The sequence below is a fragment of the Phaeacidiphilus oryzae TH49 genome (genome assembly GCF_000744815.1).
GTDB lineage: Bacteria > Actinomycetota > Actinomycetes > Streptomycetales > Streptomycetaceae > Phaeacidiphilus > Phaeacidiphilus oryzae.
Genome location: NZ_JQMQ01000005.1, coordinates 1070903 through 1128573 on the forward strand (window position 1 = coordinate 1070903; position 57671 = coordinate 1128573).

46 protein-coding genes and 1 pseudogene (2 of these 47 running past the window's edge) are annotated in these 57671 nt (G+C 72.9%); 17 read left to right on the plus strand and 30 right to left on the minus strand.

Features of this window, described 5'->3' with window-relative positions:
• Positions 1-7 carry the 5' portion of a hypothetical protein gene (locus tag BS73_RS09165; RefSeq protein ID WP_084703923.1) on the minus strand. Its footprint begins 266 nt before the window's first position, so 7 of the gene's 273 nt are visible here — the first part of the coding sequence; the start codon lies at positions 5-7; its stop codon lies off the left edge, out of view.
• Between the two features lie 66 nt (positions 8-73).
• Here BS73_RS09165 and BS73_RS39360 point away from each other — a divergent pair.
• Positions 74-363 (plus strand): annotated as a pseudogene (locus tag BS73_RS39360) (5'-3' exonuclease H3TH domain-containing protein); the annotation flags it as partial.
• A 105-nt stretch (positions 364-468) separates the two neighbouring features.
• On the opposite strand, the gene BS73_RS09170 reads toward BS73_RS39360, so the two are convergent.
• Positions 469-1449, minus strand: a complete 981-nt coding sequence (locus tag BS73_RS09170; RefSeq protein WP_037578824.1) for a LysR family transcriptional regulator — start codon at positions 1447-1449, stop codon at positions 469-471.
• A gap of 95 nt (positions 1450-1544) precedes the next feature.
• Between BS73_RS09170 and BS73_RS09175 the strand changes: the two genes are divergently transcribed.
• The 5 genes from BS73_RS09175 (at position 1545) to BS73_RS09195 (ending at position 8920) form a co-directional block, all read left to right on the plus strand.
• Positions 1545-2915, plus strand: coding sequence for a nuclear transport factor 2 family protein (locus BS73_RS09175; RefSeq protein ID WP_037570994.1), 1371 nt, complete (start codon positions 1545-1547; stop codon positions 2913-2915).
• Positions 2916-2996: 81 nt separating this feature from the next.
• Positions 2997-5378 (plus strand): glycoside hydrolase family 3 N-terminal domain-containing protein, encoded by a 2382-nt coding sequence (locus tag BS73_RS09180; protein WP_152617558.1) that lies wholly within the window; start codon positions 2997-2999, stop codon positions 5376-5378.
• A gap of 109 nt (positions 5379-5487) precedes the next feature.
• Positions 5488-6480: an ABC transporter ATP-binding protein gene (locus BS73_RS09185; RefSeq protein ID WP_200886669.1), complete on the plus strand. Its 993-nt coding sequence runs from the start codon at positions 5488-5490 to the stop codon at positions 6478-6480.
• Positions 6477-7721 (plus strand): ABC transporter permease, encoded by a 1245-nt coding sequence (locus BS73_RS09190; protein ID WP_200886670.1) that lies wholly within the window; start codon positions 6477-6479, stop codon positions 7719-7721. Before BS73_RS09185 ends, BS73_RS09190 begins: the two co-directional genes overlap by 4 nt.
• Positions 7718-8920: an ABC transporter permease gene (locus tag BS73_RS09195; protein ID WP_037570997.1), complete on the plus strand. Its 1203-nt coding sequence runs from the start codon at positions 7718-7720 to the stop codon at positions 8918-8920. Before BS73_RS09190 ends, BS73_RS09195 begins: the two co-directional genes overlap by 4 nt.
• Positions 8921-9010: 90 nt before the next feature.
• Here BS73_RS09195 and BS73_RS09200 read toward each other — a convergent pair whose 3' ends face one another.
• Positions 9011-10012, minus strand: a complete 1002-nt coding sequence (locus tag BS73_RS09200) for an SDR family NAD(P)-dependent oxidoreductase (RefSeq protein ID WP_051939731.1) — start codon at positions 10010-10012, stop codon at positions 9011-9013.
• A 102-nt stretch (positions 10013-10114) separates the two neighbouring features.
• Between BS73_RS09200 and BS73_RS09205 the strand changes: the two genes are divergently transcribed.
• Entirely contained in the window at positions 10115-11023 is a 909-nt protein-coding gene (locus tag BS73_RS09205) for a helix-turn-helix domain-containing protein (RefSeq protein ID WP_051939732.1), read from the plus strand.
• Here BS73_RS09205 and BS73_RS09210 read toward each other — a convergent pair.
• From BS73_RS09210 to arc, 18 genes are all read right to left on the minus strand, one after another.
• A complete protein-coding gene (locus BS73_RS09210) occupies positions 11008-11754 on the minus strand; it encodes an ABC transporter permease (protein ID WP_037578836.1) in 747 nt (248 codons plus the stop codon). The genes BS73_RS09205 and BS73_RS09210 overlap by 16 nt on opposite strands.
• 98 nt (positions 11755-11852) lie before the next feature.
• Complete coding sequence (locus BS73_RS09215) at positions 11853-12953, minus strand: ATP-binding cassette domain-containing protein (protein WP_051939733.1); 1101 nt, start codon at positions 12951-12953, stop codon at positions 11853-11855.
• Positions 12954-13123: 170 nt separating this feature from the next.
• The gene (locus tag BS73_RS09220) at positions 13124-13780 is read right to left on the minus strand and encodes a PadR family transcriptional regulator (protein ID WP_037578839.1); all 657 of its coding nucleotides are present in this window, start codon (positions 13778-13780) and stop codon (positions 13124-13126) included.
• 249 nt (positions 13781-14029) lie between these two features.
• Positions 14030-16909: a DEAD/DEAH box helicase gene (locus BS73_RS09225; protein WP_037571000.1), complete on the minus strand. Its 2880-nt coding sequence runs from the start codon at positions 16907-16909 to the stop codon at positions 14030-14032.
• Between the two features lie 176 nt (positions 16910-17085).
• Positions 17086-18105: a twin-arginine translocase subunit TatC gene (gene tatC, locus BS73_RS09230; RefSeq protein WP_235215359.1), complete on the minus strand. Its 1020-nt coding sequence runs from the start codon at positions 18103-18105 to the stop codon at positions 17086-17088.
• 83 nt (positions 18106-18188) lie between these two features.
• A complete protein-coding gene (gene tatA / locus BS73_RS09235) occupies positions 18189-18467 on the minus strand; it encodes a Sec-independent protein translocase subunit TatA (protein WP_037571003.1) in 279 nt (92 codons plus the stop codon).
• Between the two features lie 173 nt (positions 18468-18640).
• Positions 18641-18898, minus strand: coding sequence for a hypothetical protein (locus tag BS73_RS09240; RefSeq protein WP_037571006.1), 258 nt, complete (start codon positions 18896-18898; stop codon positions 18641-18643).
• Positions 18899-18929: 31 nt separating this feature from the next.
• The gene (locus BS73_RS09245) at positions 18930-19202 is read right to left on the minus strand and encodes a hypothetical protein (RefSeq protein ID WP_051939735.1); all 273 of its coding nucleotides are present in this window, start codon (positions 19200-19202) and stop codon (positions 18930-18932) included.
• Positions 19202-20281, minus strand: a complete 1080-nt coding sequence (locus tag BS73_RS09250) for a helix-turn-helix transcriptional regulator (RefSeq protein WP_084704606.1) — start codon at positions 20279-20281, stop codon at positions 19202-19204. The genes BS73_RS09245 and BS73_RS09250 overlap by 1 nt, the downstream gene beginning before the upstream one ends.
• A gap of 26 nt (positions 20282-20307) precedes the next feature.
• Positions 20308-21330, minus strand: a complete 1023-nt coding sequence (locus BS73_RS09255; RefSeq protein ID WP_037571008.1) for a helix-turn-helix transcriptional regulator — start codon at positions 21328-21330, stop codon at positions 20308-20310.
• 147 nt (positions 21331-21477) lie between these two features.
• Complete coding sequence (locus BS73_RS09260) at positions 21478-21852, minus strand: FKBP-type peptidyl-prolyl cis-trans isomerase (RefSeq protein WP_037571011.1); 375 nt, start codon at positions 21850-21852, stop codon at positions 21478-21480.
• 99 nt (positions 21853-21951) lie between these two features.
• Positions 21952-22977, minus strand: a complete 1026-nt coding sequence (locus tag BS73_RS09265; protein ID WP_051939736.1) for an FKBP-type peptidyl-prolyl cis-trans isomerase — start codon at positions 22975-22977, stop codon at positions 21952-21954.
• A 163-nt stretch (positions 22978-23140) separates the two neighbouring features.
• The gene (pafA, locus tag BS73_RS09270) at positions 23141-24502 is read right to left on the minus strand and encodes a Pup--protein ligase (protein WP_037571014.1); all 1362 of its coding nucleotides are present in this window, start codon (positions 24500-24502) and stop codon (positions 23141-23143) included.
• 155 nt (positions 24503-24657) lie between these two features.
• Complete coding sequence (gene prcA / locus BS73_RS09275) at positions 24658-25470, minus strand: proteasome subunit alpha (protein WP_051939737.1); 813 nt, start codon at positions 25468-25470, stop codon at positions 24658-24660.
• 57 nt (positions 25471-25527) lie between these two features.
• Positions 25528-26376, minus strand: coding sequence for a proteasome subunit beta (prcB, locus tag BS73_RS09280; RefSeq protein WP_037571017.1), 849 nt, complete (start codon positions 26374-26376; stop codon positions 25528-25530).
• Between the two features lie 235 nt (positions 26377-26611).
• Complete coding sequence (locus BS73_RS09285; protein WP_200886671.1) at positions 26612-26830, minus strand: ubiquitin-like protein Pup; 219 nt, start codon at positions 26828-26830, stop codon at positions 26612-26614.
• A gap of 249 nt (positions 26831-27079) precedes the next feature.
• Positions 27080-28606 (minus strand): depupylase/deamidase Dop, encoded by a 1527-nt coding sequence (gene dop / locus BS73_RS09290; RefSeq protein ID WP_200886672.1) that lies wholly within the window; start codon positions 28604-28606, stop codon positions 27080-27082.
• A gap of 308 nt (positions 28607-28914) precedes the next feature.
• Positions 28915-30681, minus strand: coding sequence for a proteasome ATPase (gene arc / locus BS73_RS09295; protein ID WP_037571026.1), 1767 nt, complete (start codon positions 30679-30681; stop codon positions 28915-28917).
• Positions 30682-30983: 302 nt separating this feature from the next.
• On the opposite strand from arc, the gene BS73_RS09300 reads away from it, so the two are divergent.
• A complete protein-coding gene (locus BS73_RS09300) occupies positions 30984-31322 on the plus strand; it encodes a ferredoxin (protein ID WP_037571029.1) in 339 nt (112 codons plus the stop codon).
• A gap of 71 nt (positions 31323-31393) precedes the next feature.
• On the opposite strand, the gene BS73_RS34530 is transcribed toward BS73_RS09300, so the two are convergent.
• From BS73_RS34530 to BS73_RS09315, 3 genes are all read right to left on the minus strand, one after another.
• Positions 31394-33577, minus strand: a complete 2184-nt coding sequence (locus tag BS73_RS34530) for a hypothetical protein (RefSeq protein WP_152617559.1) — start codon at positions 33575-33577, stop codon at positions 31394-31396.
• A gap of 166 nt (positions 33578-33743) precedes the next feature.
• Positions 33744-34718 (minus strand): tRNA (adenine-N1)-methyltransferase, encoded by a 975-nt coding sequence (locus BS73_RS09310; protein WP_037571031.1) that lies wholly within the window; start codon positions 34716-34718, stop codon positions 33744-33746.
• Between the two features lie 10 nt (positions 34719-34728).
• Positions 34729-36069, minus strand: coding sequence for a site-2 protease family protein (locus BS73_RS09315; protein ID WP_063836945.1), 1341 nt, complete (start codon positions 36067-36069; stop codon positions 34729-34731).
• Positions 36070-36262: 193 nt separating this feature from the next.
• Between BS73_RS09315 and BS73_RS09320 the strand changes: the two genes are divergently transcribed.
• The gene (locus BS73_RS09320) at positions 36263-37162 is read left to right on the plus strand and encodes a RecB family exonuclease (RefSeq protein ID WP_051939739.1); all 900 of its coding nucleotides are present in this window, start codon (positions 36263-36265) and stop codon (positions 37160-37162) included.
• A gap of 14 nt (positions 37163-37176) precedes the next feature.
• The gene (locus BS73_RS09325) at positions 37177-37851 is read left to right on the plus strand and encodes a response regulator (protein ID WP_037571034.1); all 675 of its coding nucleotides are present in this window, start codon (positions 37177-37179) and stop codon (positions 37849-37851) included.
• 104 nt (positions 37852-37955) lie between these two features.
• Here BS73_RS09325 and BS73_RS09330 read toward each other — a convergent pair whose 3' ends face one another.
• The 4 genes from BS73_RS09330 to metH all read right to left on the minus strand — a co-directional run bounded on the left by BS73_RS09330 (position 37956) and on the right by metH (position 46182).
• Positions 37956-39575: an ABC transporter substrate-binding protein gene (locus tag BS73_RS09330; protein ID WP_037571036.1), complete on the minus strand. Its 1620-nt coding sequence runs from the start codon at positions 39573-39575 to the stop codon at positions 37956-37958.
• A gap of 128 nt (positions 39576-39703) precedes the next feature.
• Complete coding sequence (locus BS73_RS09335) at positions 39704-41323, minus strand: ABC transporter substrate-binding protein (RefSeq protein WP_084703926.1); 1620 nt, start codon at positions 41321-41323, stop codon at positions 39704-39706.
• 428 nt (positions 41324-41751) lie between these two features.
• Positions 41752-42441, minus strand: coding sequence for an HAD family hydrolase (locus BS73_RS09340; protein ID WP_037571042.1), 690 nt, complete (start codon positions 42439-42441; stop codon positions 41752-41754).
• 195 nt (positions 42442-42636) lie between these two features.
• The gene (gene metH / locus BS73_RS09345) at positions 42637-46182 is read right to left on the minus strand and encodes a methionine synthase (RefSeq protein WP_037571044.1); all 3546 of its coding nucleotides are present in this window, start codon (positions 46180-46182) and stop codon (positions 42637-42639) included.
• Between the two features lie 308 nt (positions 46183-46490).
• Between metH and BS73_RS37190 the strand changes: the two genes are divergently transcribed.
• The 4 genes from BS73_RS37190 (at position 46491) to BS73_RS09365 (ending at position 52734) form a co-directional block, all read left to right on the plus strand.
• Positions 46491-47852 (plus strand): PAC2 family protein, encoded by a 1362-nt coding sequence (locus BS73_RS37190; protein ID WP_084703927.1) that lies wholly within the window; start codon positions 46491-46493, stop codon positions 47850-47852.
• A gap of 302 nt (positions 47853-48154) precedes the next feature.
• Complete coding sequence (locus BS73_RS38690) at positions 48155-48883, plus strand: DUF6643 family protein (RefSeq protein WP_051939741.1); 729 nt, start codon at positions 48155-48157, stop codon at positions 48881-48883.
• Between the two features lie 82 nt (positions 48884-48965).
• Positions 48966-49895 (plus strand): MOSC domain-containing protein, encoded by a 930-nt coding sequence (locus BS73_RS09360; protein WP_037571046.1) that lies wholly within the window; start codon positions 48966-48968, stop codon positions 49893-49895.
• A gap of 238 nt (positions 49896-50133) precedes the next feature.
• The gene (locus BS73_RS09365) at positions 50134-52734 is read left to right on the plus strand and encodes a right-handed parallel beta-helix repeat-containing protein (RefSeq protein WP_037571049.1); all 2601 of its coding nucleotides are present in this window, start codon (positions 50134-50136) and stop codon (positions 52732-52734) included.
• Between the two features lie 83 nt (positions 52735-52817).
• Here the strand turns inward: BS73_RS09365 and BS73_RS38155 are convergent, their stop codons facing one another.
• Positions 52818-53345 carry a helix-turn-helix domain-containing protein gene (locus BS73_RS38155; protein ID WP_051939742.1) on the minus strand — a complete coding sequence of 176 codons (528 nt, stop codon included), beginning with the start codon at positions 53343-53345 and terminating at the stop codon, positions 52818-52820.
• A 388-nt stretch (positions 53346-53733) separates the two neighbouring features.
• On the opposite strand from BS73_RS38155, the gene BS73_RS38695 reads away from it, so the two are divergent.
• Together BS73_RS38695 and BS73_RS09375 are read left to right on the plus strand one after the other, a co-directional pair.
• Entirely contained in the window at positions 53734-53880 is a 147-nt protein-coding gene (locus BS73_RS38695) for a hypothetical protein (protein ID WP_200886673.1), read from the plus strand.
• A 4-nt stretch (positions 53881-53884) separates the two neighbouring features.
• Positions 53885-55114, plus strand: a complete 1230-nt coding sequence (locus BS73_RS09375; protein ID WP_037571051.1) for a cupin domain-containing protein — start codon at positions 53885-53887, stop codon at positions 55112-55114.
• Between the two features lie 34 nt (positions 55115-55148).
• Here the strand turns inward: BS73_RS09375 and BS73_RS09380 are convergent, their stop codons facing one another.
• Positions 55149-57074, minus strand: a complete 1926-nt coding sequence (locus tag BS73_RS09380) for a S9 family peptidase (protein ID WP_063836946.1) — start codon at positions 57072-57074, stop codon at positions 55149-55151.
• A 32-nt stretch (positions 57075-57106) separates the two neighbouring features.
• Here BS73_RS09380 and BS73_RS09385 point away from each other — a divergent pair, with 32 nt between their 5' ends.
• Positions 57107-57671: the start of an ABC transporter ATP-binding protein gene (locus BS73_RS09385; protein ID WP_063836947.1), read on the plus strand. The gene runs 1577 nt beyond the window's last position; only the first 565 of its 2142 coding nucleotides appear in the window; its start codon is at positions 57107-57109; its stop codon lies off the right edge, out of view.

Genomic DNA, 57671 nt, shown 5'->3' on the forward strand with positions numbered 1-57671 from the left:
CAGCCATGCGGGCATCATAACAAATCAATTGTTATTCTGCTTGGAGGCCGTCGATGCTGCCATGAGACCCAATCTGCATCTCACCGACGAAGCCCTGCTGGTCGAGAAGTACGCGGTCAGCGGCGCCCAGTACGCCGACCTCGCCGCCCTGCGCGACGACCCCAGCGACGGCCTCCCCGGCATCGGCGAGGAGACCGCGGCCAAGCTGATCGCCCAGTACGGCGCCCCCCCGCGATCCGCGCCGCGGCCGCCGACCCCGCCAGCAAGCTCACCCCCACCCAGCGCAAACGCCTCACCGACGCCGCCGACTACCTCGACGTCGCCCCCCAGGTCGTCCGCGTCGCCACCGACATCCCCCTCCCCGCCTTGTCGGCGGCCAGGTCTCTCCGCCCGCCTCGCCGCGCACGGCCGCAGGCCGCAAGGCGCGGGCCGCAAGCCGCAAGCCGGCCGGTCCCGCGCCCGCGGGCGTCAGCGCATCGGGCCGAAGGCGGCGGTGAGTTCGGCCAGCAGGGGGCCTGCGGCGGGATGCGGCGCCGCGGCCGCCCGGGCTGTCGGGGTGGCCGTGGGGCTTGGAGTGATCGCGTAGATCCCGCGGGTGGGGGGATCCACCAGGGCCACGGCGGAGACGTCCGCCCGCAGTGCGCCGGTCAGCACCCCCGGCATCAGGGCGATCGCGTGGCCGGTCGCCACCAGCGCCAGCTTGCCGGGCAGATCGGCCGCGGCGAGCTCGACGCGCGCGGTGACGCCGGCCCTCGCGGCATGCCGGCGCAGCATGGCCGCCGAGCCCTCGTTGTCCTCGGCCCAGGTCTGATCCGCCAACTCCGTGATCCTCAGCCGGTCCCGCCCGGCCTGCGGATGATCCGCGGGCAGCACCACCACCATCTCGTCGAGGCCCAGGAACCGCCGCTCCACCCGCGGATCATCGGGCAGCCCCGGTGGCGCGTCGGTGACCACGGCGAGGTCCAACTCGCCCACCGCCACCCGCTCGTGGAGGCGTCCGCTCAACCCCGGCAGCAGGCTCCACCTCGGGCGCGCCTCGACCGCGCCGGGCGCTTTCGCCTCCTCCCCCGCTCCTGCTTCCGGACCCGCCACCCCCGCCGCGTCGAGGACCCGCCGCATCGCGGCCGGGACCACCCCGGCGGCCAGCGACGGCGTCGCACCCACCGCCAGCGGCCGGGCGGGCACCCCGTCCCGGAGCTCCCGGACGGCCTCCACGGCCCGGTCCACCTCGTTGAGCGCGGCCAGCGCACGGCGGTGGAACACCTCCCCGGCCGGGCTCGGCCGCACGCCCCTCGGGTGCCGCTGGATCAGCGAGATCCCGAACCGCCGCTCCAGCGCGCCGATCTGACGCGAGACGGCCGACTGGGTATAGCCGAGCTCGACGGCGGCGGCGGACAGCGATCCGAGTCGGCAGACGGTCACGAACGTCCGCCAGGCGGTCAGCTCCATGCCCCGAAGTATGCCGTCGGCCATGCGTCGACGGCATGGCAGATCTGCGGTATCCGCGCTTGTCGCAGGTCAGGTCCGAACGCCAGGCTGGGGCCATGACCGAACCGCAGAACATCGCCGTCCTCGGCCTGGGCCGGATGGGCACCGCCATCGCGCAGCGACTCCTCGACGACGGTCGGCGGGTCGTCGGCTGGACGCGCTCCGGGCACGCGGGCGGCACCGCCGCCCTCGACACCGCCGCCGCCCTCGACACCGCCGCCGCTCTCGACATCGCCGCCGACCCGGACGAGGCCGTGGCGAAGGCCGAGGTCGTCCTGCTGACCCTGTTCGACGGCCAGGCCTGCCGGCAGGTGTTCGACCGGATCCTCCCCTCGCTGCCGGCGAACGGCGTCGTCGTCAACACCGGCACCGTCGCCCCGGCAGAGGCGGCCGAGCTGGCCGAGCTGCTGGGCGAGCGCTATGTCCACGCCCCCGTCCTCGGCTCGGTGCCGGCCGCCGCCACCGGCCGTCTCCACCTCCTCGCCGCGGGCAGTCCGGAGGCGCTCGACCGGATCGGCTCGGTGCTGGCGGCGCTGGGCACCGTGCGGCGGTACCCGGACGCCCGCACCGCCGCCGCTCTCAAACTGGTCGCCAACCACGCACTGGCCGGTGCCGTCCTCACACTGCGCGACACACTGCGGCAGGCCGAGGCCCTCGGCCTGTCCCGCTCCGAGGCCCTGGACGTCCTCGAACTCGGCCTGCTGGGCGACCTCGTGGCCCGCAAGCGGCACCTCCTCGGTGTCTCCCGTCTCGCGACCGACAGCGCCGCTCCCGGCCCTGCCAACGGCCCCACCGCAGGTCCCGCCAACGGCCCCACCGCCGGCCCTGCCCCCCGTCCCACCGCCGGTCCCACCCCCGATCCCGCGGCCCACTCCACCGCAACCTTCACCGTCGGCGCCCTGGCCAAGGACATGGCGCTGCTGGCCGACGCGTCAACCCTCCCCGTGCCCTGCGCGGCCGAACTCGCCTCCGCCGCTGCCTCCACCACCACCTCCTCGACCACCTCCACCACCCCCTCGGAGGCCGACATCGCAGCCCTCGCCACCGCGCCGGCCCCGGACCACGAAGCCCTCCTGGCGCCCCTGCGCGCCTACGCCCGCGGCCACGCCACCGGCGACCCCGCCCACTTCCGGACGGCGTTCCTGCCCACCGCCCACGTCGAAGGGATCCGGGACGGCGCTTTCGTCTCTTGGAGCCTGGACGAGTACTGCGCCCTCTTCCCCGGGCGGCCGGCCCCGGACGAGCCCGACCGCACCCGCCGCATCGACGCGGTGGAGGCACACGGCACCGTCGCCACCGCGTCCATGACCCTCCGGCACGGCGAGGACGTCTTCACCGACGTCTTCCTGCTGGTCCGGGTCGACGGCGGATGGCGGATCGCCAACAAGGCGTACCACCGGCGGAACGGACAATTCCTGAAAGACTGAGCACAGTTGACCATCTGTCATCGTTCACTACCTTGACGCGATCGGGCATGACGAGTTCACTGCCTTTCCACAAGTGTTCGGATGCTCCATACAGCCCGTTCCGTCAACGTCGTCGAACGGATGGCCGGCATGCGCTTCGCACCGCACAGAACACGTCTCCCCCAGCTCTCCCGCAGATCCCGCAGTACCGTCCTGGTGGCCGCGCTCGCCCTGCTGGGGACGGGGGTCGGGCTGGGCACCTCGACCGGGGCCCAGGCCTCGGCCACCCCCACCTACCTGAACGCCAACGCCCCCGTCCAGGCCCGGGTCGCCGATCTCCTCGGCCGGATGACCCTCACCGAGAAGATCGGCCAGATGGACCAGGAGGCCCTGATCACGGTGCAGGGCACCTGCGACTGGGGCGGCGGCCTCCAGCTCAACCAGCAGTGCCTGCACAGCGTCCTGGTCGACAACGCGGTGGGCAACATGCTCTCCGGCGGCGGGATGCCGCCCGCGGTCAACAGCGCCAAGGACTGGGCGGATCTGACCAACACCCTGCAGAAGTACGCGATCACCAACTCGCGCCTGCACATCCCGATCACCTACGGCATCGACGCCGTCCACGGCCACAACAACGTGCTCGGCGCGACCATGTTCCCGCAGCAGATCGGGATGGGCTCGACCTGGGACCCGGCACTGGAGACCAAGGTCGAGCAGTCCACCCAGAAGGCGGTCAAGGCCACCGGCATCGACTGGGCATTCGGGCCGGTCGCCGAGGTCGCCCGCGACCAGCGCTGGGGCCGCTACTACGAGGCCTTCTCCGAGGACCCGCTGCTGGCCGGGACGATGGCCGCGGCCGCGGTGAACGGCATCCAGGACAAGTCCAGCGGCAGCGAGGTCGCCGCCTCCGTCAAGCACTTCGCCGGCTACTCGCAGCCGCTCAACGGCCACGACCGGGTGCCCGCCGACTACTCCGCCCGCTACCTCCAGGACACCATCCTGCCCGCCTACAAGCAGGCGGTGGAGGCCGGAACGATGTCGGTGATGGCCGACTCCGGCGCGGTCAACGGCGTTCCGGTGACGGCCTCCCACTACCTCCTCACCGACGTGCTGCGCGGGCAGTACCACTTCAACGGCGTGGTGGTCAGCGACTGGGGCGACGTCCGCAACCTGCAGACCGCGTACCACATCGCCGCCGACTACCCGCACGCCATCGCCGAGGCGGTCAACGCCGGAGTGGACATGGCGATGGAGCCCACCGACGCGGCCGGCTTCACCAAGGCCACCACCCAGGCGGTGGACGAGGGCCTGATCCCCAAGTGGCGGATCGACCAGGCGGTCGGCCGCATCCTCACCATGAAGTTCAAGCTCGGCCTCTTCGAGCACCCCTACGTGGACGCCTCGCAGGCCGACGCCATCGTCAACGGCGCCGACACCGGGCTCTCCCAGCAGGCCGCCACCGAGTCCTCGGTGCTGCTCCGCAACCAGGGCAAAACCCTGCCGCTGTCCAGCGCGGACAAGAGGATCGTGGTCACCGGACCGTCCGCGGACAACATGGCCAACCAGCTGGGCGGCTGGTCGATCGGCTGGCAGGGCGTGCCGTCCGGCACCACCGTCCCGGGCACGACCATCCTCCAGGGCCTGAAGGCCGACGCCCCGGCCGGCACCAGCATCGACTACCAGCCCGACCAGTCCGCCGCCGTCAGCGACCTCAAGGGGGCGGACGCGGCCGTGGTGGTGGTCGGCGACGGCCCCGGCGCCGAGGGCCCCAACGACCATCCGAACCCGACCCTGGACCCGTCGCAGCAGGCGCTGGTGACGGCGCTTCAGCAGACCGGCAAGCCGGTGATCGAGGTCGTCGTCGCCGACCGGCCGCTGGTCCTCGGCTCCGCGGCGACCCCGGACGCGCTGCTGATGTCCTGGCTGCCCGGCACCCAGGGCGGCGGGGCGGTGGCCGACCTCCTCTTCGGCAAGGCGAACCCGAGCGGGAAGCTGCCGGTCTCCTGGCCCAAGGCGATCGGCAACGAGCCCGAGTTCTACCAGCAGCTCCCCGGCACCAACTCCGGTACGGACTCCGGCTACAGCCCGCTCTTCCCGTTCGGCGCCGGACTCTCCTACACCTCGTTCACGATCGGCGCGGCCACCCCGGACAAGTCCACCACCGGTCGCGGCGGCAGCCTCGGCGTCAGCGTCCCGGTGGCGGACACCGGCAGCCGGGACGGCGACCTGATCGTGCCGCTCTACGCCTCGCAGCCGGTCAGCCGGGTGCTGGCGCCCCCGCGCTGGCTGGTGGGCTTCACCCGGGTGCATCTGACGGCCGGTCAGCACACCACCGTCCACATCTCGGTGGACCTCTCCAGCCTCGCCCGCACCGAGGGCGACGTCAACGGAGCCGGCCCGCAGGTGGTCGAGCCCGGCCAGTACACCCTCTCGGCCGGCGACGCCCTCAACGCCACCAAGGGAGGCTCCTTCACCGTCCAGTGACCCAGGCCCGCCACTGATCCCCGGCCCGCCTCCCCGGTGGGCCGGGGATCCGCGCGCCTGGGCCGGATGGCCCTTCCCGGCGGGCGGCGCCCTCGCGACAGTGAAAGCCGTGAGCACGACCCGCAGCGCCTCGCCGGCGCGGCCCCAGGAGACCGCGGAGCCGCTGCTCGACTGCGCCGACCTGGTACGCCGCTTCGGCGAGCGCACCGCCGTCGACGGGGTCAGCCTGGCCGTACGGGCCGGCGAGACCTACGGGCTGCTCGGGCCCAACGGCGCCGGCAAGACCACCACCATCCGCATGGTCTGCGGCCTCCTGACCCCCGACGCGGGAGAGGTCCGGGTCGCCGGCCGTCCGCTGACCTCGGCCGGCGGCCCCGCCAAGCGCCTGATCGGCTACGTGCCGCAGGAGGTCGCCCTCTACCCCGACCTGACGGTCCGGGAGAACCTGCGGTTCTTCGGCCGGCTCTACCGGATGCCGCGCCGCCGCCTGGAGCGCCGGATCGGCGAGGTCCTGGACCTGGTCGACCTGTCCCCGCGGGCCGGCGACCGGGTGGACTCGCTCTCCGGCGGAATGCGGCGGCGGCTCAACATCGGTGCCGGGCTGGTCCATTCGCCCACCCTGCTGGTGCTGGACGAGCCGACCGTGGGCGTCGATCCGCAGAGCCGCCACGCGATCATGCAGAACGTGCAGCGCTTCGGCCACGAGGGGATGGCCGTCCTCTACACCACCCACTACATCGAGGAGGCCGAGCGGCTCTGCGACCGGGTGGGGATCATCGACCACGGCCGGCTGATCGCCGAGGGCACCCCGCGCGAGCTGGTCTCCCTGGTCACCGAGCGGGACCGGGTGCGGCTGGTGGCCACCGGCGACCTGGAGGGGTACGCGCGGGCCTGCCGCGAACTGCCCGAGGTCGAGGGCGCCGGCACCAGCGGCGAGGCGGGCGGCACCGTGGAGGCCGTGGTGCGCGACGCCCACCTCCTGCTGCCGCGGCTGCTCGACCTGGCCAGGACCCACGGCGTCCAGGTACGCAGCGTCGAGGTGGCCGAACCCGACCTGGAGGCGGTCTTCCTCCAGCTCACCGGCACCGCCCTACGGGAGTGAGCACCGTGCGCCGCCCCGCCGACGCCGACAGCGCCGGAAACGCCCGCACCGGCAGCGCCTACGCCGACACCGCCTCCGCCGTCGCCACCGTGGCCCTCAAGGACCTGCGGCAGCGGCTGCGGGACCGCTCCGCCTGGGTGATCGTCTTCCTGGCGCCGCTGGTCATCACCGGCCTGATGTCGCTGGCCTTCGGCGGCAGCACCACCTTCCACACCAGGCTCGCGGTGGTCGACCTCGACCACGGCGCCGCGGCGAAGGGCCTGCTGGACACCCTCCGCAGCCCGCAGCTCGCCCCCCTGGTCAGCGTCCGCGCCTATCCGAGCGGCGCCGACGCGGCCCAGGCGGTCCGGCACGGCACCCAACAGGCCGCGATCGTCGTGCCGGCCGGCTTCACCGCCGCGATCGCCGGCGCGGCCCCGAAACCGGTGACCGTCCTCGACAACGTCGACTATCCGCTGCAGGCCCGACTCGCCGGCGCGGTGACCGAGTCCTACGCGGCCCAGGTCAACGCCGACCGGCTCGCGGTGGCCACCGCGCTGGCCGCCGGGGCGCTCCCCGCCGACCTGCCCAGGCTCTCCGCCGAGGCGGCCCGGCTGCGGCTGCCGGAGAGCACCCGCGCGGGGCACCTCGCCGGCTCCGAGCTCAAAGCCGTCAGCTACTTCGCGCCCAGCATGGGGATGTTCTTCGTCCTGTTCACGGTCGGCTTCGCGGCCCGCGGCTACTTCACCGAGCAGCGGCAGGGCACCCTGGACCGGATCGCCGCGGCGCCGGTCGGCCGCAGCGCGCTGCTCCTCGGCAAGTCCGCGGTGACCTTCGCCTACAGCCTGGCCGGGCTGGCCACCACGCTGGTCGCGGCCCGCCTGCTGTTCGGCGCCCGGTACGCCGACCCGCTCGGTGCGGCGGCGCTCTGCGTGGGGATGGCGGTCGCCGTGGTCTGCCTGACCGCGCTGGTCATCGCGATCGCCCGGACCGAGCGGCAGGCCGAGCAGCTCTCCTCGGTGGTGGTCTTCGCGTTGGTGCTGCTCGGCGGCAACTTCGTGTTCGCCTCCGCCGGGCCGGCGGTCCTGCGCCGGCTGGCCCTGTTCACTCCCAACGGCTGGGCGCTGCGCGGCTTCACCGACCTCGGCACCGGCGTCGGCGGCCTGGCGGCGGTGGGCCGGCCGCTGCTCGGCATCGCCGCCTGCTCGGCGGTGATCGCGCTGGTCACCGCGGTGCTGCTGCGCCTGAGGAGGAGCGGATGAACGCCTGGCGAGGCCCCGGCCCGGCCGGACGGGCACTGGCGGTGACCGCGGCCACGCTGCGGCGGATGCTGCGCGACCGCGGGGCGCTGTTCTTCATGGTGCTGCTGCCGATCGGGATCATCGTGGTGGTCGGCGTGACCGTCCGGGGCTTCGACCAGTTCCGGGTCGGCGTGGTCGCGAACGACGCCCGCGGTCAGGTCTCGCGCAGCCTGGTCGGGACCCTGGAGCACTCCCCGGGCCTGCGCGTCCACACGTACCCGCGGGAGTCCGCGGCCCGGACCGCCCTGCGGCGCAGCGAACTCGACGTGCTGGTGGTGGTGCCTCCGGGGCTGGACCGGGCGGCGCCGGGTCCCGGGGAGATCACCATCCCGGTGCTGGTCTCCCCGGCCTCCACCAGCGGCCAGGCCGCCGCCACCGCCGTCGAGTCGGCCGTCGCCGGCCACGCCGGACGGGTGGAGGCGGCGCGGTTCGCCGTCACCGAGACGGGCGGGGCCTTCGACGACCGCTTCCGGCTGGCCGGCCGCGCCCAGGCCGGCAGCCCGACCGTGGCCGTGACCAGGCAAACCGTCAACGGGCAGAGCGCGACCCTGCCGTTGGGCTACAGCTACAGCACCCCGACCATGCTGGTGCTCTTCGTCTTCATCAACGCGGTCTCCTCGGGCGCGGCGATCGTGCAGAACCGCCAGTCCGGCGTCTACGCCCGCGCGCTGGCCGCGCCGATCGGCGCGGGCACCCTGATCCTCGGCGAGACGCTGGCCTATCTGCTGCTGGCGCTGGTCCAGTCGGCGCTGATCGTCGGCATCGGGTCGCTGGCCTTCGGCGTGGCCTGGGGGGCGTCGGGCGCGGCCGCCGCGCTGATCGTGCTGTGGGCCCTGGTCGGCACCGGGGCGGGCCTCGCGGTGGGCGCGCTGTTCCGGACCCCTGAGCAGGTGCACTCGATCGGCCCGGCGGTCGGCGTCACCATGGGGATGCTGGGCGGCTGCATGTGGCCGCTGGCGGTGGTCCCCGGCTGGCTGCGGGCGGCCGGGCACGCCGTCCCGCAGGCCTGGGCGGTGGACTCGTGGACCGAGCTCCTCTCCCACCACGGCGGCCTGCCGGACATCCTCGGCCGGCTGGCCGTCCTGGCCGGGTACGCGGTCTTCCTCCTCCTGCTGGCCACCCTGGCGCTGCGCCGCCGCCTGACCACCCTTCCGGGCTGAGGCCGCGCCCGGCGCCGGCAGGCGGGCGGCAGCCCGGTCGCCGTCGGGTGCGGCACTTTCGCGGCCTCGCCGCGTCCGGCGCGCGTCGGGCTATCCGCGCAGGCCGGTCATCCGGGCCGACTCGGCCCAGAGGCGGTCCGCCTCGCCCTCGTCGAGGGCGTACGGCGCGACGCCGTTCATGAACTCGGCGGTGACCGGGTTCAGCGAGGGCATCCGGTCAAGCGGCCGGGCCTCCGCGCAGTCCGCGAAGTAGCGGCCGCTGACCCCGTCGAGCAGCGGCGACACCGCCGCCAGTACCTGCGTGGCGGCGCCCTGCCCCACCGTCTTGCGCAGCCCCTCCTGCACGGTGACGCCGGACGGCCGGGCCATGTGCCGGCCGAGCCTGGTCGGCACCGAGCCCGGGGCGACCGCGTTGACCGCGATCCCGTCGTCCGCCCAGCGGGCCGCCGCGCCGACGGCGAAGAGGATGTCGGCGGTCTTGGACTGCCCGTACGCCAGGTAGGGCTCGTAGGCGCGGAAGGCGAAGTGGATGTCGCCGAAGACCACCGGCGAGAAGAGGTGCCCGGAGGAGGAGAGCGAGACCACCCGGGCCCCGCCGGCCGCCGCCAGCGCCGGGCGCAGCCCGACGGCCAGGGCGAAGTGCCCGAGGTGGTTGACGGCGAACTGGGTCTCCCAGCCCTCGGGGGTGCGCTGGAGCTCCGGCAGCGCCATCACGCCGGCGTTGGAGACCAGCACGTGGAGGGGCCCCTCCCAGGCGGCGGTGAACTCCGCCACCGACGAGGGGTCGGCCAGGTCGAGCCGGGCCACCCGGAGGTCCTTGTTCCCGGTGGACTCGGTGATCGCGGCGGCGACCGCCTCGCCCGCCGCGGTGTCCCGCACGGCCAGGGTGACCTCGGCCCCGATGGAGGCCAGCACCCGGGCGGTCTCGGTGCCGAGCCCGGAGGAGGCGCCGGTGACGATCACCCGCTTCCCGGCCAGGTCGACCCCTTCGGCGACCTCGTCGGCGGTGGACTTCGCGGTGAACGGCGTGGTGATGAGCGGTGCGGTGCTGAGCGATGCGGTGTCGAGCGGTGCGGTGTTGGGTTCGGTCATGCGGCCAGCCTGCGCCCGGCCCGAGACCCTACCCAGATCCCCGTCGATCCTGGTAGCGGCAGGGACAGGCTCGCCGCCCGCGCCCGCCGTACGGTGGGAGTCATGGTGAGCGACGACCGGGGCCCGACCCCCCTCGGCGAGTTCCTCCGGGCCCGGCGCGAGCTGGTCCGCCCGCAGGACGTCGGGCTGCCCGCACACGGCCGGCGCCGGGTGCCGGGCCTGCGCCGGGAGGAGCTGGCCCTGCTGGCCGGCATCAGCGCCGAGTACTACCTCCGGCTGGAGCAGGGCCGCGACCGCCACCCGTCGGCCCAGGTGCTGGACGCCCTGGCGCGCGCCCTGCGGCTGGACGAGGACGCCGCCGCGCATCTCCACCGCCTGGGCGCCCCGGAGGGCGTCCGCCGGCGCAGGCAGCCCTCCGCCCGCCCGCCGGAGCGCGCCCCCAAGGGCCTCCGCCAGCTGATCGCGGGCTGGCCGGCGAACCCGGCGATGATCCAGGGCCGGCTGATGGACATCCTCGACGCCAATCCGCTCGCCCAGGCGCTCTCGCCGCTCTACCAGCCCGGCAACAACCTGCTCCGCTCGCTCTTCCTCGATCCCTCCTCGGCCGCCGTCCACGGGCGCTGGGAGAGGGCCGCCGAGGGCTCGGTCGCCGCCCTGCGGGCCCTGGTCGGCCCGGACGTGGACGATCCGGCGCTGGCCGAGCTGGTGGGCGAACTCTCGGTCCGCAGCGAGGAGTTCCGCCGGCTGTGGGCCCGGCACGACGCCCGGCCCAAGCGCAGCGGGTGGAGCACCATCGACCATCCGCAGGTCGGCCCGCTGCGGCTGCGCCACGAGAAGCTGCCGATCCCGGAGACCGACCGCCAGGTGCTGGTGATCTACCACGCCGACCCCGGCAGCCCGAGCGCCGAGCGGCTGGCCCTGCTGGCCTCGCTGGCCGCCGGGCCGGCACCGGAGCGCGAACCCGCGCGCCCGGCGCCGGACCCGGTCCGGCCGGATCAGACCGAGCGCTGATAGGACCGGAAGGTCCGCAGCGAGGCCCCGATCGCGACCGCGGCGAGGACCACCAGCCAGCCGCCGTGGCTGAGCACGGACCACCAGTCCGGGTCCGCCGCCATCGCCGAACGCGACGCCTCCAGCGCCCAGTTGACCGGGTTGAACCGGGCGACCACCTGCATCCAGTGCGGCATCAGGCCGGAGGCCATGAACGCGGAGGAGAGGAAGGTCAGCGGCAGCAGCAGGAAGGTGTTGATGCCGATGATCGACTCCCGTTGCCTGACCAGCATCCCCAGCGCGTTGGAGAACGCCCCGAAGACCGTGCCGAGCACCGACGAGGCCACGATCAGCACCAGCAGCCCGGTGGCCCCGCCCGGGTAGTGGGCGCCCCCGATCCAGCCCAGCAGCACGATGATCACCGACTGGACGGCGGTGGTGATCGCCTGCATCACCACATTGGCGTTGAGCAGCGCCGAGCGGCGCACCGGGGTGATCAGGAAGCGGTTGAGGGTGCCCCGGTCGATCTCCTCCAACGTGGCCATCCCGGCCCACATGTTGGAGGAGACCGCGCTCATCACGATCACCCCCGGCACCAGGTAGTCCAGATACGAGCCGGAGCCGAACCCGGGCAGCTCGACCACCTTGTGGAAGAGCGCGCCGAACAGGTACAGCCAGATCACCGGCTGGATCAGGGTGACGATCAGGTACGCCGGCTGGCGGACGAAGCCCATGAACTGACGCTGCGTCATAAACCAGGTCTGGCCCAGCCCTTCGCCCAGCCGACCGGCGACGGGCGCCGCGGTGGCGGCCTGGGCGGTCCCGCCGGCGTCGTTGGCGGTGGCGGTGCTCATCGGGTACCTCCCGCGGTCGCATCGGCGAGGGCCGGTTCGGACGGCGACGAGGGCGCCGGCCCCGCCGCCTCGGCCTCCGAGTAGCGCCGGCCGGCGTAGCGGAGATAGACGTCGTCCAGCGAGGGGCGGGCCACGGTGACCGCGGCCACCGCGTAGCCGGCCCGGTCCAGTTCGGCCAGCACCGCCGGCACGGCGGAGGCCCCGTCGTCCGCGCGGGCGCTCACCCGCCGGCCGTCCAGCACGATCTCCCGGACCCCGTTCGCCCGGCCGAGTGCCTCGTACAGCCGCAGACCGTCCGGGTCCCCGGACTCCTCCGGCGCGTCCCGCAGTTCGACGTGGACGGCGTCGCCGCGCAGTTCGCCCTTCAGCTCGTCCGGGGTGCCCTGGACCACGATCCGGCCGCGGTCCACGATCGCCAGCCGGGCGGCGAGCCGGTCGGCCTCCTCCAGATAGTGGGTGGTGAGGAGGATGGTGAGGCCGTCGGTGCCGGCCAGCCGCTCGATCTCGGCCCACATCGCGGTCCGCGCCTCCGGGTCGAGGCCGGTGGTCGGCTCGTCCAGGAAGAGCACCCGCGGCCGATGCATCAGTCCGATCGCGACGTCCAGCCGCCGCTGCATCCCGCCGGAGTAGGTGCGGACCTGGCGGCGGGCCGCGTCGGCGAGGTCGAACCGCTCCAGCAGCTCACCCGCCCGCCGCCGGGCGTCGGCGCCGCGCATCCCGTACAGCCGGCCCTGCAGGATCAGGTTCTCCCGGCCGGTGGCGCTGGGGTCTGCCCCGGAGCGCTGGGCCACCACGCCGATCGACCGGCGCACCCGCCCGGCCTCCTTCCGGACGTCGAAGCCGGCCACCCGGGCGCTGCCGGAGTCGGCCGCGGCCAGCGTGGTGAGCACCTTGACGGTGGTGGACTTGCCGGCGCCGTTCGGGCCGAGCAGTCCGAAGACCTGCCCGGCCGGGACGCTGACGGTCAGCCCGTCGAGCGCCCGCACGCCGTCCGGGCGGCCCTTCACGGGGTAGGTCTTGACCAGTCCGTCGGCCTCGATCGCCGGCGGGGCGCCCTCGGGCGCGGGGGGTGCGTGTCGTGTCTGCGCGCTGTCCATCGCGCGGTCCTCCGCTTCGTCGGTACGTGGACCGATCGGCTGCGGCGGGCTCCGGTTACGATGAAGGTGTCGAGCCTCGTCACCGCTGGCCCTGTTGCCGCAGGACCGGTCGCTGGGGTTCCCGGCCCCCGCCCCGGTGTTGCCGCACCGCCGCGGGGGCCGAATCTCTCTCAACTCGTGGGGCGGCGCCCCTCCTTGACCGTGGGCAGCTCCGTCCACTCCTTGGGGGCGGCGCCCGTCCGGTGGTACTCGCGCCAGCCGGCGAGCCCGTCCAGGCTCTCGTCGTCGAAGTCCCCCAGGAGACCGCGCACCCAGTCGGCCTCGGCCTCGGCCATGGCCAGCGCGTACTCGGTCTCCAGCAGGAAGATCCTGGGGAGGGTCCCCCGCAGCTGGGTGATGGTGCCGCGGATCCCGGCGTTCTCGGCGTCCATCCGGCGCAGCCGGATCTCCAGGAGGTCGCGCACCTCGTCCGGCGGCAGCGCGCCCATCAGGGAGAGCGCCGACTCGAAGCGCGGATACTCCTTCTGATGGACGCTCAGCCAGTCGGCGAGCCAGTCCCGCAGCTCCTCGCGGCCCTCGTCGGTGGCGCCGTAGACGGTCCGCTCGGGCCGACGGCCGTCCCGCTCGGTGCCGACGGCCTCGATCAGGCCGTTCCGCTCCAGGGTCTGCACGACGGTGTACAGCGATCCGTAATTGATCTTGATGCTGTACTCCTTGCCGCGTTCCCGCAGCACCTGGGCGATCTCGTACGGGTGCCGGGGCTGCTCGGCGACCGTCGTCAGCACCGCGAGTGCCAACGGGTTACCGGGACGCCTGCGGCGCGCCATCGCCTTCACCTCCCCGTCGAATATCCGGCCCCGAGTATACGGAGCCGACTACCGTCAAGCAACACGCTATATCGCGTTACTCGCGACAGCAAGCCCCTGCGGACCCCGACGCAGCGCCGCAGGCGCAAGCAAGGGGCGCGGGGAACTGCGCGGCGAGCCACCTACGGAGCCGCAACCCGAGCACGGAGCCCGGGTTGCGGCCCAGTCGCCGTGGCCGACTGCGGCGCTGCTCGGGGAGGCGGGGCGCGCTCAGGCCACCGAGGAGTAGGCGATGATCCCGCGCAGCACCGCGTCCACCGCCTTGCGCGCGTTGCGCCGCACCTCGCCGTCCGCCGGTGCGGCATCCTGCAGCTGGCCGAGGACGTCGATGACCTGCTTGGTCCAGCGGACGAAGTCGCCGGCCGGCATGTCCGCCTCGCGCAGCACCGAGTTCAGCCCGTCCCCGCTCGCCCAGCGGTGCACCGCCCAGGCGAAGCCGAGGTCCGGCTCGCGGCGCGACCAGTTGTCCTGCTGGGTGACGCCGTGCTCGTCCTCCAGCGCGTCCAGCCGGCCCCAGATCCGCACCATCTCGTGCAGCGCGTGCTTGGCCCGCCCCTCCGGCAGCCGGTCCGGGATCGGGTCGTCGCTCTGCCGGGACTCGTAGACCAGCGCCGAGACGCAGGCCGCCAGCTCGGCCGGGTCGAGCCCGTTCCAGACGCCCTCGCGAAGGCACTCCGAGGCCAGCAGGTCGAGGTCGCCGTAGAGCCGCGCCAGCCGCATCCCGTCCTCGGTGACCTGATCGCCCTTGAGGTAGTCGAGGTCGGTCAGGACCGCGCACACCCGGTCGAAGGTGCGGGCCACGCTGTTGGTGCGGGAGCGCATCCTGCGCTCCAGCTGCTCGGTGTCCCGGCGCAGCCGGACGTACCGCTCGCCCCACCGGGCGTGGTTCTCCCGGTCGTCGCAGCCGTGGCAGGGGTGCTGCCGGATGGCCTTCCGCAGCCGGCTGAGCTCGGGATCGTCGTTCGCCCCCGAGGCGGCCCCGCGTCCCTTGCGGGCCCGGGCCGACTCCGGCGGCTCGATGTGCCCGGCCCTGGTGCGCAGCGCCGAGGCCAGGTCCCGCCGGGACTGCGGGGAGCGGGCGTTGAAGGACTTGGGGATCCGCAGCCGCTCCACCGGCTGCACCGGCACCGGGAAGTCGATCAGCGCGAGGCGCTTCACCTGCCGTTCGGCGGTGAGCACCAGCGGACGCGGGCCCTCCTGCCACTGCTGGCGATGGCCGTGCCGGCCCACCGGCGGCACCCCCGGGTCGAGGACCACCGCGAGCCCGGCGAACTTGCCGGCCGGCACATGGATCACGTCGCCGGGACGCAGCCGCTCCAGCGAGTCGGCCGCGCCGGCCCGGCGCTGCGCGGCGCCCTCCTTGGCCAGCCGGGTCTCCCGCTCCTTCAGCTCCCGGCGCAGCGACATGTACTCGTCGAAGTCGCCGAGATGGCAGGTCATCGCCTCCCGGTAGCCCTCGAGACCCTCCTCGTTGCGCTGCACCTGGCGGGCGATGCCCACCACCGAGCGGTCCGCCTGGAACTGCGCGAACGAGGTCTCCAGCAGCTCCCTGGAGCGATGCCGCCCGAACTGGTGAACCAGGTTGACGGCCATGTTGTACGAGGGCCGGAAGGAGGACTTCAGCGGATAGGTGCGGGTGCCGGCCAGGCCGCCCAGTGCCTCCGGATCCAGGCCGCGCTGCCAGAGCACCACCGCGTGGCCCTCGATGTCGATCCCCCGCCGGCCGGCCCGCCCGGTCAGCTGGGTGTACTCGCCGGGGGTGACGTCGGCGTGGGTCTCGCCGTTCCACTTGGTGAGCTTCTCCAGCACCACCGAGCGGGCCGGCATGTTGATCCCCAGGGCCAGCGTCTCGGTCGCGAAGACCGCCTTGACCAGTCCGCGGACGAAGAGCTCCTCGACGACCTCCTTGAAGGCCGGCAGCATCCCGGCGTGGTGGGCGGCGAACCCGCGCTCCAGCGCGTCCAGCCACTCGAAGTAACCGAGGACGTGGAGGTCCTCCGACGGGATCGCCTCGGTGCGCCCCTCCACCAGCTCGCGGATCTGGGCCCGCTCGGCGTCGTCGGTCAGCCGCAGCCCGGCCTGGACGCACTGCTGCACCGCGGCCTCGCAGCCGGCCCGGGAGAAGACGAAGGTGATCGCCGGCAGCAGGCCCTCGCGGTCCAGCCGCTCGATGACGTCGATCCGGTTCGGCGTCCAGACCCGGCCCGGGCGGCCCTTGGGCATCCCCCGGCCCCGGCCGCGCCGGGAGAAGTGCGCGGTCCGGTCGTTCTCCGCCCGGGCCAGCCGCACCAGCTCGGGGTTGACCGACTTGCCGGGACGGCCGCCGGCCTTGGGCCGGCCGTCCCGCTCCGGCTCCGCGAACAGGTCGAACATCCGGTGCCCGGCCATCACGTGCTGCCAGAGCGGGACCGGGCGGTGCTCGGAGACGATCACCTTGGTGCCGCCGCGGACGGTGTCCAGCCAGTCGCCGAACTCCTCGGCGTTGGAGACGGTCGCGGAGAGCGAGACCAGGGTGACCGACTCCGGGAGGTGGATGATCACCTCCTCCCAGACCGCGCCGCGGAAGCGGTCGGCGAGGTAGTGCACCTCGTCCATGACCACATAGCCGAGGCCTCCGAGCGTCTGCGAGCCCGCGTAGAGCATGTTCCGCAGCACCTCGGTGGTCATCACCACGATCGGCGCCTCGCCGTTGACCGTGTTGTCCCCGGTCAGCAGGCCGACCTTGGCCGCTCCGTAGCGGCGGACCAGATCGGCGTACTTCTGGTTGGAGAGGGCCTTGATCGGCGTGGTGTAGAAGCACTTCCGGCCCTCGGTGAGGGCCAGGTGGACGGCGAACTCGCCGACGATGGTCTTGCCGGAGCCGGTCGGGGCGGCGACCAGCACGCCGTGGCCGGCCTCCAGCGCCTCGCAGGCCTCCACCTGGAACTCGTCCAGGGGGAACTCGTAGAGCTCGCGGAAGGCGTAGAGCGCGGTGGCCTGCTCGGCGGCGCGACGCCTCGCGAGCCGGTACCGCTCGGCGGGGCTGAGCTCCTCGTAGTCCTGTTCGCCCTGGTCGAGGGGTGTCTCATCAGCGCGCGCGGAAGGGTTCATCGGGGCGTCACCTCTTCCCGGTACGGGGCCGATCGGAGACCGGGAAGGCGGGACCGGGAACGGGCCCGGGTTCGCGCCCTGTGTTGGTCGAGTGGTTGACGAGCATCTCGCCTAGAGCGTACCCGCACGGACCGACAGCCCACCGGAGGAATTCCCGGCGGGCCCAGGGGGCGGGCTCAGGTGATGTCGTCCATCGCGTCGCCCTCGCCGCCGCCGTCCCTCGCGGCCGGGAGCGAGGGCAGCTCGGACGCCGTGACCTGCTCCGGGGTGTGGTCCAGGGGCTGCGCGGCGACCGGCTCGGAGATCACCGAGGGGGTGAGGTCGAGCTGCGAGGCCTCGTCGTCGCCGAGCCCGTAGTCCGGGTCCTCGGCCCGCCGCCGCAGCTTCCGGCGGTCGTGCAGGGTGGCGACGCCCAGCGCGATGAAGAAGAGGACGCAGATCGGGACGGCCATCACGCACATGGTGACCGGGTCGCCGGTCGGGGTGGCGATCGCCGCGAAGACGAAGATCAGGAAGACGATCGGCCGCCACCAGCCGCGCAGCCGCTCGGCGGTGACGATCCCCACGAAGTTCAGCGCCACCAGGAGCAGCGGGAGCTCGAAGGAGAGGCCGAAGACGACGATCATCCGGATGAAGAAGTCCAGGAACTGGTCGCCCTCGATCAGCGAGGACATCCCGGCCGGGACGAAGCTCATCAGGATGTCGATCGCCTTGGGGAAGATCCAGAAGGCGATGCCCGCGCCGCAGAGGAAGAGCGGGACGGCGGCGCCGGCGAAGCCGAGGCCGTACCGCTTCTCCTTCTTGTAGAGGCCGGGCGCGACGAACGCCCAGAGCTGGAACGACCAGATCGGGCTGGCCAGCACCAGGCCGATCATCAGGGAGACCTTGAAGCTCAGCGAGATGCCGCCGAGCGGCCCGGTCACGGCGAGAAGGCCGTTGGGGCAGCCGGGGCTCGGGCGGCCCAGGCCGTGGATGCTCTTGATGTCGCAGACCGGCCCGGTCATCTGGTGCAGCGCCCAGCTGTGGAAGATCAGGCCGACGATGGTGGTCAGCACGATCGCGAGAAGCGACTTGACGATGCGGCTGCGGAGCTCGCGGAGGTGGTCCGCGAGCGGCATCCGCCCCTCGTCGTTCTTCGGCGGCTTGGGGCGAGGGGCGCGCCTGCCGCGCGCCTCGCTCTGCGTGTCGCTGCTCACCGTGCGGCTACGTCCCTGGGTGATGAGTGGATGACTACTGGCGGGCCGTCAGCGGACGGCTCCGCAGGAGGGAGCGGGGCGGTTCACCCCTGCGCGGTGGTCTTCTCCTGCTCCGACACCGGACGGGCTTCGGCGACGTCGCCGGGGGCCGCCTTGATGGTCTTGGGGGCGGCGGCGGTCTGCTCGGACTGGCCCGAGGCGGTGGTGCTGCTTCCGTCCTCGCGCATGGCCTTCGCCTCGGACTTGAGGATCCGCAGCGACTTGCCCAGCGCCCGCGCCGAGTCCGGCAGCCGCTTCGCGCCGAACAGCAGCAGCACGATCACCGCCAGGATGATGATCTCGTACCCGCGTCCAATGCCCATGGTGGCTACCTCAATCAGTCTCGAGTCTCTGCCTGATAATACGCACCGAACCGACGCGCGCGTACCGGGCGGCGGAGACCAAACGGAGCGGTGACCTGCCGGTCGATCCTACGCCAGCCCGAAAGTCCGCCGGACGGCGTATCGGCAAGGACAGCATGAACCCTGGGTGAGAATCAGGACAAGGGCACTGACCCGATGTCAGCCGCCGATTCGGCCCCCGCCTCGCGGCTCCGCAAGGACTCCCCGGTGGCCCTGGCCAGCGGTTCCGCGGCCGCCTCCAGGGCGCCCGCGGCCAGCGAGAGCCGCCGTGCGCCGGAGTCCAGGGCCCGGGAGAGCCGGACCACGTCCCGGTAGACCCGCACACCGAGACATCCGAGCACCAGGAATCCCGCTGTGGCCAGGGCCACTTCGCCTTCGATCAACCACGGCATGCGCCCGACCCTACCGCCTCGGCCCCGGCCGTCAGGAAGGTGCCGCCGCGAGCAGCCGCATGGTGCGGACGCCCGCCTTGGTGAGCGCCGCGACAATGCGCTCACCTGCGTGTTTCCTGACGGCCGCGCCGCACTCCGGGCAGGTGAAGCTGTAGAAGGTGCGCTCCCGGGTCCGGCCCACCGCCAACCGGAAGGCCTCGGCGCCGAGTTCGGCGATACCCCGACATTCCGGACAGGAAGCACGAAAGCGCACAGGTCGGGAGGAAGGGCGCGAAATCCTCGGCGGCGTCACCTGAACCGTCATCAACCCGCCTCTGCGGTCGTCCGCTTCCGGCCAGCTCCCGCACCGGACTCCGGCCCACTCCCGAAGCCCTCCGCGGCTTCCGTCCGATCCCCGGCCCCGACCCGATCCCCGATCGGGTCCGCGATCCGATCCCCGCCCCGATCCTCGATCCGGTCCTCGATCCGGTCCTCGTACAGAGCCAGGGCGGCGGAGGCCGCCTCCCGCGCGCGGGCGGCCAGGGCCGCCGGAGCGGTGATCCGGCCGTCCGCGCCCAACCGCAGCGCCAACCGGACCAGCCCGGCCGGGTCGGGGGTGCGGAGGGTGATCCGCAGCCCCCCGCCGGGGAGCTCCTCCGCCGTGTCGTAGGCGTAGTACTCGATCACCCAGCGGCCGCCCGGGCCGACCTCGAGCACCACCTCCGGGTCGTCAGGGGCCGGCCGCACCAGCCCCTCGGAGAGGTCCCGCAGCTCACGCGGGCGCGGCTCGGCCGGCACGTCGAGCACCTTGATGTCGGCCACCCGGTCCAGCCGGAAGAGCCGGCGGGCCTCGGAGAGGAGGCACCAGCCCTCCAGGTAGGTGTGCCCCTCGGTGACCAGCCGCAGCGGATCGACCTCGCGCTCGGTCATCTCGCCGCGGCCGTAGGAGTAGTACCGCAGCCAGAGCCTTCGGCCCTCGGTGATCGCCCGGTCGGCGTCGGCGAAGACGCTGCCCTCGGCCTCGAAGGTGGCGCCGACCCGGGCGCTGGACTCGGCCGCGTCACCCGCCGCCGACTCCAGCTTGGCCACCGCGCGGGTGAGCGCCTGCCGGTCGCGCTCGCGCAGCCCCGGCAGGCCGGCCACCGCGCGGGCGGCGACCAGCAGCGCGGTCGCCTCGTCGGCGGCCAGCCGCAGCGGCTGGGCGACGTCGTCCGGGTTGTGCCACCAGATCCGCTCGCCGTCGGTGTCGATGTCCAGCAGGTCACCGCCGCGGAAGCTGGTGCCGCACATCGGCAGCACGTTGAGGTCGCCGATCAGCTCCTTCTCGGTGATCCCGAAGGCCCGGGCCACCTCGCCCACCCGTGCCCCCGGGCGCTCCCGGAGGTAGGTGACCAGCGAGAGCATCCGCCGGGTCTGGTCGATCGCGTTGCTCACGCCGAACGCACCTCCCCGCGGGCCACCGCGCGCAGCCGGCCCGCCACCTCGGATCTCAGCTCGGGCGGGGCCAGCACCTCCACGTCCGCGCCGAACTCGGTGAGATCGGCGGCGAGCCCGCGGCCGAACGGAATCTCCAACTCGTCCCAGTCGGCCCCGACCGGCTCGGTGTGGAGGGCTCGGGTACGCAGCGGGAAGGCGGCCTCCCGGCGCACCCGGACCCGGGCGGTGGCGGTCGCCCCCTCCCCCGCGAACCGGGCGATCTGGGCCCGCACGTCGACATGGTCCGGCACCTCGGCGCCGAAGGAGCCCGGCCGGTTGCGGACCCGCCCGGTGACCCGGCTCAGCCGGAACACCCGCACGGCCTCCCGGTCCCGGTCCCAGCCCGCCAGGTACCAGTGCCCGTGCCAGCACTCCAGGGCCCACGGCTCGACGGTGCGCGGCTCCGGCTCGGCCGCTCCGGCCTTCCGGTAGTGGAAGCTGACCGGGCGGCGGTCGCGGGCGGCGGCGAGGAGCGGCTCGAAGGCGGCCTCGGGGGTGACGATATGGGGTTCGAGGGCGGTCTGACCGGTCGCGGGCGCGGAGCCGGAGGCGGTCGCCCCGGGGACGTCCGCGGTGGCGACGGCGGCGGCCAGGCCGCCGGCGGCGCGCAGCTTCTGCAGGGCGCCGCGGCCCGCGTCGGCGAGCCGGGCCTGCCGCCAGACGCCGGCGACCAGGCTGAGCGCCGCGGCCTCCTCGGCGTCCAGCGAGATCTCCGGCAGCCGGTTGCGGTCCCGCTGGGCGAGGTAGCCGATGTCGCCGTCGACCGAGGCCTCCGCGGTGTCGATGACCAGGCCGAGCTCGCGGAGGTCGTCCTTGTCCCGCTCGAACATCCGGTTGAAGGCGTCCTCGCTGACCGACTCCCCCGCCTCCCGGTACGCCTCGATGGACTCGCGCAGCTCACGCTTGGTCAGCGGCCGGCGCGTGTTCATCAGGCAGAGAGCCAGGTTCATCAACCGCTCGGCCTTGGCGATGGGCATGTCTCACCCTTCCCTGAGCCGAGCGGCGGACGCGCCCGGCGAAACGACCGTACCGGTAGCCACCTTCGCGACAAAGCGAGGGGCCCCGACTCCCGCGCCCAAGGGGGCGCGAAGGCCGGGGCCCGCGCGTGCGGTGCGCTCCTGGCGTCAGACCGCCAGCAGGTCGACCACGAAGATCAGGGTCTCGCCGGGCTTGATCAGACCGCCGCCCGCACCCGCGTCGCCGTAGCCGAGGTGCGGAGGGATGGTGATCTCGCGACGGCCACCGACCTTCATCCCGACCAGGCCCTGGTCCCAGCCCTGGATGACCTGGCCGGCGCCGAGCTTGAACTGGAGCGCCTTGTTCCGGTTCCAGCTGGCGTCGAACTCCTCGCCGGTGGAGAAGGAGACGCCGACGTAGTGCACGCTGACGTTGTCGCCCGGCTTCGCCGCGGCGCCGTCCCCCTCCCACAGGTCCTTGATCTGCAGGTCGGCCGGCGGCTCGCCCCCGGGGAAGTCCACCATCGGCTTCTCGATACTCACGTGCTTCGCTCTCCTGACGATGAGTCGATGTTCAGCGCCGCGATCCAGCGCGTTCCCACGCTACTTCACCCCTGCGGGCTCGCGCCCCGCAGGCGCGGCTCAGTCCGCGGCGAGGATGTCGACCACGAAGGTGAGGTCGGCGTTCTTGGGGATGTTCGAGCCGGACGGCGGGGTCGCGCCGTAGCCCTGGGCGGACGGGATGGAGATCACGACCCTGCTGCCCACGGTCTGCCCGACGAGGCCGTTGGCCATCCCGGGGATCACGCTGGTGCAGGCGCCGGACTGCCCCGAGGCGGTGGAGAAGCAGGTCGCCCCGCCGTGCGACCAGGAGGAGTCGAAGACCTTGCCGTTGCTCAGCAGCGCGCCGGTGTACTGCACCACCGCGTCCTCGCCCGCCGTGATCTTGTGACCGGATCCCTTCACCAGCACCGCGGTCTTCAGCTTCTTCGCCGTCCTGGCCGCGGCCGGCACGGTGAAGCTGGCGGCCTTCCCGGCCGAGGCCGTCACCTGCGGCATGTCCGAGGGCACCGACTGCTGCGAGCCGGAGACCGCGTCGTTCGCGCCGACCCGGTCGGTCACGTCGACCACCAGCGCCAGGGTGTCGGTCTTCTTGACGCCCATCGAGTTGCCCGAGGCCATGTCCGCCGCAGCGGCCGCCGGCGGGGCCACCACCAGGACGCGGCTGCCGACCTTGTGCCCGCGCACCGCCTTCTCGATCGCCGGGATCAGCTGCGACTGCGGGTTCAGCAGCTGCGGGGTCGCGGTGGTGTACGGCGAGAGGGTCTTGCCCGAGGTCCAGTCCTTGACCAGGATCTGCGCGGTCGCGTAGTCGCTTGCGCCGACGGTCGGGCCGGAGCCCTGGGTGACGGTGTGGACGACGAACTTGTCGCTCGGCTTCTGCCCCGTGGGAATGGTCAGGGTGGCCGACTTGCCGAAGGCGCCGCCGACGGCCGGCATCGGCGAGGCCGAGTCCACCGCGGCCGGCACCGCGGGGGTCGAGGGGGAGGCCGAGGCCGAGGCCGAGGGGGTGGCGGCATCGGAGGCGGTCTTCTTGCCGCTGCTTCCGCAGGCGGTGAGCAGCAGGGCGGGCGCGACGAGCAGCGCGGCAGCAGCGATACGGCGCACGAGCAGAGTCCTTAAAACGTGAGCGGAGGCCTTCGGTCCGGCGCCACTCTACGCAACCCGAGCACCCTCGCGTCGAAAAGCGGCCGCCCCCGGCCGGTCGGAACCGGTCGGAGGCGGCCGCCCACCCCGGCTCGCCCGCCGGGACGACTGGCTCAGGGCCCCGTCACATCCCGGCGATCAGCTTGTCCACCCGCTCGTCGACCGAGCGGAACGGGTCCTTGCAGAGCACCGTCCGCTGCGCCTGGTCGTTCAGCTTCAGATGCACCCAGTCCACCGTGAAGTCCCGGCGCTGCTCCTGGGCCCGGCGGATGAAGTCGCCGCGCAGCCGCGCCCGGGTGGTCTGCGGCGGCACCGACTTGGCCTCGAAGATCCGCACGTCGTCGGTGACCCGCTCGGCCTGCCCGCGGTTCTGCATCAGGTAGTAGAGGCCGCGCCGGCGGTGGATGTCGTGGTACGCCAGGTCGATCTGGGCGATCCGCGGGTGCGACATCGAGATGCCGTGCTTCTCCCGGTACCGCTCGATCAACCGGTACTTCATCACCCAGTCGATCTCCCGGTCGACCATCGCGAGGTTCTGCGTCCGGACCGCCTCCAGGGTGCGGCCCCAGAGGTCCAGCACCCGCTCGACCGTGCCGGTCCTGATCCCGCGCCGGTCGGCGAACTCGGCGGCCTTGGAGTAGTACTCCTCCTGGATCTCCAGCGCGCTGGCCTCCCGGCCGTTGGCCAGCCGGACCAGCCGCCCGCCGGTGAGGTCGTGGCTGACCTCGCGGATCGCCCGGATCGGGTTCTCCAGGGTGAGGTCCCGCATCACCGTGCCGGCCTCGATCATCCGCAGCACCAGGTCGGTGGCGCCGACCTTGAGCAGCGTGGTGGTCTCCGACATGTTGGAGTCGCCGACGATGACGTGCAGCCGACGGTAGCGCTCGGCGTCGGCGTGCGGCTCGTCCCTGGTGTTGATGATCGGGCGGGAGCGGGTCGTCGCCGAGGAGACCCCCTCCCAGATGTGCTCGGCCCGCTGGCTCACGCAGTACACGGCGCCCCGCGGGGTCTGCAGCACCTTCCCCGCGCCGCAGATCAGCTGGCGGGTCACCAGGAAGGGGATCAGCACGTCGGCCAGCCGGGAGAACTCCCCGTGCCGGGCCACCAGGTAGTTCTCGTGGCAGCCGTAGGAGTTCCCGGCCGAGTCGGTGTTGTTCTTGAAGAGGTAGACGTCCCCGGCGATGCCCTCCTCGTGCAGCCGCCGCTCGGCGTCCACCAGGAGGCCCTCCAGGATCCGCTCCCCCGCCTTGTCGTGCGTCACCAGCTCGCGCACGTCGTCGCATTCGGGGGTGGCGTACTCGGGGTGGGACCCGACGTCCAGGTAGAGCCGGGCGCCGTTGCGCAGGAAGACGTTGCTGCTGCGGCCCCACGACACCACGCGGCGGAAAAGGTACCGCGCGACCTCGTCCGGGGACAGCCTGCGCTGCCCGCGGAACGTGCAGGTCACGCCGTACTCGTTCTCCAACCCGAAAATCCGGCGGTCCATCGGTACTCCTTCCCCGCGGCCCCGCAGACGCGGGATCCATGAGTGCAGTACCCGGCACGGTCGCGTTTCAGGCGGGCGGACCCCGCCGACCGGGCGGTTTCTGACGGCTCATCGGCCGAACGGGCCGCAGTGCCGCGGGAAACCGCCCGCGCGCGTCACTCCGGGTCGGAAGACGTGGTGCCCGGCTCCTCCGGCGGGGCGACCGGGATGTCCTCGTCGTCCGCGGTCGCGCCGGTGCCGGCACCGCCCACGGTCTCGGTGGCGGGAGCGGTCTCCAGCAGCCGGCCCAGCTGGGTGCCGAGCAGCCGCTTGAACTTCCGCTGCTGCGGCCGCGTGCGGTCGAGCACCGCGACCTCGAGCTGATCCTGCGTCAGGGTCCGGTCCTGACCGCCGTTCGGGTCCCGGGCCAGGCCCTGCACCGCGAGACGGACGGCCTCGCCGAGGGACATCCCGTCGTGGTGCTGCTTGCCCAGGTAGTTGCTGATCGAGTCGGCGCTGCCGCCGACCGCCACCGAGCCGTGCTCGTCCACCACGGAGCCGTCCGGGGTCAGCCGGTAGATCTGGTCGTCGTCGGGGCCCTTGCCGACCTCGGCGACGATCAGCTCCACCTCGTACGGCTTCTCGCCGGTCGAGGAGAAGATGGTGCCCAGCGTCTGGGCGTAGACGTTGGCCAGGCCGCGGGCGTTGACGTCGGCCCGGTCGTAGGAGTAGCCCCGCAGGTCGGCGTAGCGCACCCCGCCGATCCGGAGGTTCTCGAACTCGTTGTATCGGCCGACGGCGGCGAAGGCGATCCGGTCGTAGATCTCGGAGACCTTGTGCAGCGCCCGCGAGGTGTTCTCCGCGACGAAGACGATGCCGTCGGCGTAGGTGAGCACGACCACCGAGCGGCCGCGCGCGATGCCCTTGCGGGCGTACTCGGCGCGGTCCGCCATGGCCTGCTGGGGTGAGACGTAGAACGGCGTCGACACCGGCAGTCGTCCCCTTCTCTGTCAGTGGATCGGTATCAGTGATAAGTCGATAAACCGTCAGGTGATCGAGGCGCGCGGCCCGTCCGGGCTCTCCAGGCGCTCCTCCAGCACCCGCCGGGCGATCGAGCTGACCTCGTCCTCGTCCATCCGCCGGTAGCCCTCGTCGGTGATCACCGCGATCACCGGGAAGATCTTCCGGGTGACGTCGGGGCCGCCGGTCGCCGAGTCGTCGTCGGCGGCGTCGTAGAGCGCCTGGACGACGGCGGTCGCCGTCTGCTCCTCCGTCAGATCCCGGCGGTAGAGCTTCTTCAGGGAGCTGCGGGCGAAGGTCGAACCCGAGCCGGTGGCCGTGAAGTCCTTCTCCTCGTAGCGCCCGCCGGTGACGTCGTAGCTGAACATCCGGCCGCGGCCCTCGTCGATGTCGTAGCCGGCGAAGACCGGGACGACGGCCAGGCCCTGCATGGCCATGCCGAGGTTGGAGCGGATCATGGTGGTCAGGCGGTTGGCCTTGCCCTCCAGGGAGAGCTGGGCGCCCTCGATCTTCTCGTAGTGCTCCAGCTCGAGTTGGAAGAGGCGGACCATCTCCACGGCGAGACCGGCCGTACCGGCGATGCCCACCGCCGAGTACTCGTCCGCCGGGAAGACCTTCTCCATGTCCCGCTTGGAGATCAGATTGCCCATGGTCGCCCGGCGGTCTCCGGCCAGGATCACGCCGCCGGGGAAGACCGCGGAGACGATCGTCGTGCCGTGCGGGGCCTCGACCACGCCGCTCTGGGGCAGCCCGCGGTGTCGGTTGCCGGGCAGCAGCTCGGGCTGGTGCGCGGCCAGGAACTCCACGAAGGAGGAGGACCCAGGAGTCAAGAAGGCAGCCGGTAGACGCCCGGTGCCACGAGTGTCGGCTTCCACGCGTTCCCTTCCAGATAGTCGGCAGCGGATGCGACGGACCCTACCCGTTCCATGGTCGTGATCCACCTGTCGGGCGGGCCCGCGCCCCGCCGCCGGGCCGAAAGAGCCGCGGAGCACTCGCGTCGCCTGGCCGGCCTGCGCCGGGCACGGCTCGACGGCGCGCGAGCGCTCCGCGGTCCGGGAATCTCCGCGGCGGGCGCGTCTCCGCCCCGCCGCCTTCGATTCCGAGGACGGATTACTCTCCGCCCTTCTGGACGAAACCCCTGACGAAGTCCTCGGCATTCGATTCCAGGACGTCATCGATATCGTCCAGGACGGCGTCGACGTCGTCGTCCAGCTTCTCCTTGCGTTCCTTCAGGTCCGAAGACTCGTCCGCCTCGGTCTCGACCTCCTCGACCTCGTCGGACGAGCGGTTAGCCCGCTGCTGGCCGCCGCCGGTGTCCTTGGTCGCCATGTCCCTCACCCCGCTCGATCGCGACTGGTCAGATAACTGGTCGGGTTGCTGCGTTCGCTACCGTTTGATCTTGCCGGTGGTCCTGGTCAGACCCTATACGCGGGGACTGACAAGCGCTGCCGTTCCACGTTCCCCGTGCAACGTCCGGTGCTGCACCGATAATGCCCAGCACCGCCGAGTTCACCCGCCGTGACCACCTGCGATCGGCTGGTTACGCGCTGAGCGGAAGCCCTGCGGCCCGCCCCGCACTCACCCTCCTCCGGACAGCACCCGCACCAGGTCCTCGGCCGTGCGGCAGCGGTCCAGCAGCGCCTTGACGTGGTTCCTGGTGCCGCGCAGCGGCTCCAGCGTCGGGACCCGCTGCAGCGAGTCCCGGCCCGGCAGGTCGAAGATGACGGAGTCCCAGCTGGCCGCGGCCACGTGCTCGGCGTACTGCTCCAGGCAGCGCCCGCGGAAGTAGGCCCTGGTGTCCTCCGGCGGCCTGATGACCGCCCGCTGGACCTCCTCCTCGGTCACGATCCGGTCGAACCGGCCACGCGCCACCAGGCGGTTGTAGAGGCCCTTCTCCTCGCGGACGTCGGCGTACTGGAGGTCCACCAGATGGAGGGTCGGGTGGTCCCAGTCCAGGCTGTCGCGGCTGCGGTAGCCCTCCAGGATCTGCTTCTTGGCGACCCAGTCGAGCTCGCGGCTGAGGGACATCGGGTCCCGCTCCAGCCGGCCGAGGACGTCCTCCCAGCGGGCCAGGACGTCCCGGGTCTGGGTGTCGGCGTCCTGGCCGTATCGGTCTTCCACGTACTTGCGGGCCAGCTCGCAGTACTCCATCTGGAGCTGGACCGCCGTCAGCTTCCTTCCGTTCCGCAGCGTGATGTTGTGCTGCAGCTCGGTGTCGTGCGAGACCTGGTGGAGGGTGCGGACCGGCTGGTCGACCGCCAGGTCCACGTTGATGAAGCCATCCTCGATCATGGACAGCACCAGCGAGGTGGTGCCCAGCTTGAGGTAGGTGGACACCTCGGAGAGGTTGGCGTCCCCGATGATCACGTGCAGCCTGCGGTACTTCTCGGCGTCCGCGTGGGGCTCGTCCCGGGTGTTGATGATCGGGCGCTTGAGGGTGGTCTCCAGGCCCACCTCGACCTCGAAGTAGTCGGCGCGCTGACTGATCTGGAAGCCGTGCGCCGAGCCGTCCTGGTTGATGCCCACCCGGCCGGCGCCGGTCACCACCTGCCGGGAGACGAAGAACGGGGTGAGGTGCCGGACGATGTCCGCGAACGGCGTCCGGCGGCGCATCAGGTAGTTCTCGTGGGTGCCGTAGGAGGCGCCCTTGTTGTCGGTGTTGTTCTTGTACAGGTGGATCGGATGGGGCTGGGAGTGGGCGGGGGTCAGCTCACCCGCCCGGGCGGCCGCCTCGGCCATGATCCGCTCGCCGGCCTTGTCCCAGAGCACGGCGTCCCGCGGGTTGGTGGTCTCCGGGGCGGAGTACTCCGGGTGGGCGTGGTCCACGTACAGCCGGGCGCCGTTGGTCAGGATGACGTTCGCCAGGCCGATGTCCTCGTCGGTCAGCTGGCTGGCGTCGGCGGCCTCGCGCGCCAGGTCGAAGCCGCGGGCATCGCGGAGCGGGTTCTCCTCCTCGAAGTCCCAGCGGGCCCGCCGCGCCCGGTGCATCGCCGCCGCGTAGGCGTTGACGACCTGGGACGAGGTGAGCATGGCGTTCGCGTTGGGGTGCCCTGGAACGGAGATCCCGTACTCCGTCTCGATACCCATCACGCGCCGTACTGACATGCGGCCCTCCTTGCCCTGCGGCACCGCCCTTCCGGAAGCGCCGCTGCCGTACCGCGTTGCGTCTCTGGTCCCACCGCCTCGGGCGCCGCCGGCGGCGTCGGCCCGGCGCGGTACTGCCGAGCCTAGAACTCCCGATCGCAGTCCGGGAGATCACGCGTCGTCAAGTCTTGGCCGTGCGTCCGTTCGTGCCCGTCAGACACCCGACCGGGGCCCAAAAAGCCGACCGGCCGCCGGAGCCCGTGAGCGACGGGCCCCGGTGGCCGGGCTCGGGGACCGGGACGCCGACGGCGACCCGGCCCCCGATCGGGTTACAGGTACTGACCGGTGTTCGCCACCGTGTCGATCGAGCGGCCGGACTCGGCGCCCTGCTTTCCGGTGACGAGGGTGCGGATGTAGACGATCCGCTCGCCCTTCTTGCCGGAGATCCGGGCCCAGTCGTCCGGGTTGGTGGTGTTCGGCAGGTCCTCGTTCTCCTTGAACTCGTCGACGCAGGCCGAGATCAGGTGGGAGACGCGCAGACCCTTCTGGCCGTGGTCCAGGAAGTCCTTGATGGCCATCTTCTTGGCCCGGCCCACGATGTTCTCGATCATGGCGCCGGAGTTGAAGTCCTTGAAGTACAAGGTCTCCTTGTCACCGTTGGCGTAGGTGACCTCCAGGAAGCGGTTCTCGTCGGACTCCGCGTACATCCGCTCGACGACGGTCTGGATCATGGCCACCGCGGTCTCGCCGACCGAGCCGCCGTGCTCCTTGACGTCGTCCGGGTGCAGCGGCAGGGAGGACTTGAGGTACTTGGAGAAGATGTCCTTCGCCGCCTCGGCGTCCGGGCGCTCGATCTTGATCTTCACATCGAGCCGTCCCGGGCGGAGGATCGCGGGGTCGATCATGTCCTCGCGGTTCGACGCGCCGATGACGATGACGTTCTCCAGGCCCTCCACACCGTCGATCTCCGCCAGCAGCTGCGGGACGATGGTGTTCTCCACGTCCGAGCTGACACCGGAGCCGCGGGTGCGGAAGAGGGACTCCATCTCGTCGAAGAAGACGATGACGGGGGTGCCCTCGGAGGCCTTCTCCCTAGCCCGCTGGAAGACCAGCCGGATCTGACGCTCCGTCTCCCCGACGTACTTGTTGAGGAGTTCGGGGCCCTTGATGTTCAGGAAGTAGCTCTTGCCCTGCGGCCGGCCGGTGACCTCGGCGACCTTCTTGGCCAGCGAGTTCGCCACCGCCTTGGCGATCAGGGTCTTGCCGCAGCCGGGCGGGCCGTAGAGGAGCACGCCCTTGGGCGCCCGCAGCTCGAACTCCTGGAAGAGCTCGGCGTGCAGGTAGGGGAGCTCGACCGCGTCCCGGATCGCCTCGATCTGGCCGGCCAGGCCGCCGATCCGGGAGTAGTCGATGTCCGGCACCTCTTCGAGGACCAGCTCCTCGACCTCGCTCTTGGGCACGACCTCGTAGACGTACCCGGAACGGGGTTCGAGCAGCAGGGCGTCACCCGCCCGGAGGGTCTCCCCGAGCAGCGGCTCGGCCAGCCGGACCACACGCTCCTCGTCGGTGTGCCCGACGACGAGGGCCCGATCGCCGCCGTCCAGGAGTTCTTTGAGCGTGACGATGTCGCCGATGCTCTCGAACTCCATGGCGTCTACGACGTTGAGCGCCTCGTTGAGCATGACCTCCTGGCCGCGCCTGAGCTCCTCCAGCGGCACGTTGGGGCTGACGTTCACCCGCAGTTTTCGGCCGCCGGTGAAGATGTCCGCCGTGCCGTCCTCGTTGGCCTCCAGGAAGGTGCCGAACCCGGCGGGCGGTTGGGCCAGCCGGTCCACCTCCTCCTTCAAGGCCACGATCTGGTCGCGGGCCTCGCGCAACGTGGACGCCAGCCGCTCGTTCTGGGCCGTCACGCCCGCCAGGTTGGTCTGGAGTTCGACGATGCGCTCTTCCAGGATCCTGGTGTGACGCGGAGAGTCCGCGAGCTTGCGGCGCAGGACGGCGATCTCCTGCTCAAGAAAGGAGACCTGATTGCCGGTCTCCTCGGAACCCCGCGCGGGCCTGCCGCTGCGGTTGTAGTCGTCATCGTGGGCTGCCACGGTCCTCACCTCCTCCGGGGGAGCTGGACGCTTCCAGACCCTACCTGGGCCGGGGAGTGTTGAAACCCCTAGATCACAAAGACGGAAGGGGTGTGTCCGATCTTCACCCTTGCGCACGTCCCCACGCCAGGGAGATACCCAGCCCACCGCGCCCGAAAGCGACCAGTTGTATCGTCGGAGCGGTCGATATGCGATCGAGCCCGCCGAAGCCGGGACCAAGCGTGTACCGATGGTGGGAATACGGGCGGCGTGACGAGCGCGCGGCACGACCGCGGCACCAAGACTCAGGAACGGCAGGCGAGATGGCGGGAACGGACGGCGGCGCGGGGGCGCGCGGGGGCGCGGCGGGCGCGACGACCGAGGAGCTCGAGGTCTGGATCGACCAGGACCTGTGCACCGGGGACGGCATCTGCGCGCAGTACGCGCCCGAGGTCTTCGAGCTCGACATCGACGGGCTGGCCTACGTCAAGGCCGAGGGCGAGGAGGAGCTGCGCACCGAGCCGGGCGCGACGGCTCCGGTGCCGGTGGCGATCCTCCAGGACGTGGTGGCCTCCGCGAAGGAGTGCCCGGGCGACTGCATCCACGTCCGCAGGACCGCCGACCGCGTCGAGGTCTACGGCCCGGACGCGGAGGACGACTGACCGGGCCGCCCTCCCCTCCCCCGCGGGGGCGGTGGGCGGCCGGCGCCGGTGGGCCAGGCGGGTCAGGCGGGTCAGGCTGCCGAGCCGGTCAGCCCGACGCTGCGCTTGTAGCCGCCGCCGGGGCTCGGCGTCCAGGTCAGCGTCTCGTGGAGGTCCGGGCAGCAGCGCGGAACCTCGGCCGCCGAGTATCCACTGGCCTGCCCGTGCAGCACACCGTCGGCGCGGAGCGCAAGGCTCAGAACGGTCAGTTCCTCGGACGGCTTGATCAGGGTGTAGGCCACCTTCGGCTTACCGTCCGAGCCGTTCTTGATGACGTACGCCCCGTCGGGCGGGGTGCCGGTCTCGGCGTCGCAGTGCGCGGCGATGATGGTGGCGTCGTCGCCCTTGCCGGTGAGATCGGCGTAGAAGCGCTGGGTGATCTTCGTCGGCAGCCCGGCGCAGTCCAGCGGGAGCTTCACCTTGTCGGCGTCGGGCGCGGCGGAGGCGGCGATGGCGTGCGGCCCGTTGCCGGCCGCGGTGCTGCCGGAGGCCCCGTCGTCCACCGTGGACGCGCCCTTCGCCGGAGCGATGGCGAACGCCACGCCGATCACGGCGGCGACGCCGACGGCGGTCGCCACCCACTGCTTGACCCCCAGCCGCCGCCGGGGCGCGGCCACGCCTACCCGGGAGGCGTCTTCGCTCCCGGCGTCCCCGGCGGCAGCCTTCGCCGCCGGCGCCGACTCGGGAGCGCCCGTACCCACGCCACCGGCGGCAGTCCCCGCCTTCCGGCCCGACCCCGCGCCGACAGCGGCAGGCGCGGGCCGGGCCTCCTCCGCGTCAGCCTCGCCCTCGGCAGCAGGCTTCGCCTCGCCGCTCGACGCGACGTCGTCGTTGCCCACAGCGGCGGGCTCGACCGGCTCAGGAGCGGCCTCAGCGACGTCCTCGCCCTCGGCGGCAACCGCACCGTCGGCAGCGGGCTTCGCCTTCCGGTCCGACCCGGCAGCGGCAGGCTCGACCACCGGCCCAGGCCCGACCTCCTCCGCGTCAGCCTCGCCCTCGGCGGCAGACTTCGCCTTGGCAGCGGGATTCGCCTCGCCGCTCGACCCGGCGTCGTCGGCGCCGACAGCGGCGGCCTCGACCGGCTCAGGAGCGGCCTCCGCGCTGTCCACGCCATCAGCGGCAGCCGCATCCCCGGCAGCAGGCGCCGCCTTCCCGGCCTTCCGGCCCGACCCCGCTTCTGCGTCCCCGGCAGCGTCAGGCTCGACACCCGACTCGGCCCCGGCCTCCTCCGCGTCACCCACGCCCTCGGCGGCCGGCGCCGCCTCGCCACTCGACCCGGCGTCGTCGGCGCCGACAGCGGCGGCCTCGACCGGCTCAGGACCGGGCTCCGCGATGTCCACGACCTCGGCAGCAGCTGCCCCCTTGGCAGCAGGCGCCGCATCGCCGCTCGACCCCCCGTCTGCGGGGTCAGCGGCGACAGGCTCGACAGCCGACTCGGGCCTGGCCTCCTTCGCGTCACCTTCGCCGTCGGCGGCCGGCGCCGCCTCGCCGCTCGACGCGGTGTCGTCGGCGCCGACAGCGGCGGGCTCGACCGGCTCAGGAGCGGCCTCCGCAATGGCCACGCCGTCGGCGGCAGGCTCGGCACCCGACTCGGGGCCGGCCTCCCCCGTGTCACCCACGCCCTCGGCGGCAGGCGCCGCCTCGGCCGGCTCAGGGCCGGCCTCCGCCATGTCCGCGCGCTCGGCAGCGGTCTCCGCGTCCCCGCTCGGCCCCGCGTCCCCGGCGTCGGCAGCTGCGGGCTCGACTGCGTCAGGAGCCGCCTTCGGGGTGTCCCCGCCGTCGGGGGCGGGCTTCGGCTCCGGCTCTGCGGCAGCGGCAGGCTCGGGGGCGGCCTTCGCGGCCTTCGCGGCAGCGGCAACGGCAGCGGTCGGCTTGCGGTTCGGGCGTGGGGCTGGGGAGCGCGTGGCGGTGCGCTTCGGCTCCGTGGGCGGCTTGCCCTTGGCGGGAGGCTTCGGCCGCGCGGGCGGGGTCGCGGCGGCGGCCTTCGAGGTCGGCTCGCCGTCGGCCTTCACGGCCTTCGCGGCCTTGGCGCTCCGCTCCGGAACGGTCTCGGCCTCTGACGCGGACGCGGTCGCGGAAGGCGGATGGTTTCTCTGGCTCGCTGGGCGGGCGCGCTCGGTGGCCGGGTCGTCTGCCGGGACCGCTTCCTGCACGTACGCTCTCCCCTTTGGCGGCATAGGTGTGGGCGACGGGGTGTCGGGATTGTTGCGTGGCATCGTGCCACAACCTGGGCCTCAGGTTACTCGGGGGTTCCCCCGTTCGGAGGTCCTCGCAGAACCCGCGCACGGCCCTTGCTCCGCCAGCAGACTGACACCACGTCAACCGCCCCCGGTCAAGGGACCGAAGTCCCGACCGGAGGCGGCTGACGGCGACCGGGGTTCATCAGCCGGTCGGCGTGTCGTCACCCTCGGCGTCCGCCGCCCGCGCGGCCTTCCGCGCGGCGAGCCGCTCGGCCAGCGGCGGCGGGCCGGACGCCGCGCCCGACTCCTCCACGTTCTCGCCGTACGCGCCCTTCGCCGGCCGGCGCCGGCGCAGCGGCGGCTCGACCCCGTCGGCCATCCGCCGGGCGGTCAGCAGGAATCCGGTGTGCCCGATCATCCGGTGGTCCGGCCGGACCGCCAGCCCCTCCACATGCCAGGTGCGCACCAGCGACTCCCAGGCCTGCGGCTCGGTGAAGGTGCCGTGGCCGCGCAGCGCCTCGACCGTGGTCGAGAGCTGCGTCGTGGTGGCCACGTAGCAGCACAGCACGCCGCCCGGGACCAGCGCCTTGGAGACCGCGTCCAGGCACTCCCAGGGCGCCAGCATGTCCAGCACCACCCGGTCCACCTCGGTCTCCGCCAGGTTGTCCTGGAGGTCGCCGATGGTGAGCCGCCAGGCGGGGTGCGGCCCGCCGAAGTACCGCTCGACGTTCGCCTGCGCGATCTCCGCGAAGTCAGAGCGCCGCTCGTAGGAGGAGAGCGAGCCGGAGTCGCCGACGGCGCGCAGCAGCGCCATCGACAGCGCGCCGGAGCCGACACCCGCCTCCACGACGCGGGCGCCGGGGAAGATGTCGGCCATCGTGATGATCTGCCCCGAGTCCTTCGGGTACACGACGGCGGCGCCGCGAGGCATGGACAGGACGTAGTCGGGGAGCAGGGGCCGCAGGGCGAGATACTCGGTCTTCCCTGTGGTGCGCACGACGGTGCCCTCAGGGGCACCGATCAGCTCGTCGTGGGAGAAGGCGCCCTTGTGGGTGTGGAAGGACTTCCCGGGTTCGAGCGTGATGGTGTGGTGGCGACCCTTGGGGTCGGTGAGCTGGACCTGGTCCCCGACCTGGAAGGGCCCGCGACGGCGGGCTGCACCGGTCGGTTCGGACATGCCGCAGAGTCTACGGGAGTTCGGGGCCTCCCCCGACCGCGCGGTCCGGCGCGGACCCGCCCCCCGGCGGCGGCGCCGCCGGCCCGCCCGCCGTGGGCGGCCGCCCGGCCATCGCCCTGCTGAACGCCGCCTCCACGTCCAGCGCGGACAGCACCCCCACCACCGACCCGTCCGCCTCCTCGACCAGGTACTCGGTGGCCGGCACCGCGCGCAGCCGGTCCAGCAGGTCCTCCCCGCGCAGCTCGGCCCTGATCCGCAGGCTCGGGTCGAGGTCCCTGGTGACGGCGCTGACCGCCGTCCAGGGTCGCCGCTGCTCCGGCAGCCCGGCCACGGCCCGCTCCCGGACCAGGCCGATCGGCGTCCCGGCCCGGTCGGTGACCACGACCCCGCGCGCGCCCTGCTCCTTGGTCCGCCGCAGCACCTCGGAGACGGGGGTGTCCGCGGTGACGCTCAGCGCGGGCCGGCACAGCGCCCGCGCCTCCAGGTAGGGCAGCCGCTCGCGCAGCCGGGCGACCCGCAGGCTGCCGCCGGCGCCCTGCCACATGATCCCGCCGAGGACGATCGCCAGGACAGTGTCGGTGAGGGTGTCGACCATGCTGTGGTCGATCCGCCGGCTGTAGGAGAGCCACGGCAGTCCGATCACCACCGCGATCGCCAGCAGCCGGCCGGCCCACGCGGCGGCCAGGGTCCCCGCCATCGGGTTGCGGGTGGCCTTCCACACGGCGGCGCGCAGCATCCGGCCGCCGTCCAGCGGCAGCCCGGGCAGCAGGTTGAAGGCGGCCACGATGATGTTGCTGACCATCAGCCCGCCGAGGAGCACCGCCACCACCCCGCCGCCGGCGGCCAGTTGCAGCAGCAGATAGAAGAAGGCCCCGAGCACCAGCGAGAGCAGCGGTCCGACGAAGGCCAGCCAGAACTCCCGCCCGGGGGTCTCCGCCTCCTTCTCGATCTCCGAGACCCCGCCGAAGAACTGCAGCTGGATCCGGCGCACCGGCAGCCGGAAGCGCAGCGCCAGCACGGTGTGGGCGAGCTCGTGGACCAGCACGGAGGCGTAGAAGGCGACCGCGAAGAAGAGGGCGACCAGGTAGCGCGCCCCGCCGAGTCCGGGCAGCACATAGCGCAGCTGGCTGCCGAAGACCCAGGTGATCAGCGCGGCGATGAGGAACCAGGTGGGGGTGACGTACACCGGGACGCCGAACGGGCGGCCGACCCGGATACCGCCGCCCGGCCGGTCGTCGCCGTCCCGCCGGTCGTCGCGGTCCGGCCGCCCGCCGCCCTCCGGGCCGCCGCTCGGCCCCTCGCCGGAGCGGCCCGGCGCGGGAGTGGGTTGCTGCCCGGTGCTCTGCGCCAACGTGGTCGCCCTACCCCTCTTGTGCTGCCGCGCACTCGCGCAGCTGTGGCACGGTGATACTTCTGCCCACGCTACGTGAAAGCGTCGCCTCGGGCGATCGTGCCCAGTGCGGAGCGGCCGCCGGCGGGCCTCCGACCTCCGGTGGACGGGAGGGCGTCGGCGGATTGTCAGCGGGGCGGAATAGGGTCAGGGCATGCACCCCCCGGAGAGCCCGGCCGCCGCGGCCGTGAAACCCGCCCCTGCGTCCGCCCCCTCGGGGCTCTCGCCCTCGCGCGCCGACGACTTCATGACCTGCCCGCTGCTCTACCGCCTGCGGGTGATCGACAAGGTTCCGGAGCAGCCCAGCCCCGCGGCCACCCGCGGGACGATGGTGCACGCGGTGCTCGAGCGGCTCTATGACGCCCCGGCCGGCGAGCGCACGCCGACGGCGGCCCGCGCCCTGCTCCGGCCCGAGTGGGAGCGGCTGCTCGCCGAGCGCCCCGAACTGGCCGGGCTCTTCCCCGGCGCTGACGGCCCCTCCGAGCTGGCCCGCTGGCTGGCGGACGCCGAGGGGCTGCTGGACGCGTACTTCCGCCTGGAGGACCCGAACCGGCTGGAGCCGGCCGAGCGGGAGCTCTATGTGGAGACCGTGCTGGAGTCAGGGCTGCGGCTGCGCGGCTACGTGGACCGCCTCGACGTCGCCCCGACCGGCGAGCTCCGGGTGGTCGACTACAAGACGGGCCGGGCGCCCGGGCCGGACTTCGAGGCCAAGGCGCTCTTCCAGATGAAGTTCTACGCCCTGGTGCTGTGGCGGACGCGCGGGGTCGTCCCGCGCCGCCTCCAGCTGGTGTACCTGGGCGGCGGGGGCTCGATCCTCAGCTACGACCCCGACGAGAACGACCTGCGGGCGGTCGAGCGGAAGCTCCACGCCCTGTGGGACGCGATCGGCCGGGCGGTGCGGACGGGCGAGTTCCGGCCGAGGGCCGGCAAGCTGTGCGGCTGGTGCGACCACAAGTCGCTGTGCCCCGAGTTCGGCGGCACGCCCCCGCCCTATCCTTTGCCGGTGGTGTCCGTGCCCGATCCGGCCCGGGCGCCCGATGACCGCGTTGAGTGACGAGTGGAGCGAGTGTGGCGATCCGAGTGCTGCTGGTCGACGACCAGCCGCTGCTCCGTACCGGTTTCCGGATGATCCTGGAGGCCGAGACGGACATCGCGGTGGTCGGCGAGGCGGGGGACGGTCAGCAGGCGCTTGAGCAGGTGCGCGCGCTGCAACCGGACGTGGTGCTGATGGACATCCGGATGCCCCGGATGGACGGCGTGGAGGCGACCCGCCGGATCGCCGGACCGGGCCGGGACGGACCGGTCAAGGTCCTCGTGCTGACCACCTTCGACCTGGACGAGTACGTGGTGGAGGCGCTCCGCGCGGGCGCCTCCGGCTTCCTGCTGAAGGACGTGCCGGCGGAGGAGCTGGTGCAGGCGATCCGGGTGGTCGCCGACGGCGCGGCGATGCTGGCCCCGAGCGTGACCCGCCGGCTGCTGGACATGTACGCCTCGAAGCTGCCGTCCGGGGACGAGGCGCCGCCGCAGACGCTGGCGTCGCTGACGGAGCGTGAGGTGGAGGTGCTGAAGCTGGTCGCGAAGGGGCTGTCGAACGCGGAGATCGCGGCCGAGCTGTTCGTCAGCGAGACGACGGTGAAGACCCACGTCGGCCACGTCCTGACCAAGCTCGGCCTCCGGGACCGGGTCCAGGCGGCGGTCTTCGCCTACGAGTCCGGCCTGGTCCGGCCGGGCGGCGCGGGCTAGCGAACGGTCGCGGCCCCTGGGACGAGCCCGCGGGGCGGGTCCTCAGGGGCCGGGAACCGTGCGGCACCGGCCGCTCGGCTCGGTTCAGCTCAGTTCGGTTCAGCTCAGCTGGTGGTCTTGCCGATCAGCCAGGCCCGGAACATCGCGGTGACGTCCAGGGTCAGCGGCACGCCGGTGATGTCCGGCTGGACGGCCATGAACTGCTTGTTCTGCCAGAGCGGGACCATCACCGCGTCGTCCGCGATCTGCTGCTGCGCGGCGGCGAACGGCTTGTTGGCCACGGTGCGGTCCTTGTCGCCCGCGGCCCGGTTCAGGTCGGAGTTCAGCGCCGGGCTGGAGTAGTGGATGTTGTAGGCGCCGAAGAGCGGGGCGATGGAGTCGGCCGCGTCCGGGTAGTCCGAGTACCAGTTGCCGGTGAAGGCCTGGTAGGCGTCCTTCTTGAAACCGGTCTCCAGCGCCCGGGTGTTGTCCACCGCCCGCAGGGTGACGTGGAAGAGCCCGCCGTTCTCCAGCTGCTGCCGCAGCTCCTCGGCCTCGGCCTGACTCCCCGCGATGTCCCGGGAGTAGGTGAGGGTGAAGGAGACCGGCGCGCTGATCCCCGCGGACCGCAGCTCCTGCCGCGCCTCGACCGGGTCCGGGGACTGGTAGGTGTCCCGGAACGGCGTGGTGTGGCCGCCGATGCCGGAGGGGACCACCGAGTACAGCGGGTCGACGAGATCGTGCTCGGCGCCGGTGGCCAGCGCGTTCTGGTCGATCAGCGAGGCGGCCGCCCGGCGCACCGCCGGGTCGTCGAAGGGCTTGGCCCGGTGGTCGAGGACCAGCAGCCGGATCTGCGCGCTGGCCCCGCTCTGCACCTGGAGCCCCTTGCCGACCTGCTGCTGGTTCTGCAGCTCGGACACGTCCGAGGGGTCGAGGTCGTCGCCCGCGATGTCGACCTTCCCGGCCTTGGCCGCGGCCAGCAGCTGCTGCGGGGTGTCGTAGTAGCGGAAGGTGAAGGCGGAGTTCTGCGGCGTGGAGGCGGCGCCCTGGTAGGCGGAGTTTGCGGAGAGGGTGATGCTGGTGCCCTGGGTGCTGCCGTCCACCGTCCTGGTCGCGGCGGAGTCCACCTTGTAGACGCCGGAGCCGACCGGCGAGGTGCCGTCGTAGGGCTTGTCCGCCGGGAAGACCTTCGGGTCGACGATGGAGCCGGCGCCGCTGGCGATCTCGTCGGGGAAGGTGGCGTCGGGCTTCCGGAGATGGAAGGTGACGCCGGTCGAGCCGCTGGTGGCGACCGAGGCGATGTTCCAGACCAGCGGGCCGGGACCGAAGCCGGAGCCGTTCACCGGGTTGAGCCGGAGCATCCGGTCGAAGGAGTACTTGACCGCCGCCGCGTCCAGGGCGTCGCCGTTGGAGAATCTCAGGCCGGAGCGGAGGGTGCAGGAGTAGGTGGTGAGCCCGGAGTCGGTGAACTCGCAGGAGGTCGCCGCGTCCGGGGTGGGCGTGGTGGCTCCGGGCTGGAAGGTCATCAGCGTCTGGTAGATGTTGTAGAAGACGGTCCAGGAGCCGTTGTCGTAGGCGTCGGCGGGGTCGAGGCTCTCGAACGCGCGGACCGATCCCATCGTGATGCCGTTCCCGGTCGCCGCCGCTCCGCCCTGGACGGAGCCGCAGGCGGCGAGCGTGGGGGCGAGCAGGGCGGCGCAACCGAGGGCTGCCAGTCGCCGGGGGGTCGCTGACGTGACTGACATGAGTTCCTAACGTGCTGTGGTGCTGGTGGTGCTGCGGTGCTGGTGGTGCTTCGGTACTCGTTCTTCTGTCGTGTTCTGCCGGGTTCCCGGTGCCGGCCACGCCCTTGAGGCCGGCACCGTCCGCCGCCTCAGGAGCCGGACTTGCCGACCAGCCAGAAGCGGAGCTGGTTCGTGGTGTCCACGGTGAGCGACAGGCCCACCACGTCGGCCTGCGAGGCCAGGTACTGCTTCCCCTGCCAGAGCGGCACCATCGGGGCGTCCTTCGCGATGGTCTGCTGGACCTGGGCGAAGATCTGGTTGGTGTTCAGCCGGTCGGCCTGCTTGGCCGCGGCCGGCAGCAGCTTGTTCACGATCTGCGAGTTGTTGTAGTGCTGGTTGTACGCGCCCATCAGCGGCAGGACGTAGTCGCTGGGGTCCGGGTAGTCCGCGTACCAGTTGCCCAGGAAGGCCGGCAGCTTGTCGCTCTGCGTCCCGTTCGCGCCGGTCAGCGCGTTGACGTCGTGCAGCGGGTTGAGGGTGACCTTGAACAGGCCGCCGTTCTCCAGCTGCTTCTTCACCTCGGCCGCCTCGGCGTCACCCGCGGTGGAGTTCTGGGCGTAGGCCAGGGAGAAGGAGACCGGGGTGGAGACCCCCGCGTCGGAGAGGTACTGGCGCGCCTCGTTGACGTTCGGCCCGTTGTACTCGTCGGCGAAGGGGGTGGTGTGGCCGCCGATGCCGCTCGGGATGATGGAGTAGAGGGGGTCGGCCTGACCCTGCTGGACGCCGGTGGCGAGGGCCTTCGAGTCGATCAGCGAGGCCACCGCCCGGCGGACGTAGACGTTGGTGAAGGGCTTGTCCTTGAGGTCGAACATCAGCAGCCGGTCGCTGGTGCCGGGGCCGCTGGTGATCTGCACGCCCTGGGCGATCTGCTGGTTGTTCTGCGCCTGGGTGACCTGCTGCGGGGAGAGGTCGGCCGCGGTGAAGTCGATCTTCCCCTTGGACAGCGCCTGCATCATGGCGGTCGAGGTGTCGAAGTAACGGACCGTCATCTTGCTGTTCTGCGGGGTGGTCGCGGCGCCCTTGTAGTCCGGGTTGACCGAGAGGGTGATCGACTGGCCCTGGTTCTGGCCGTTGATCGTGTGCTGCTCCGCCGAGTCCACCTTGTAGACGCCGGAGCCCACCGGGGAGGTGCCGTTGTAGGGCTTGTCGGCGGGGAAGACCTTGGGGTCGACGATGGAGCCGGCCCCGCCGGCTATCTCACCGGGGAAGGCAGCGTCCGGCGCCTTGAGGTGGAAGACCACGCCCAGGCTGCCCTGGGTGCCGACCGAGGCGATGTTGGCGACCAGCGGACCGGGGCCGCTGGTGGCCTTGTCCGGAGGGTTGATCTTCATCTGCCGGTCGAAGGAGTACTTGACCGCCGCCGCGTCCAGCGTGTCCCCGTTGGTGAACTTCAGGCCCGACCTGAGAGTGCAGCTGTAGACGGTCAGATTGCCGTTGAAGCCGCACTTCTGAGCCGCGTCCGGGGACGGCGTGGACGCCCCGGGCTGATAGCTCATCAGGTTCTGGTAGATGTTGTAGTAGATCGTCCAGGACGGGTCGTCATAGGCGTTGGCCGGGTCCAGGCTGGAGAAAGTCCGGACGGCGCCCATGGTGAGCGCGGGCTTGCCGCTCGAGGTGCCGGTCTTCGTGGACGAGCCGCAGGCGGCGACGGTGGAGGCGAGGAGGCCGACGCAACCGAGGGCGGCGAGTCGTCGAGTGACTGCTGACATCTCTTCCTTCTGGTCCTGACCGGCGGTGTGGACGCCGGGGCTCGCCGCAGCCGCGGAGCCGGGACTCCGGGCAGGGCGCGGCGGGGCGCAGGGTGGCACAGGGATGGCGCGCGCGGTGTCCTCGGTCCCCCCGGGGCCGCGCAGGGGTTCGATCTGATGTAGCGTCCCACAGCATTGCACGTCCCCAGGGCGCGTCTTCACCCACGGTTCCGTTCTGTCCCGCGCTCCGCGTTGATCTTATTGGCTAATGCCCGCTTTGCCCTTTTTGGCGTTAGCACAAAGTTACGTTGACGGTGCATCAGCAGCGTGCAGAAGACCGTGCGCGTACCACCCCCGGCACACCGCACCCCCATGCCGCCCACGCTCCGCGTTCACGCGGCAACACACAGGCGCCGCAGGGGTGTTGGCGGGTTTCCAGGCCCCGCGGCTCAGACCAGCGCGCGGAGGACCGCGAGGCTGACGTGGGCCAGCGAGGCGTGGACCACCCGCCCCGGCGCCGGCTGGATCTCTGCCACCGACGGCACCGCGAGGACCGCGCAGCCGGCCGCCTCCGCCGCCGCGACCCCGGTCGGGGCGTCCTCGATGACCACGCAGCGCGCCGGCTCCGCGCCCAGCCGCCGGGCGGCCCGCAGGTACGGCTCGGGGTGCGGCTTGGTCCGGGAGACCTCGTCGCCGGCCACGGTGGTGTGGAAGTGGTGGGCCCCGATCGAACGCAGCACCAGGTCCAGGATCCGCCGGTGCGAGGCGGTGACCAGGGCGGTCGGGATCTCGTGCGCGGTCAGCTCCTCCAGCAGCGCCTTCGCCCCGGGCCGGAGCGGCACGCCCTGCCCGATCAGCTCGGCGAACCGGTCGTTGATCATGCCGCCGAGCTCCTCCGGAGCCAGGTCGGCGCCGGTGACGGCGAGAAGGTGGTCGACCACCCGGGTCATCGGGCCCCCGACGACCACCTTGCGCTCGCGCGCGTCCAGCCGGTGGCCGAGGTCGGCCAGGATCGAGGACTCCGCCTCCCACCAGAAGTCCTCGGTGTCGACCAGGGTGCCGTCCATGTCGAGGAGGACGGCCTGCAGCCGCGAGGGCCGGGCGGCGGAACGGGACGTGGAGGCGGCGGTGGTGGTCACTGTTGCTTCCCTTCTCGGAACGGGTCGCAGGGATGCCGCGGGCCGGGCCCGGCGGTGGAACACCGGGACCGGCCCGTGGGGGATCGTCCACTCTACGCCCGTCGACCCGCTTCGACCGGCTGCGACGTGCGGACGGGCGACGGGCCGGCGAGAGGCGGGCGAACGGCAGGCGAGCGGCGGGCGAGCGGCGGGGGCTCAGCGCGCGTTGAAGTACTTCGCCTCGGGGTGGTGGATGACGATGGCGTCCGTGGACTGCTCCGGGTGGAGCTGGAACTCCTCGGAGAGCTCGACGCCGATCCGCTCCGGGCGCAGCAGCTCGGCGATCTTCGCCCGGTCCTCCAGGTCCGGGCAGGCGCCATAGCCGAGGGAGAACCGCGCACCCCGGTACTTCAGGGCGAACATGTCCCTCATCTCCTTCGGGTCCTCCGAGGAGAAGCCGAGCTCGGCGCGCACCCGGGCGTGCCAGTACTCCGCCAGCGCCTCCGCCAACTGCACGGAGAGGCCGTGGAGTTCGAGGTAGTCGCGGTAGGCGTCGGCCTTGAAGAGCTCGTTGGCCGCCTCGGAGATCCGGGAGCCCATGGTGACCACCTGGAAGCCCACCACGTCCTTCTCGCCGCTCTCCTCCGGCCGGAAGAAGTCGGCCAGGCAGAGCCGGCGGCCGCGCCGCTGGCGCGGGAAGGTGAAGCGGGTCCGCTCGCTGCCGTCCTCGCCGAGCACCAGCAGGTCGTCGCCCTTGGAGACGGCCGGGTAGTACCCGTAGACGACGGCCGCCTCCAGCAGGCCCTCGGTCTGCAGCCGGTCCATCCACATCCGCAGCCGCGGCCGACCCTCGGTCTCGACCAGCTCCTCGTACGAGGGCCCGTCACCGGTCCGGGCGCCCTTGAGGCCCCACTGGCCCTTGAAGAGGGCGTCCTCGTCCAGCCAGGAGCCGTACTCGGCCAGCTGGACGCCCTTGTGGATGCGGTCGCCCCAGAACGGCGGGGCCGGCACCGGGTTCTCGGTGGAGACGTCCGAGCGGAAGCCGTCCTCGGGCCGCTCCGGCTCCTCCACCTCCACCCTGGCGTGCCGGCGCTTCCGCAGCTCCGGGAGGGTGGCACCGGGGACCCCGCGCTTCACCGCCATCAGCGCGTCCATCAGCCGCAGGCCCTCGAAGGCGTCCTTGGCGTAGCGGACCTCGCCCTGGTAGATCTCGTGGAGGTCCTGCTCCACGTAGGCCCGAGTGAGGGCGGCGCCGCCGAGGATGACCGGCCAGCGGTCGGCCAGCCCGCGCTGGTTCAGCTCCTCCAGGTTCTCCTTCATCACCACGGTGGACTTCACCAGCAGCCCGGACATCCCGACCACGTCCGCGTCGTGCTCGGCGGCGGCGTCCAGGATCGCCGAGACCGGCTGCTTGATGCCCAGGTTGACCACGTTGTAGCCGTTGTTGGACAGGATGATGTCGACCAGGTTCTTACCGATGTCGTGGACGTCGCCCTTCACCGTGGCCAGCACGATGGTGCCCTTGCCCTCGGAGTCGGACTTCTCCATGAAGGGTTCGAGGTGCGCCACCGCGGCCTTCATCACCTCGGCGGACTGGAGGACGAACGGCAGCTGCATCTGGCCGGAGCCGAAGAGCTCGCCGACCGTCTTCATCCCCTCCAGCAGGGTGGAGTTGATGATGTCCAGGGCCGGGCGCTCGGTCATCGCCTCGTCGAGGTCGGCCTCCAGGCCGTTCCGCTCGCCGTCCACGATCCGGCGCTGCAGCCGCTCGTCCAGCGGCAGCGCCGCCAGTTCCTCGGCCTTGCCGGCCCGGACGGCCTTGGCCGAGACGCCCTCGAAGAGCTCCAGCAGCCGCTGCAGCGGGTCGTAGCCCTCCCGCCGGCGGTCGTAGACCAGGTCGAGGGCGACCTCGCGCTGCTCCTCGGGGATCCGGGCCATCGGCAGGATCTTGGCCGCGTGGACGATCGCCGAGTCCAGGCCGGCCTGCACGCACTCGTTGAGGAAGACCGAGTTGAGGACGATCCGGGCGGCCGGGGAGAGCCCGAAGGAGATGTTCGAGAGGCCCAGCGTGGTCTGCACGTCCGGGTGGCGGCGCTTGAGCTCGCGGATCGCCTCGATGGTCTCCACGCCGTCCCGCCGGGACTCCTCCTGGCCGGTGCCCAGGGTAAAGGTGAGGCAGTCGATCAGGACCGAGGACTCCGGGATCCCGTACTCCTCGCCGAGCTGGCGGATCAGCCGCTCGGCGATGGCCACCTTCCGGTCCGCGGTGCGGGCCTGGCCCTCCTCGTCGATGGTCAGCGCCATCACGGCGGCGCCGTGTTGCCTCGCCAGCGCGGCCACCCGGCCGAACCGGGTGTCCGGACCGTCGCCGTCCTCGTAGTTGACGGAGTTGAGGACGGCCCGGCCGCCGAGCATCTCCAGTCCGGCCTCCAGCACCGGAGGCTCGGTGGAGTCCAGCACGATCGGCAGGGTGGACGCCGTGGCCAGCCGTCCGGCCAGCTCCTTCATGTCCTGCACGCCGTCCCGGCCGACGTAGTCCACGCACAGGTCCAGGAGGTGGGCGCCCTCGCGGATCTGCTCGCGGGCGATCTCCACGCACTCCTGCCAGTCCCCGGCGAGCATCGCCTCGCGGAACTTCTTGGAGCCGTTGGCGTTGGTGCGCTCTCCGATCGCGAGGTAGGAGGTGTCCTGCCGGAAGGGCACCGCCTGGTAGAGCGAGGCGGCGGACGGCTCGGGGCTCGGGCGGCGCTCGGTCACCGGCAGGCCCTGCACCCGCTCGACCACCTGGCGGAGGTGCTCGGGGGTGGTGCCGCAGCAGCCGCCGACCAGGGAGAGGCCGTACTCGCGGACGAAGACCTCGTGGGCGTCGGCCAGCTCGGCCGGGGTGAGCGGGTAGTGGGCGCCGTCCTTGGTCAGCACCGGGAGGCCGGCGTTGGGCATACAGGAGAGCCGGGTCTCGGCGTGCCGGGCGAGGTAGCGCAGGTGCTCGCTCATCTCGGTCGGGCCGGTGGCGCAGTTCAGCCCGATGGTGTCGATGCCCAGCGGCTCCAGCGCGGTCAGCGCCGCGCCGATCTCCGAGCCGAGCAGCATGGTGCCGGTGGTCTCCACCATGACGTGGACGAAGAGCGGCAGGTCGAGGCCGGCCTCGCGAAGGGCGTCCTTGCTGCCCAGCACGGCGGACTTGATCTGCAGCAGGTCCTGGCTGGTCTCCACCAGGAGGGCGTCGGCACCGCCGGCGATCAGGCCGAGGGCGTTCTGCCGGAAGCCCTCGCGCAGGGTGCCGAAGGGGATGTGGCCCAGCGTCGGCAGCTTCGTCCCCGGGCCGATCGAGCCGATCACCCAGCGCGGGCGGTCCGGCGTGGCGTAGGAGTCCGCGACCTCGCGGGCGATCCGTGCCCCGGCCTCGGAGAACTCGAAGACCCGGTCCTCGATGCCGTACTCGGCCATCGCCGAGTGGTTGGCGCCGAAGGTGTTGGTCTCCACGCAGTCCACGCCGACCGCGAAGTACTCCTCGTGGACCGACCTGACGATGTCCGGGCGGGAGACGTTCAGCACCTCGTTGGCGCCCTCGTGGCCCTCGAAGTCGTCCATCGTGGGGTTCTGGGCCTGGAGCATGGTCCCCATGGCGCCGTCGGCGACCACCACGCGGGAGGCGATGGCCTCGCGGAGGGCGTCGGCCCGGCGCTGCTGGGCTGCTGCGGCCCCGCCGTCCGGGACGCGGGGGGTGCCGGACTGGTCTCCGGGCAGGACGGGTGACGCCATGGTGCTGCTCCCTGTGTGCGACGGCTGTCGGCTATGCGTTCGCCCGCCGCGCGGGAAACGCACCCGGCCAGCCTATCCGCACCTGCTCCGGCAGCACGAAGGCATTCCGCATGGTGGGCGGGCCCACCCCGCCGACCTGGGGATATCTCCGCCGCGTCGGCCCGCCGGGCGGGTCGGAACACGGCTCCGGGTTCCAGCGAGGCGGCATCATTCCCCGTAGGGTGGGCACCTACAGTCCGTGAGTCAGTACGTGTGAGTACGCGTTCGTGCGTGAAGTCGCCGCCTGGGGCGGCGGAGGGAGGCGCTGGGTGATCGAGCTCGAGGACGTGCCCGAGCTCATCGACCCGGTCATGGTGGCCGCGTTCGAGGGCTGGAACGACGCCGGAGACGCGGCGTCTTCCGCGGTGGGACACCTGGACGAGATCTGGGGTGGCAAGGTCTTCGCCGCCCTGGACGCCGAGGAGTACTACGACTTCCAGGTGAACCGCCCGACGATCTGGGTGGACGGCGGCGTGCGCCGGATCACCTGGCCCACCACGCGGTTCTCGGTGGTCCGGGTGACCGAGCCGAAGACCCGCGACCTGGTCCTGGTCCGGGGCATCGAGCCGAGCATGCGCTGGCGCTCGTTCTGCAACGAACTGCTCGGCTTGGCCCATGAGTTGGGCGTGGAGACGGTCGTCATCCTGGGCGCCCTGCTGGGCGACACCCCGCACACCCGGCCGGTGCCGGTCAGCGGGGTGACCTCGGACGCGGACGTGGCCCGGACGATGGACCTGGAGGAGAGCCGTTACGAGGGCCCGACCGGCATCGTCGGCGTCCTCCAGGAGGCCTGCGCCCACGCCGGGGTGCCGGCCGTGACGCTGTGGGCGGCCGTGCCCCACTACGTCGCCCAGCCGCCGAACCCCAAGGCCACCCTGGCGCTGCTGAACAAGCTGGAGGACCTCCTCGACCTGCGGATCCCGCCGGGCGAGCTGCCGGACGACGCCCGGGCCTGGCAGCTCGGGGTGGACCAGCTGGCCGCCGAGGACTCCGAAGTCGCCGAGTACGTCCAGCAGTTGGAGGAGGCCCGGGACACCGCGGAGCTGCCGGAGGCGTCCGGGGACGCGATCGCCCGGGAGTTCGAGCGGTATCTCCGCCGCCGGGACAACCAGCGGCAGGGCCAGGGCCGGGCGACCTCCGCGCCGCCGTCGCCCGGCGGCGGATCGGGGAGCACCTCGCGGCGGCCGGAGGGCCCGGAGAGTGCCGAGGGCCGGGACGACCGGGACGACCGGGACGACGACCCGGAGGAGCCGGCGTCGGAGGAACCGGCGGAGCGGCCTGCGGCTACGGCGCGGCCCGGGGACCGGGAGACCACCGCCGCCCCCGAGGACGGCGAGGACGGCGACGCCCCCGAGGACGGCGAGGACGGCGACGCCTCCGATGCCCCCGAGAGCTCCGAGGACTCCGCGCGGGACGGCGGCGGCGCCGCCGCCGACTCACCGCGGCCCGGCAAGAGCGGAAAGCCGGGCAAGCCAGGCAAGAGCGGCGGCGAGGGCAGCGGGGGCGGCGGGGCCGGGAGCACCGACTCCGCTTCCGGCGAGAGGAAAACCGGCCAGAGCGGGGAGTCCGGAAGCACCGGGGACTCCGAGCCCCGCGGCCCGCAGGACCCGCCGGACCGCCCCGAGTCCTGATCGGGATTCCGAGCGGGGGTCAGCGCCTGCGGCCGCGGGCGGGGGCGCGAAGGGCGAGCGGTGGAGGCTGCCCGAAAAGCCCGGTTCACCCCACGGCGCGCGCACTCGCCCACGCGCGCGCTGTGGCGGGTTCGCGCCTTGCGCACCGGCTCCACCGGCCGCCTGACGCTCAGTCAGCTCTGCCGGAATGGGCGATTCATGACGGTTTGAGGGAACGGTTCACCGCGTCCATGGCAAACCCCGGGAACATCCTCGCGTTCCACTCTCCTCAGCAGGCACATTATGGGCTTACCGTATGCGTCATGACCTCCCCCCGCTCCTTCGACGGAGCAGGCTCCTACGCTCCGTCATACTCCAGCACCACCTTCTCGTCGAGCACGCCGATCTACGATCAGCTGGTCGCCGAGCGAGGCACCCCGCAAATCGCCCCGATCAACGTGCCGCCGGCCCTCCCCCCGGCCAACTACGGCTCCGGCCCCGGCAGTTACGGCGGCGGGTACGACTCCGGCAGCAACCTTCCGGCGCTGGCCCCGCGCCCGGCCCTCGGCCCCGGCCCGGGCAGCTCCCCGTCCGGCTTCGGCGGGGCGAACAACGGCTACGGCTACCCCCAGCCGCCGGCCCCGCAGCCCCCGATGTACAGCCAGCCCCAGCGCCCGGCCGTGCCGCAGCAGTTCGTGCCCCAGCAGGGGCCCGGCGGCTTCGGCGGCCAGAGCCGGATCCCCCAGGGACTGCCGCCTGGGCCGAGTGCCCAGCAGCAGGCCGGCGGCCCCGGCGGTTACAACGGCCAGCAGCCCGGCGGGTATCCGCCCCAGGGCGGCCCCGGGACCCCCGGGATGGCCGGCGGCCCGAACCCGGCCGGACCGCAGAGCTTCGGCGGCAACGGGCTGCGCCCGGCCGGCGGCCCGGTCCGCCCGGTCCAGCAGCGGCCGCTCGGCTACCCCGGCCCCGGCCCGGGCCGGCCGCAGGCGCCGCAGCCCCAGCAGGCTCCGCCGCAGCAGTACAACGGCTACCGTCCGGGGCCCGGCTACTGAAGAGATTCGCAGCACCCCGAGTAAGCGGCGGCGCCCCGGCGGGGGGCCGACGCCGCCGCACTCGACCTGGCACCATGAGCGCATGGTCACGCCGAAGATCAGTTCGATCCGCATCCATCCGCTCAAGTCCGGGCGCGCCCTCGACGCGCCCGAGGCAGTCGTCGAGCCGTGGGGTCTGGCCGGCGACCGGCGGTGGATGCTGGTGCGCCCGGACGGCCGCCACCTGAGTCAGCGTGAGGATCCGCGGCTCGGGCGCTTCCACGCCGTCCCGAGCCCGGACGGCGGGCTGACGGTGGATCTGGTCGATCCCCTCGGCACCCTGGGCACTCCCCCGAAGCCCCTCCAGGTGGCGGCGCCGTCGCCGGAGCAGGGCCGGCCGCTCGTCCCGGTACGGGTGCACTCCTCCCCCACCGAGGCGACCGAGGCGGCTCCCGAGGCGCACGCCTGGTTCCGCGGACTCCTCGGTGAGGACGTACGCCTGGTGCACATGGACGACCCACGGCGGCGGCTCGCCGACCCGGTCTACGCCGGACCCGGCCGGCCGGTCAGCTTCGCCGACGGCTATCCGCTGCTGGTGACCACCGCGGCCTCGCTGGCCGCGCTGAACGAGGCGATCGGCGGCGACCACCCGGAGGACCCGGAGCGGGAGGCCAAGGGGGCGGCGGTGCCGATGGCCCGGTTCCGGCCCAACCTGGTGGTGGACGGCACCGGTCCGTGGGCCGAGGACGGCTGGCGCCGGATACGGGTGGGCGGCCCGGACGGGGTCGTCTTCCGGGTGGTCAAGCCCTGCGAGCGGTGCGTGATGACCACGACGGACCAGGAGACCGGCGAGCGGCGCGGCCCCGAGCCGCTGCGCGCCCTGGCCCGGCACCACCGGCTGGCCGGTGCGCTGATCTTCGGCCAGAACCTGGTGCCGGAGCCGGCGGACGGCTGCGCCCCTGGATCCGGGCCGATCGGCACGGTCCGCCTCGGCGACGCGGTCGAGGTGCTGGAGACCGCCGACGGCGACTGACGGGGCGGACGGCGACGGCCCGACGAGGACGGCCCGACGGCGGTGGCGGCACGACGACGGCAGCGCTCGCCATTTGCTGACAGACCGTCAGTTCCGCCCGGCAGCCCGCTTCCAGAGCCGTCCGCTCCCCCGTAATCCGCTCGTGCGGGGGATTGCGGAGCGGCCGCGCCTGTGGGCGCGGTCCGACGCGCTAACGTTGGCCGCGGTTGCGACGGCATTCGACGGCAGGGGAGTACGCGTGGTTCGGGTGACGCTGGACGGGGCCTCCTCGCGCTGGCGGCGCAGGTCCACCGAGTTCGGCTCGCTCGCCGAGGCGCTGGACGCCGCCGAGCCCGGCGACACCCTCACCCTCTCCCCCGGCACCTACCGGGAGAGCGTCCGCCTGGACAAGGCGGTCTCGCTGCGCGGCGCCGAACCGCGCGGCTCCGTCGGCGCCGCCAGGATCGAGCCGCCGATCGGCAGCGCCCTCACCGTCACCGCCGCCGCCGAGGTGCACGGGCTGCATCTGGAGGCGAGCGACCCGTCCGCGCCCGCGGTCCTGCTGCACGGCTGCGAGGCCGAGTTGACCGACTGCCGGGTGGAGGCCCGCTCGGCGGTCGGCGTCGAGATCGGCGGCGGCGCCCGCCCGACGCTGCGCGACTGCGTGGTGGAGAACCCGTACGGCCTCGGCGTGCTGGTCGCCGACGGCTCGGTGGCGCTGCTGGAGGGCTGCGAGATCGCGGAGACCGGCCGGGCCGGGGTGGCCGTGCGCGGGGGCAGCGCCCGGCTCGAACGCTGCCGGGTGCACAACGCCTCCGGCGCCGGGCTGGCGATCTCCGGCGAGGGCAGCACGGCGGAGGCCGAGGGCTGCGAGTTCTACGAGGTGGACGGCAGCGGGGTGGCCGCCGAGAAGCGCGGCGCCGGCCGGCTCACCGACTGCTCGGTGCACCGGGTCACCGGCAACGGGCTGACCCTGGACTCTGGTGCCGCCCTCGACCTGGTCGGCTGCCGGCTGCACGAACTCCCGGAGAACGGCGCCGACCTGCGCGGGCGCTCGGTCCTGACGATGGAGCGGACCACCTTCCGCCGCTTCGGCCGCAACGGGCTGTCGGTATGGGACGCCGGCAGCCGGGTCCAGGCGGTGGACTCCGACCTCCGCGAGGCCACCGGCGACTATCCGGCGGTCTGGATCAGCGACGGCGCGGCGGTGCGGCTGGAGGGCTGCCGGGTGGAGGACGTCCCGGACGCCCTCTTCGTCCTGGACCGCGACTCCTCGGCCTCTGCCGTGGACAGCTCCTTCGAGCGGATCAGGTCGGCCGGGGTCTCGGTCAGCGACGGCGCCCGGATCACCCTGGAGCGCTGCCGGATCCAGGAGGCCGGCACCGGCCTCTGGTTCCGCGACCAGGGCAGCGGCGGCGAGATGACCGCCTGCGAGATCGCCGGGGTGTCCACCGGGGTGATCGTCACCCGGGGCGCGGACCCGGTGCTGCGGGACTGCACGGTGCACGACTCGACCGACGCCGCGGTCTACGTCTCGGCGGGCGGCGCCGGCACCTTCGAGGACTGCCGGTCCAGCCGGGGCAGCGGCTACGGCTTCCACGTCATCGACGGCTGCGCGACCAGGCTGGTCCGCTGCCGGGCCGAGCAGCACGCCCGGGGCGGCTTCGAGTTCGCCGGCTTCGAGGGCGGCGCCGGTCCCGCGATCGAGTCCTGCGTCTCGGACGACGCGCGGACCGCGGGCTCCAGGGACGCGGCCGGCGCCCCCGCCGGCCGCGGAGCCGCGGGCAGCTTCCCGCCGGGCACCACCGGTTCCGCCGGCTCCAGCGGTTCCACCGCCCTCACCGCCCGCGGCGGTTCACCCGCCGGCGCCGGCTCCCGCGCCTCGGGCGCCGGTGGCGGGCCCGGCGCCGGCGCGTCCGCCGGGGCGCTCACCCTCGGCGCGGACACCGTCGCGCCCGTCCCGGGCACCCACGTCCCCACCCCGCGCGGGATCTCGGCCCCGCCGCCGCTGGTCGACTCCGCCGCTGCCGCCGCCATCGGCCCGATCCCGGACTGCCGCCCGGTCGACGAGGCGCTGGCCGACCTGGACGCGCTGATCGGCCTGGAGACGGTGAAGCGCGAGGTCCGCACGCTGATCGACCTGATCTCGGTCGGCCGCCAGCGGGAGCGGGCCGGCCTGCGGGCCCCCTCGCTCCGCCGCCACCTGGTCTTCACCGGCTCCCCCGGCACCGGCAAGACCACCGTCGCCCGCCTCTACGGCGAGATCCTGGCCGCCCTCGGCGTCCTCCAGCGCGGCCACCTGGTCGAGGTGGCCCGGGTGGACCTGGTCGGCGAGCACATCGGCTCGACCGCCATCCGCACCCAGGAGGCCTTCGACCGGGCCCGCGGCGGGGTCCTCTTCATCGACGAGGCGTACTCCCTCTCCCCCGAGGACGGCGCCCGCGACTTCGGCCGCGAGGCGATCGACACCCTGGTCAAGCTGATGGAGGACCACCGGGACGAGGTCGTCGTCATCGTCGCCGGCTACACCGGCGAGATGGAGCGCTTCCTCTCCTCCAACCCCGGTGTGGCCTCCCGTTTCTCACGCACCGTCACCTTCCCGGACTACTCCGCCGAGGAGCTCCTGGAGATCACCACCCGGCAGGCCGGCGACCACCAGTACAACCTCTCGGAGCAGACCGCCAAGTCGCTCCTCGCCCACTACGCCTCGATCCCCCGCGGTCCCTCCTTCGGCAACGGCCGCACCGCCCGCCAGGTCTTCGAGACGATGGTCGAGCGGCACGCCGTCCGGGTGGCCCGCACCGAGTCCCCGACGACGGAGGACCTCCAGCTCCTCCTCCCCGAGGACCTCCCCGACTGATCCCGGCCCGGGCGGTTTTCGGCCTTCCTCTCCGGCCCGAAGCCGCCGCGGCCCGCGGGGCCGACGCACACCGTCCGGTGACATCAGTTACAAGGCGACTCCACATGCACGGCCGCGCCCCTCCGGCCGCCGTCGGGTGGCGCCCAGACGACCGTCCGCGACAGCAGTTCGGCGAGCCGGCGCACCTCTCGTTCCAGCTCGGCGATCCGCCGGTCCCGGTCGTCCGCCCTCGGTACGACGGGCCGTGCGGCCGGTCTCACCATTCCGTTCCGGGCCAGGACCCGCTGGACGGTGGAGGGCGAGGGGAGCGGCCGCACCCCCCGCCGGGCCAGCTCGCGCAGCAACCGCCGTGCGCCCCAACCGGGTTGCTCCTCGCGGAGGGCGCAGATCAGCGACTCGACGGCGGCGAGGGTTCGCTGCGGACTGCGGTGCGGTCTGCGGGAGCGCTCCCGCAGACCGTCGAGGCCCTCCTTCAGATAGCGGTTCCGCCATCGGTGGAGGGACTGCCGGGACACCCCGTAGCGGTCCGCCACCTGGGACACCGGCGCCCCGGCGATGATCTCCATGACAGCGCGGTAGCGGTGGTCCGCGCTGAACGTCGACTCCCCCATACACACTCCCCGATGTGCGTTCGCCACTTGGCTGGTGGAGCCCGCGCGTCCGCCCCGCCGCCTGGGTGTCGCGGGAGAGGCGGAGGCGCTGCCCTTTACGCCAGGGACCTGTGTAGACGCTGAGGGGTTTCGCTGCCGTCTCCGTCTCAGTGGTCGGATGGGGCGCCGGAGACCGGCGGGTGTCCCGGCGGGTGTCACGGCGGGTGTCCCGGCACGTTCCGTGACATATGGGCGGGGTACGCGGCCGGCACTCCTGCGACAGCGGTGAGACGGCGACCGGCCATCCCCGCCCTCGGGTTCGATTGACGGGAGCACGTCGCCTGAGGTGGGCTTCTGCCCGGTCCGGACGATCGATCCGGGCCGTGCAGAAGAAACGGGAGGGCAAGAAATGGAAGAGAGCTTCTCGTTGTCGCCCGAGGAGATCGAGGTCGACCGGCCGCCGCTGGCCACGGCCGAGTTCGTCATCTCGGACAACGACCCGAGCGACCCGGTCGTCGTCATCTCGGACAACGACCCGTCCGACCCGGTCATCTGATCGAATGACGGTCACGCACGAGCGTGGGAAGGCCGCGTCCGCGGCGCGGCCTTCCCTCGACCTCATCCGACTGCTGCGCCCCATGGACCCCGAGGTCTTCCGGCGGGACTACTGGGAGCGCAAGCCCCTGGTCCTCCACCGCGAGGACCCCGACTACTACGCGGACCCGCTGACCCTGCGGGACGTCGACCACATTCTCGCCACCTCCAGCCTCCGGTCCTCCGACCTTCGGCTGGTCGTGCGGGGCAGGGAGATCCCGCTTTCCGAACTGGTGACCGCCGGCACCGGCGGGCCCGCCAACGGACTCGAGGTCCTCTACGACCAGTACCGCAGCGGCTCCACCGTGGTCTTCAAGTTCCTCCACGAACGCTGGGAGCCACTGGCCGCGATGTGCCGGGGGCTGTCCGCCGAGTTCAGCGCTCTCTTCCAGGCCAACGCCTATCTCACTCCGGCCGGGGCGCAGGGGCTGACCACCCACCACGACACCCACGACGTCTTCGTCCTGCAGATCTCCGGTTCGAAGCACTGGCGGCTGTACGACTCGCAGGTCGAACTGCCGCTGCAGTCCCAGCCGTTCGCCCGCCCGGCGGACGGCCCCGGCGCCCCGGTGCGGGAGTTCGACCTCCGGGCCGGCGACCTGATGTACATGCCGCGGGGCACGGTGCACGACGCCACCTCCAACGAGGAGGCCTCGCTGCATCTGACCGTCGGCGTCCTTCCGGTGCTCTACGCCACCCTGGTCCGGGAGGCGGTCGAGCAGGCGCTGCGGGAGGACGTCCGGTTCCGCCGGGCGCTGCCGCCCGGCTTCGCCCGGGACCCCGAGCTGCGGGCGGAGGCCGGACGGCGGCTGGCCGAACTCCTCGGCGAGCTGGCCGGCGCGGGCGACCCGGCCGAGCTGGTGGACCGGGCGGTCAGCCGGGCCATGGCGGGTCGCCAACCCGTGCTCGGCGGCCATCTGGTGGACCTGGAGCGGCTCCGCGAGCTGGGCCCGGACTCCGGCCTGCGGCGCCGGCGGGATCTGCTGTGGCAGCTCGCGGTGGACGAGGCCGGAGTGCGGCTGGAATTCCACGGAAAGGTGCTGCGCTTCCCGGCGAGGGTGCACGAGGACGTGCGGTTCGTGGCCGAGGCCGAAGCCGAGTTCACCGCACGCGACCTGCCGAGCGGGCTGGACGCCGAGGGCCGTCTGGTGCTGCTCCGCCGGCTGGTCCGGGAGGGGCTGCTCACCCTCGTCTGACGGGCCCGCCGTCTCCGGCTCGTCCGAGGCGGCGTCAGACATCGGAACCGGCGGGCCGGGCGGCCGGGGATCCCAGGGTCCCCGGCCGCCCGGCCGACCCGTCCGCGGCCCCCGCGCCCGCCGCCCCCGCCGCGGGCTCGAAGCGCCCGCCCAGATACCGGGAGAGGAACCGCTCGGCCGCCGCATAGAAGGCGAGGCGGTTCCGGGGGCGTACGAACCCGTGGCCCTCGTCCGGGAAGAGGAGGTACTCATGGGGCACCCCGTTGCGCCGCATCGCGGCCACCACCTGCTCGGACTCCTCCTGCCGCACCCGTGGGTCGTTGGCGCCCTGGGCGACCAGCACCGGGATGCGGATCCGGTCCACCGCGGACAGCGGCGAGCGGGCGCGCAGCAGTTCGCCGTCCACCGCCGGATCGCCGATCCTGCGATGCAGGGTGTTCAGCATGGGGCCCCAGGTGGCCGGCACCGAGTTGATGAAGGTCCGCAGGTCGGAGGGGGCCGCCACGGCCACCGCGCAGCGGAAGGCGTCCGGGCTGAACGCGGCTCCGGCGAGCGCCGCGTAGCCGCCGTACGAGCCGCCGTAGACGGCCACCCGGTCGGGGTCCACCACTCCCGCGGCGACCAGGTGGGCGATCGCGTCATGGAGATCGTCCTGCATGGCCGCGCCCCATTCGCGGTCCCCCGCGTTGACGAAGCGCTTCCCGTAGCCGGTCGAACCGCGGAAGTTGACCTGTACGCAGAGGTAGCCGCGGTTCGCCAGCCACTGCGGCTCGGCCCGGAAGCCCCACACATCGCGGGTCCACGGGCCGCCGTGGACGCAGAGCACCGCGGGCAGCGCCCGCCGCTCCTGGTCCGGCGGGAAGGTGAGGTAGCCGCGCACGGCGAGGCCGTCCCGGGCGGTGAAGGAGAACGGCTCCATCCGGGCCAGGCGGTACTCCGCCAGCTCCGGCAGGTGGCTGAAGAGGGAGACCAGGCGCCGTTCCGCGCGGTCGAAGACGCAGTAGGCGGCCGGGCCGTCGTCGGTGTTGTACTGCACCAGCCAGTTGCGGTCGGCGTCGTCCCGGGTCAGCACCGACAGGTCGCCGGGGGCCTGCCCGGCGAGCCAGGCGAAGTCCTCGGCCAGCGCCGGGTCGAGGACCTCCAGATCGCCGCGCTCGCGCCGGACCAGGACGAACTGGGCGTCCCCTGCGAAGGGGGCGGTGCCCACCCCCACCACGTCGAACTCGGGGTCCTCGTAGCGGACTTCGGTCTTCCCGCCGGCCGTGTCCACGGAGAGCAGCCGAGCGGTCTCGGAGTCCCGCGAGGAGAGGAGCAGCAGGGAGAGGCCGTCCGCGGTGAGCCCGATCGGGCGGGTGGTCGCCTCGTCCTCCGGGCCCACGGTGTGCACCGCCCGCCAGGAGGAGCCCTCCCGGAGGAGGATCTCACTGCCCCCGTCCGGCAGCGGACGCACCGCGCCGGCCGCGCCCAGGGCGGCGTCCGGTATCCAGCGGGAGAAGCCCTCGTTGGTGGCCTCCTCGGTGAGCCGGCCGGTCTCCAGATCGATGCGGTAGGCGTCGTGGAGGTCCCGGCGGCGGAGGTTGAGGCCGACCAGCACGGTGCCCGGGGCGTGCCGGCTGAGTCCGGAGATCCGGGCCTGGACGCCGGGGAAGGGGGTCAGGTCGCGGGGGGTGCCCTCGGCCGGGTCGACCGCGTAGAGCCGGGTGTTCTCGTCGCCGTCGCGGTCCTGCAGCCAGAGGAGGTGGCGGCCGTCGTGCGCCCAGGCGAAGGCGCGCACCCCGCGGCCCCGGTCGTCGGTGACCGGACGGTAGTCGCCCTCCCGCCAGGGGCCCGCCCAGACGTTGAGGACGCCGTCCCTGGGCGCCAGGAAGGCGATTCTCGCCCCGTCCGGGGAGAGCGCGGGGCTCATCCGCGCCGGGTTGCCGAAGAGCACCTCACGGGGAATCAGCTGAGCGTCCGTCACGTCTCGTACCTCGTTCCTTCTCGGGAGATCTGATGCAACCGGTCCAGATCCTGCACACCTCGGGCGTGGCCTCCTCCGGCGGAAGCGGGCTCAGCGGTCCGATCGACCTCGGTGAGCCGGACCGGGACCGGGGCCGGCCGGCCGCCCGCGGCCTGCGGGAACGGCTGGCCCGGAGCGCTGCCTCGGCGGCCGCCACGGCGGTCGGCTTCGGCCGGGTGTTCGCGCTGGTGTGGCGGGCGGGGCCGGGGCTGACCCTGGCACTGGGCGCGGCCACCGTGCTGACCGGCCTGGTCCCGGCCGCGGTGGCGGTCACCGGCCGGGCACTGATCAACACGGTGGTCCGGGCCGTCGACCTGAGGGCCCGCCACCTGCCCGACCGGGTGCCGATGGACCTGCGCTTCCCGTGGGGAACCGCGCATGTCGCCCCGCTCCCGGCGGTGACCGCGGTGCTGGTGCTCGCCGTCGCCCAGTTCGGCGTCTACGCGCTGAGCACGGTCTGCGGAACGGTCCGGAGCATCACCCAGCAACTGCTCCAGGAGAAGGCCGCGCAGAGCGTCCAGCTGCGGGTGATGGAGCACACCGGCCGTCTCGACCTGC

Excerpts from the sequence above, each read along its gene's own strand:
- dop (WP_200886672.1), bottom strand. The coding sequence starts at position 28,606 with ATGTCAGTACGGCGCGTGATGGGTATCGAGACGGAGTACGGGATCTCC.
- BS73_RS38695 (WP_200886673.1), top strand. The coding sequence starts at position 53,734 with ATGGAAGAGAGCTTCTCGTTGTCGCCCGAGGAGATCGAGGTCGACCGG.
- BS73_RS09220 (WP_037578839.1), bottom strand. The coding sequence starts at position 13,780 with ATGGCGCGCCGCAGGCGTCCCGGTAACCCGTTGGCACTCGCGGTGCTG.
- BS73_RS09310 (WP_037571031.1), bottom strand. The coding sequence starts at position 34,718 with ATGTCCGAACCGACCGGTGCAGCCCGCCGTCGCGGGCCCTTCCAGGTC.
- BS73_RS09335 (WP_084703926.1), bottom strand. The coding sequence starts at position 41,323 with ATGTCAGCAGTCACTCGACGACTCGCCGCCCTCGGTTGCGTCGGCCTC.
- BS73_RS09175 (WP_037570994.1), top strand. The coding sequence starts at position 1,545 with ATGACCGAACCGCAGAACATCGCCGTCCTCGGCCTGGGCCGGATGGGC.
- BS73_RS34530 (WP_152617559.1), bottom strand. The coding sequence starts at position 33,577 with ATGCCACGCAACAATCCCGACACCCCGTCGCCCACACCTATGCCGCCA.
- BS73_RS09225 (WP_037571000.1), bottom strand. The coding sequence starts at position 16,909 with ATGAACCCTTCCGCGCGCGCTGATGAGACACCCCTCGACCAGGGCGAA.
- BS73_RS09195 (WP_037570997.1), top strand. The coding sequence starts at position 7,718 with ATGAACGCCTGGCGAGGCCCCGGCCCGGCCGGACGGGCACTGGCGGTG.
- BS73_RS09330 (WP_037571036.1), bottom strand. The coding sequence starts at position 39,575 with ATGTCAGTCACGTCAGCGACCCCCCGGCGACTGGCAGCCCTCGGTTGC.
- pafA (WP_037571014.1), bottom strand. The coding sequence starts at position 24,502 with ATGGACCGCCGGATTTTCGGGTTGGAGAACGAGTACGGCGTGACCTGC.
- BS73_RS09285 (WP_200886671.1), bottom strand. The coding sequence starts at position 26,830 with ATGGCGACCAAGGACACCGGCGGCGGCCAGCAGCGGGCTAACCGCTCG.
- BS73_RS09170 (WP_037578824.1), bottom strand. The coding sequence starts at position 1,449 with ATGGAGCTGACCGCCTGGCGGACGTTCGTGACCGTCTGCCGACTCGGA.
- BS73_RS09250 (WP_084704606.1), bottom strand. The coding sequence starts at position 20,281 with ATGCTCTCGCTGGTCACCTACCTCCGGGAGCGCCCGGGGGCACGGGTG.
- BS73_RS09240 (WP_037571006.1), bottom strand. The coding sequence starts at position 18,898 with ATGCCGTGGTTGATCGAAGGCGAAGTGGCCCTGGCCACAGCGGGATTC.
- BS73_RS09375 (WP_037571051.1), top strand. The coding sequence starts at position 53,885 with ATGACGGTCACGCACGAGCGTGGGAAGGCCGCGTCCGCGGCGCGGCCT.
- BS73_RS09205 (WP_051939732.1), top strand. The coding sequence starts at position 10,115 with ATGGTGAGCGACGACCGGGGCCCGACCCCCCTCGGCGAGTTCCTCCGG.
- BS73_RS09215 (WP_051939733.1), bottom strand. The coding sequence starts at position 12,953 with ATGGACAGCGCGCAGACACGACACGCACCCCCCGCGCCCGAGGGCGCC.
- metH (WP_037571044.1), bottom strand. The coding sequence starts at position 46,182 with ATGGCGTCACCCGTCCTGCCCGGAGACCAGTCCGGCACCCCCCGCGTC.
- BS73_RS09210 (WP_037578836.1), bottom strand. The coding sequence starts at position 11,754 with ATGACGCAGCGTCAGTTCATGGGCTTCGTCCGCCAGCCGGCGTACCTG.
- BS73_RS09255 (WP_037571008.1), bottom strand. The coding sequence starts at position 21,330 with ATGCCCATCGCCAAGGCCGAGCGGTTGATGAACCTGGCTCTCTGCCTG.
- BS73_RS09320 (WP_051939739.1), top strand. The coding sequence starts at position 36,263 with ATGCACCCCCCGGAGAGCCCGGCCGCCGCGGCCGTGAAACCCGCCCCT.
- BS73_RS09180 (WP_152617558.1), top strand. The coding sequence starts at position 2,997 with ATGCTCCATACAGCCCGTTCCGTCAACGTCGTCGAACGGATGGCCGGC.
- BS73_RS09360 (WP_037571046.1), top strand. The coding sequence starts at position 48,966 with ATGGTCACGCCGAAGATCAGTTCGATCCGCATCCATCCGCTCAAGTCC.
- BS73_RS09300 (WP_037571029.1), top strand. The coding sequence starts at position 30,984 with ATGGCGGGAACGGACGGCGGCGCGGGGGCGCGCGGGGGCGCGGCGGGC.
- BS73_RS09245 (WP_051939735.1), bottom strand. The coding sequence starts at position 19,202 with ATGACGGTTCAGGTGACGCCGCCGAGGATTTCGCGCCCTTCCTCCCGA.
- BS73_RS38155 (WP_051939742.1), bottom strand. The coding sequence starts at position 53,345 with ATGGGGGAGTCGACGTTCAGCGCGGACCACCGCTACCGCGCTGTCATG.
- BS73_RS09200 (WP_051939731.1), bottom strand. The coding sequence starts at position 10,012 with ATGACCGAACCCAACACCGCACCGCTCGACACCGCATCGCTCAGCACC.
- BS73_RS38690 (WP_051939741.1), top strand. The coding sequence starts at position 48,155 with ATGACCTCCCCCCGCTCCTTCGACGGAGCAGGCTCCTACGCTCCGTCA.
- tatA (WP_037571003.1), bottom strand. The coding sequence starts at position 18,467 with ATGGGCATTGGACGCGGGTACGAGATCATCATCCTGGCGGTGATCGTG.